58 protein-coding genes and 1 pseudogene (1 of these 59 running past the window's edge) are annotated in these 53,742 nt (G+C 70.0%); 36 read left to right on the top strand and 23 right to left on the bottom strand.

Translation table 11 applies throughout. From position 1 onward, the window contains the following. Positions 1–330 (bottom strand): annotated as a pseudogene (locus ACZ434_RS07420) (FxsB family cyclophane-forming radical SAM/SPASM peptide maturase); the annotation flags it as partial. 6 nt (positions 331–336) lie between these two features. Here ACZ434_RS07420 and ACZ434_RS07415 point away from each other — a divergent pair. The 7 genes from ACZ434_RS07415 to ACZ434_RS07385 are packed head-to-tail and all read left to right on the top strand — an operon-like array spanning position 337 to position 7,738. Beyond that, complete coding sequence (locus ACZ434_RS07415) at positions 337–1,134, top strand: hypothetical protein (RefSeq protein ID WP_468452743.1); 798 nt, start codon at positions 337–339, stop codon at positions 1,132–1,134. Continuing rightward, positions 1,127–2,056 carry an NADH-quinone oxidoreductase subunit H gene (locus tag ACZ434_RS07410; RefSeq protein WP_468452741.1) on the top strand — a complete coding sequence of 310 codons (930 nt, stop codon included), beginning with the start codon at positions 1,127–1,129 and terminating at the stop codon, positions 2,054–2,056. The genes ACZ434_RS07415 and ACZ434_RS07410 overlap by 8 nt, the downstream gene beginning before the upstream one ends. Positions 2,057–2,069: 13 nt before the next feature. Then, positions 2,070–2,639: an NADH-quinone oxidoreductase subunit J family protein gene (locus ACZ434_RS07405; protein WP_468452739.1), complete on the top strand. Its 570-nt coding sequence runs from the start codon at positions 2,070–2,072 to the stop codon at positions 2,637–2,639. After that, positions 2,636–2,941, top strand: a complete 306-nt coding sequence (locus ACZ434_RS07400) for an NADH-quinone oxidoreductase subunit NuoK (protein ID WP_468452737.1) — start codon at positions 2,636–2,638, stop codon at positions 2,939–2,941. Before ACZ434_RS07405 ends, ACZ434_RS07400 begins: the two co-directional genes overlap by 4 nt. Then, positions 2,938–4,809: a proton-conducting transporter transmembrane domain-containing protein gene (locus tag ACZ434_RS07395; RefSeq protein WP_468452735.1), complete on the top strand. Its 1,872-nt coding sequence runs from the start codon at positions 2,938–2,940 to the stop codon at positions 4,807–4,809. The genes ACZ434_RS07400 and ACZ434_RS07395 overlap by 4 nt, the downstream gene beginning before the upstream one ends. Before the next feature lie 5 nt (positions 4,810–4,814). Continuing rightward, positions 4,815–6,320, top strand: a complete 1,506-nt coding sequence (locus tag ACZ434_RS07390; RefSeq protein WP_468452733.1) for a complex I subunit 4 family protein — start codon at positions 4,815–4,817, stop codon at positions 6,318–6,320. Continuing rightward, complete coding sequence (locus tag ACZ434_RS07385; protein ID WP_468452731.1) at positions 6,317–7,738, top strand: NADH-quinone oxidoreductase subunit N; 1,422 nt, start codon at positions 6,317–6,319, stop codon at positions 7,736–7,738. Before ACZ434_RS07390 ends, ACZ434_RS07385 begins: the two co-directional genes overlap by 4 nt. Positions 7,739–8,117: 379 nt before the next feature. Here the strand turns inward: ACZ434_RS07385 and ACZ434_RS07380 are convergent, their stop codons facing one another. The 4 genes from ACZ434_RS07380 to ACZ434_RS07365 all read right to left on the bottom strand — a co-directional run bounded on the left by ACZ434_RS07380 (position 8,118) and on the right by ACZ434_RS07365 (position 11,730). Beyond that, complete coding sequence (locus ACZ434_RS07380; RefSeq protein ID WP_468452729.1) at positions 8,118–9,245, bottom strand: three-Cys-motif partner protein TcmP; 1,128 nt, start codon at positions 9,243–9,245, stop codon at positions 8,118–8,120. 102 nt (positions 9,246–9,347) lie between these two features. After that, positions 9,348–10,100: a DUF5131 family protein gene (locus ACZ434_RS07375; protein ID WP_086703503.1), complete on the bottom strand. Its 753-nt coding sequence runs from the start codon at positions 10,098–10,100 to the stop codon at positions 9,348–9,350. A gap of 236 nt (positions 10,101–10,336) precedes the next feature. Further along, positions 10,337–11,311 carry a thioredoxin-disulfide reductase gene (gene trxB, locus ACZ434_RS07370; RefSeq protein WP_076975674.1) on the bottom strand — a complete coding sequence of 325 codons (975 nt, stop codon included), beginning with the start codon at positions 11,309–11,311 and terminating at the stop codon, positions 10,337–10,339. Then, a complete protein-coding gene (locus ACZ434_RS07365) occupies positions 11,308–11,730 on the bottom strand; it encodes an arsenate reductase ArsC (RefSeq protein WP_468452726.1) in 423 nt (140 codons plus the stop codon). Before ACZ434_RS07365 ends, trxB begins: the two co-directional genes overlap by 4 nt. A 95-nt stretch (positions 11,731–11,825) precedes the next feature. On the opposite strand from ACZ434_RS07365, the gene ACZ434_RS07360 reads away from it, so the two are divergent. The 4 genes from ACZ434_RS07360 (at position 11,826) to ACZ434_RS07345 (ending at position 15,749) form a co-directional block, all read left to right on the top strand. Continuing rightward, the gene (locus ACZ434_RS07360; protein WP_125504850.1) at positions 11,826–12,134 is read left to right on the top strand and encodes an ArsR/SmtB family transcription factor; all 309 of its coding nucleotides are present in this window, start codon (positions 11,826–11,828) and stop codon (positions 12,132–12,134) included. Continuing rightward, positions 12,131–13,243 carry an ACR3 family arsenite efflux transporter gene (gene arsB / locus ACZ434_RS07355; protein WP_468452723.1) on the top strand — a complete coding sequence of 371 codons (1,113 nt, stop codon included), beginning with the start codon at positions 12,131–12,133 and terminating at the stop codon, positions 13,241–13,243. The genes ACZ434_RS07360 and arsB overlap by 4 nt, the downstream gene beginning before the upstream one ends. Continuing rightward, positions 13,240–14,304 carry an ArsO family NAD(P)H-dependent flavin-containing monooxygenase gene (locus ACZ434_RS07350; RefSeq protein WP_468452721.1) on the top strand — a complete coding sequence of 355 codons (1,065 nt, stop codon included), beginning with the start codon at positions 13,240–13,242 and terminating at the stop codon, positions 14,302–14,304. The genes arsB and ACZ434_RS07350 overlap by 4 nt, the downstream gene beginning before the upstream one ends. Before the next feature lie 116 nt (positions 14,305–14,420). Continuing rightward, a complete protein-coding gene (locus ACZ434_RS07345; protein ID WP_468452719.1) occupies positions 14,421–15,749 on the top strand; it encodes a hypothetical protein in 1,329 nt (442 codons plus the stop codon). On the opposite strand, the gene ACZ434_RS07340 is transcribed toward ACZ434_RS07345, so the two are convergent. After that, on the bottom strand, positions 15,741–16,787 hold the full coding sequence (locus ACZ434_RS07340; RefSeq protein WP_402272454.1) for a flavin-containing monooxygenase: 1,047 nt from the start codon (positions 16,785–16,787) through the stop codon (positions 15,741–15,743). The two genes, ACZ434_RS07345 and ACZ434_RS07340, sit on opposite strands and share 9 nt — an antisense overlap. A 46-nt stretch (positions 16,788–16,833) precedes the next feature. On the opposite strand from ACZ434_RS07340, the gene ACZ434_RS07335 reads away from it, so the two are divergent. Further along, the gene (locus ACZ434_RS07335; RefSeq protein WP_076975681.1) at positions 16,834–17,181 is read left to right on the top strand and encodes an ArsR/SmtB family transcription factor; all 348 of its coding nucleotides are present in this window, start codon (positions 16,834–16,836) and stop codon (positions 17,179–17,181) included. Between the two features lie 23 nt (positions 17,182–17,204). Here the strand turns inward: ACZ434_RS07335 and ACZ434_RS07330 are convergent, their stop codons facing one another. After that, complete coding sequence (locus ACZ434_RS07330; protein WP_328561986.1) at positions 17,205–17,570, bottom strand: ArsR/SmtB family transcription factor; 366 nt, start codon at positions 17,568–17,570, stop codon at positions 17,205–17,207. Positions 17,571–17,654: 84 nt separating this feature from the next. On the opposite strand from ACZ434_RS07330, the gene ACZ434_RS07325 reads away from it, so the two are divergent. From ACZ434_RS07325 to ACZ434_RS07315, 3 genes are read left to right on the top strand one after another with little or no spacing between them, the layout of a single operon-like run. Beyond that, positions 17,655–17,825, top strand: coding sequence for a hypothetical protein (locus ACZ434_RS07325; protein WP_171987333.1), 171 nt, complete (start codon positions 17,655–17,657; stop codon positions 17,823–17,825). Between the two features lie 31 nt (positions 17,826–17,856). After that, complete coding sequence (locus tag ACZ434_RS07320) at positions 17,857–19,254, top strand: NAD(P)-binding domain-containing protein (protein WP_468452715.1); 1,398 nt, start codon at positions 17,857–17,859, stop codon at positions 19,252–19,254. After that, positions 19,251–20,480 (top strand): MFS transporter, encoded by a 1,230-nt coding sequence (locus ACZ434_RS07315; RefSeq protein ID WP_402272462.1) that lies wholly within the window; start codon positions 19,251–19,253, stop codon positions 20,478–20,480. Before ACZ434_RS07320 ends, ACZ434_RS07315 begins: the two co-directional genes overlap by 4 nt. A gap of 96 nt (positions 20,481–20,576) precedes the next feature. Here the strand turns inward: ACZ434_RS07315 and ACZ434_RS07310 are convergent, their stop codons facing one another. The 5 genes from ACZ434_RS07310 to ACZ434_RS07290 form a co-directional block, all read right to left on the bottom strand. After that, positions 20,577–21,386: a protein kinase family protein gene (locus tag ACZ434_RS07310; RefSeq protein ID WP_402272643.1), complete on the bottom strand. Its 810-nt coding sequence runs from the start codon at positions 21,384–21,386 to the stop codon at positions 20,577–20,579. An 84-nt stretch (positions 21,387–21,470) separates the two neighbouring features. After that, a complete protein-coding gene (locus tag ACZ434_RS07305) occupies positions 21,471–21,683 on the bottom strand; it encodes a hypothetical protein (RefSeq protein WP_271319704.1) in 213 nt (70 codons plus the stop codon). Beyond that, a complete protein-coding gene (locus ACZ434_RS07300; RefSeq protein ID WP_468452712.1) occupies positions 21,680–22,798 on the bottom strand; it encodes a radical SAM protein in 1,119 nt (372 codons plus the stop codon). The genes ACZ434_RS07305 and ACZ434_RS07300 overlap by 4 nt, the downstream gene beginning before the upstream one ends. A gap of 143 nt (positions 22,799–22,941) precedes the next feature. Beyond that, complete coding sequence (locus ACZ434_RS07295) at positions 22,942–23,646, bottom strand: hypothetical protein (protein ID WP_402272468.1); 705 nt, start codon at positions 23,644–23,646, stop codon at positions 22,942–22,944. Next, positions 23,643–23,852, bottom strand: a complete 210-nt coding sequence (locus ACZ434_RS07290; protein ID WP_468452709.1) for a DUF6415 family natural product biosynthesis protein — start codon at positions 23,850–23,852, stop codon at positions 23,643–23,645. The genes ACZ434_RS07295 and ACZ434_RS07290 overlap by 4 nt, the downstream gene beginning before the upstream one ends. Positions 23,853–24,467: 615 nt before the next feature. Here ACZ434_RS07290 and ACZ434_RS07285 point away from each other — a divergent pair. Continuing rightward, positions 24,468–24,806 carry an ATP-binding protein gene (locus ACZ434_RS07285; RefSeq protein WP_468452707.1) on the top strand — a complete coding sequence of 113 codons (339 nt, stop codon included), beginning with the start codon at positions 24,468–24,470 and terminating at the stop codon, positions 24,804–24,806. Here the strand turns inward: ACZ434_RS07285 and ACZ434_RS07280 are convergent. After that, positions 24,784–25,500: a 2'-5' RNA ligase family protein gene (locus ACZ434_RS07280; protein WP_402272477.1), complete on the bottom strand. Its 717-nt coding sequence runs from the start codon at positions 25,498–25,500 to the stop codon at positions 24,784–24,786. The genes ACZ434_RS07285 and ACZ434_RS07280 overlap by 23 nt on opposite strands. A 19-nt stretch (positions 25,501–25,519) precedes the next feature. Next, positions 25,520–26,842: a hypothetical protein gene (locus ACZ434_RS07275; RefSeq protein WP_468452704.1), complete on the bottom strand. Its 1,323-nt coding sequence runs from the start codon at positions 26,840–26,842 to the stop codon at positions 25,520–25,522. A 183-nt stretch (positions 26,843–27,025) separates the two neighbouring features. Here ACZ434_RS07275 and ACZ434_RS07270 point away from each other — a divergent pair, with 183 nt between their 5' ends. Genes ACZ434_RS07270 through ACZ434_RS07260 form a run of 3 tightly spaced genes read left to right on the top strand, consistent with a single transcriptional unit; the run spans position 27,026 to position 28,730 of the window. Beyond that, positions 27,026–27,907, top strand: coding sequence for a helix-turn-helix domain-containing protein (locus ACZ434_RS07270; RefSeq protein WP_468452702.1), 882 nt, complete (start codon positions 27,026–27,028; stop codon positions 27,905–27,907). After that, entirely contained in the window at positions 27,904–28,188 is a 285-nt protein-coding gene (locus ACZ434_RS07265; protein ID WP_468452700.1) for a DUF397 domain-containing protein, read from the top strand. The genes ACZ434_RS07270 and ACZ434_RS07265 overlap by 4 nt, the downstream gene beginning before the upstream one ends. Further along, positions 28,185–28,730, top strand: coding sequence for a flavoprotein (locus tag ACZ434_RS07260; RefSeq protein ID WP_468452698.1), 546 nt, complete (start codon positions 28,185–28,187; stop codon positions 28,728–28,730). Before ACZ434_RS07265 ends, ACZ434_RS07260 begins: the two co-directional genes overlap by 4 nt. Here ACZ434_RS07260 and ACZ434_RS07255 read toward each other — a convergent pair whose 3' ends face one another. The 5 genes from ACZ434_RS07255 to ACZ434_RS07235 form a co-directional block, all read right to left on the bottom strand. Further along, on the bottom strand, positions 28,731–30,440 hold the full coding sequence (locus tag ACZ434_RS07255) for a relaxase/mobilization nuclease domain-containing protein (RefSeq protein ID WP_468452696.1): 1,710 nt from the start codon (positions 30,438–30,440) through the stop codon (positions 28,731–28,733). Then, positions 30,437–30,955 (bottom strand): plasmid mobilization relaxosome protein MobC, encoded by a 519-nt coding sequence (gene mobC / locus ACZ434_RS07250; RefSeq protein ID WP_468452694.1) that lies wholly within the window; start codon positions 30,953–30,955, stop codon positions 30,437–30,439. The genes ACZ434_RS07255 and mobC overlap by 4 nt, the downstream gene beginning before the upstream one ends. Positions 30,956–31,191: 236 nt before the next feature. Further along, on the bottom strand, positions 31,192–31,998 hold the full coding sequence (locus tag ACZ434_RS07245) for a DUF2637 domain-containing protein (RefSeq protein WP_468452692.1): 807 nt from the start codon (positions 31,996–31,998) through the stop codon (positions 31,192–31,194). 207 nt (positions 31,999–32,205) lie between these two features. Next, complete coding sequence (locus tag ACZ434_RS07240; protein ID WP_468452690.1) at positions 32,206–33,462, bottom strand: DUF3631 domain-containing protein; 1,257 nt, start codon at positions 33,460–33,462, stop codon at positions 32,206–32,208. Positions 33,463–33,605: 143 nt separating this feature from the next. Then, positions 33,606–33,842, bottom strand: coding sequence for a helix-turn-helix transcriptional regulator (locus ACZ434_RS07235; RefSeq protein ID WP_071528887.1), 237 nt, complete (start codon positions 33,840–33,842; stop codon positions 33,606–33,608). Between the two features lie 407 nt (positions 33,843–34,249). On the opposite strand from ACZ434_RS07235, the gene ACZ434_RS07230 reads away from it, so the two are divergent. Together ACZ434_RS07230 and ACZ434_RS07225 are read left to right on the top strand one after the other, a co-directional pair. After that, positions 34,250–34,546, top strand: a complete 297-nt coding sequence (locus ACZ434_RS07230; protein ID WP_468452688.1) for a helix-turn-helix domain-containing protein — start codon at positions 34,250–34,252, stop codon at positions 34,544–34,546. Position 34,547: 1 nt separating this feature from the next. After that, positions 34,548–35,870 (top strand): tyrosine-type recombinase/integrase, encoded by a 1,323-nt coding sequence (locus ACZ434_RS07225; RefSeq protein WP_468452942.1) that lies wholly within the window; start codon positions 34,548–34,550, stop codon positions 35,868–35,870. A gap of 67 nt (positions 35,871–35,937) precedes the next feature. Here the strand turns inward: ACZ434_RS07225 and ACZ434_RS07220 are convergent, their stop codons facing one another. Beyond that, complete coding sequence (locus tag ACZ434_RS07220; RefSeq protein ID WP_003974483.1) at positions 35,938–36,375, bottom strand: hypothetical protein; 438 nt, start codon at positions 36,373–36,375, stop codon at positions 35,938–35,940. A gap of 475 nt (positions 36,376–36,850) precedes the next feature. Here ACZ434_RS07220 and hemL point away from each other — a divergent pair, with 475 nt between their 5' ends. The 11 genes from hemL to ACZ434_RS07165 all read left to right on the top strand — a co-directional run bounded on the left by hemL (position 36,851) and on the right by ACZ434_RS07165 (position 47,331). After that, positions 36,851–38,167 carry a glutamate-1-semialdehyde 2,1-aminomutase gene (gene hemL / locus ACZ434_RS07215; protein ID WP_468452686.1) on the top strand — a complete coding sequence of 439 codons (1,317 nt, stop codon included), beginning with the start codon at positions 36,851–36,853 and terminating at the stop codon, positions 38,165–38,167. Beyond that, a complete protein-coding gene (locus ACZ434_RS07210) occupies positions 38,164–38,856 on the top strand; it encodes a histidine phosphatase family protein (protein ID WP_468452684.1) in 693 nt (230 codons plus the stop codon). The genes hemL and ACZ434_RS07210 overlap by 4 nt, the downstream gene beginning before the upstream one ends. A 154-nt stretch (positions 38,857–39,010) precedes the next feature. Next, the gene (locus ACZ434_RS07205) at positions 39,011–40,306 is read left to right on the top strand and encodes a polysaccharide deacetylase family protein (protein WP_468452682.1); all 1,296 of its coding nucleotides are present in this window, start codon (positions 39,011–39,013) and stop codon (positions 40,304–40,306) included. A 77-nt stretch (positions 40,307–40,383) separates the two neighbouring features. Next, positions 40,384–41,043, top strand: coding sequence for a TlpA family protein disulfide reductase (locus ACZ434_RS07200; protein WP_468452680.1), 660 nt, complete (start codon positions 40,384–40,386; stop codon positions 41,041–41,043). A gap of 1 nt (position 41,044) precedes the next feature. Next, positions 41,045–41,818 (top strand): cytochrome c biogenesis CcdA family protein, encoded by a 774-nt coding sequence (locus ACZ434_RS07195; RefSeq protein WP_468452678.1) that lies wholly within the window; start codon positions 41,045–41,047, stop codon positions 41,816–41,818. 4 nt (positions 41,819–41,822) lie between these two features. After that, positions 41,823–43,559 (top strand): cytochrome c biogenesis protein ResB, encoded by a 1,737-nt coding sequence (gene resB / locus ACZ434_RS07190; RefSeq protein ID WP_468452676.1) that lies wholly within the window; start codon positions 41,823–41,825, stop codon positions 43,557–43,559. Next, positions 43,556–44,665, top strand: coding sequence for a c-type cytochrome biogenesis protein CcsB (ccsB, locus tag ACZ434_RS07185; protein ID WP_468452674.1), 1,110 nt, complete (start codon positions 43,556–43,558; stop codon positions 44,663–44,665). The genes resB and ccsB overlap by 4 nt, the downstream gene beginning before the upstream one ends. Positions 44,666–44,776: 111 nt before the next feature. Next, positions 44,777–45,541 (top strand): CDP-alcohol phosphatidyltransferase family protein, encoded by a 765-nt coding sequence (locus ACZ434_RS07180; protein WP_468452672.1) that lies wholly within the window; start codon positions 44,777–44,779, stop codon positions 45,539–45,541. 167 nt (positions 45,542–45,708) lie between these two features. Then, positions 45,709–46,629, top strand: coding sequence for an RpnC/YadD family protein (locus ACZ434_RS07175; RefSeq protein ID WP_468452670.1), 921 nt, complete (start codon positions 45,709–45,711; stop codon positions 46,627–46,629). A gap of 99 nt (positions 46,630–46,728) precedes the next feature. Beyond that, a complete protein-coding gene (locus ACZ434_RS07170) occupies positions 46,729–46,980 on the top strand; it encodes a hypothetical protein (protein WP_468452668.1) in 252 nt (83 codons plus the stop codon). Positions 46,981–47,079: 99 nt separating this feature from the next. Then, on the top strand, positions 47,080–47,331 hold the full coding sequence (locus ACZ434_RS07165) for a hypothetical protein (protein WP_468452666.1): 252 nt from the start codon (positions 47,080–47,082) through the stop codon (positions 47,329–47,331). Between the two features lie 27 nt (positions 47,332–47,358). Here ACZ434_RS07165 and ACZ434_RS07160 read toward each other — a convergent pair whose 3' ends face one another. Next, positions 47,359–47,949 carry a TetR/AcrR family transcriptional regulator gene (locus ACZ434_RS07160; RefSeq protein ID WP_468452664.1) on the bottom strand — a complete coding sequence of 197 codons (591 nt, stop codon included), beginning with the start codon at positions 47,947–47,949 and terminating at the stop codon, positions 47,359–47,361. Positions 47,950–48,124: 175 nt separating this feature from the next. Between ACZ434_RS07160 and ACZ434_RS07155 the strand changes: the two genes are divergently transcribed. After that, the gene (locus ACZ434_RS07155) at positions 48,125–49,936 is read left to right on the top strand and encodes a serine/threonine-protein kinase (RefSeq protein WP_468452663.1); all 1,812 of its coding nucleotides are present in this window, start codon (positions 48,125–48,127) and stop codon (positions 49,934–49,936) included. A gap of 18 nt (positions 49,937–49,954) precedes the next feature. Here ACZ434_RS07155 and ACZ434_RS07150 read toward each other — a convergent pair whose 3' ends face one another. Beyond that, entirely contained in the window at positions 49,955–50,311 is a 357-nt protein-coding gene (locus ACZ434_RS07150) for a PLD nuclease N-terminal domain-containing protein (protein ID WP_468452662.1), read from the bottom strand. Between the two features lie 77 nt (positions 50,312–50,388). Between ACZ434_RS07150 and ACZ434_RS07145 the strand changes: the two genes are divergently transcribed. The 3 genes from ACZ434_RS07145 to mqnP are packed head-to-tail and all read left to right on the top strand — an operon-like array spanning position 50,389 to position 53,230. Beyond that, positions 50,389–51,846: a menaquinone biosynthesis decarboxylase gene (locus ACZ434_RS07145; protein WP_468452661.1), complete on the top strand. Its 1,458-nt coding sequence runs from the start codon at positions 50,389–50,391 to the stop codon at positions 51,844–51,846. Further along, entirely contained in the window at positions 51,843–52,313 is a 471-nt protein-coding gene (locus tag ACZ434_RS07140; protein WP_468452660.1) for a hypothetical protein, read from the top strand. The genes ACZ434_RS07145 and ACZ434_RS07140 overlap by 4 nt, the downstream gene beginning before the upstream one ends. Beyond that, on the top strand, positions 52,310–53,230 hold the full coding sequence (gene mqnP / locus ACZ434_RS07135; protein ID WP_468452658.1) for a menaquinone biosynthesis prenyltransferase MqnP: 921 nt from the start codon (positions 52,310–52,312) through the stop codon (positions 53,228–53,230). Before ACZ434_RS07140 ends, mqnP begins: the two co-directional genes overlap by 4 nt. A 291-nt stretch (positions 53,231–53,521) precedes the next feature. Here the strand turns inward: mqnP and ACZ434_RS07130 are convergent, their stop codons facing one another. Continuing rightward, positions 53,522–53,742: the 3' end of a rhomboid family intramembrane serine protease gene (locus ACZ434_RS07130; RefSeq protein WP_468452656.1), read on the bottom strand. 400 nt of this gene lie beyond the right edge of the window; the window shows 221 of its 621 coding nt (coding positions 401–621); its start codon lies off the right edge, out of view; the stop codon is at positions 53,522–53,524.

The following is a 53,742-nucleotide window of genomic DNA, read 5'->3' as shown; positions in this document are numbered from 1 at the left end:
CACGGTGGCACCGGCCATGACGGGGCCGGCCATGACGGGACCGGCCACGGCAGGACCGGCCATGACGGGACCGGCCATGACGGGACCGGTCACGGTGGCACCGGCCATGACGGGGCCGGCCATGACGGGACCGGCCATGACGGGACCGGTCACGGTGGCACCGGCCATGACGGGGCCGGCCATGACGGGACCGGCCACGGCAGGACCGGCCATGACGGGACCGGCCATGACGGGACCGGTCACGGGGGCACCGGCCATGGTGGCACCGGCCACCGCGGCACCGGTCACGGCGGCGGCGATGACGACCACGCCGGTCACGGTCACGGTCACGGCGGCATGGGGACACCGGGCGGACTGGCCATGGCCGGGCCGGGCGAGGATCGCGACGGTCTGACGCTGGACCGCCTGCATCTGCCGCTGGGCCCGTTCCTGGCCGACTGGCCCGCCGGTCTGACCCTCCGTGTGGTGGTGCAGGGAGACGTCGTCCAGCGGGCCGACCTGGACGAGCCGCCCGTCGGCAGGGCGGCCGATCCCTTCTGGAGCCGACCGTGGATCCGGGCCGCCGCGGGCGAGCCGGTGGGCGTCGGGGAGGCCGCCCGACGGCGGGCGGCGGCGCACCTGGACAGCCTGGGCCGACTGCTGTCGGTGGCAGGCTGGCCCGCCGAGGCGGTGGCGGCCCGGCGACTGCGCGACGACCTGCTGGAGGAGGCGCCCGCCTCGGCGGTCCTGCCCCGGGCGGAGCGCTTCGCCCGGCGGGTCGGCCGGTCACGCACCCTGTACTGGCTGACGCGGGGCATGGGCGTGCTGAGCGCCGCCGACGCCCGGGCCGCCGGCGTCACCGGTCCCGCCGTACGGGCGCCCGGCGGGGACGTACCGGCCCGCTATCGCCAGTGGCTCACCGACGTCATGGACGACGTACGGCAGTTGGACGCGACCGCCCCCCTCGATCCGGTGGCGCAGGAGAGCCCGCGCGGACGGTGGGACGCCGAGCGCCCGCCGTCGGCCGCCCTGGCGGGGCTGCTTCCCCGCCTGCTGGCGGGGGCCGAGCTGGGCGCGGCCCGTCTCGTCGTCGCCAGCCTCGACCCGGACCCGGACGAACTGTCCGCGCACCCGCTGGAGGCCGCCCGTGGCTGAGGCGGGGACGTGGTGGGCGCTGCCGGCCGCCCCGGCGATGCTGCTCGGCTTCGCGGTGCTGGCGGTGGCGGCCGACGCGGTACTGGACGCCCGTGACGCGGGTCGCCGGATCACCGTCGGCACCGCCGTACGGCCGCTACTCGCCGTGCCGCGGGCGCTGCTGGCGCAGCCGCGGCGGTTGCCCGCGGCGGACCGGCTGCTGTGGCGGGCGGGCGTGATCACCGTGCCGGTGGCTGCCGTACTGTCCACGCTGGTCATCCCGTTCGGCGGCCGCGTCGTCGCCGATCTGTCGGTTGCAGTGGTGTGGTTCAACGCCATGGAGGTGCTGACCTGGGCCGGGCTGTGGATGGCAGGCTGGGGCCCGAACGCCGCGTTCTCCCTGGTCGGCGGCTACCGTTTCCTCGCCCAGGGCCTCGCCTACGAGCTGCCGCTGATGTTCGCGCTGATCTCGGCCGCCACGGGCGCCCAGTCGCTGCGGGTGACCGACATCGCCGACGCCCAGCACGGCCTGTGGTACGCGGTGTGGATGCCGTTCGCCTTCGTCGTCTACCTCGCGGGCGTACTGGCCTTCAGCTTCCTGGGTCCCTTCGCGTATCCGGCCGGACCCGACGTCGCCGACGGTGTTCTGGGGGAGACGTCCGGGGTGGACCGGCTGCTGTTGCAGGCCGGGCGGTGGCTGTGGCTGGCGGCCGGGGCCGCGATGGCGGTGCCGCTGTTCCTGGGCGGTGGCGCCGGGCCGGGTCTGCCGCCCTGGGCGTGGTCGCTGGTCAAGACCCTGCTGGTGCTCGCGGTGCTGGTGTGGGTGCTGCGGCGGCTGCCCGTCGTCCGCGCCGACCGCTACGTGGAACTGGCCTGGGTGGTGCTCCTGCCGCTGTCCGTCCTCCAGGTGCTGGTTCCGGCCCTGGTCGATCTCGACCTCTAGAAGGGATCACGTCATGGGCACGACGGACACCGTGCTGCTGTGGGTACTGGGCGTGCTCGCCCTGACCGGTGCGGTCCTGGTGTTCACCCTGAACTCCATGGCCCGGGTCACCTTCGCGCTCCTGACCTCCCTGGTGTGCGTGGGCGGCGTGGTGACCGTGCTGCGGCTGCCGTATCTCGGTGTGGTGATCGTGCTGATGATGGTCATGGAGATGGTGATCATGGCGGTGTTCATGGTCGCGTACATGATGAATCCGGCCGGTCTGATGCCGATGTCGATGCTGCACAACAAGCGCGGCTCACTGGTCATCAGCGGTCTCGTGTTCGCCGCCCTGACCGCAGGGGTCTTCCTGGTTCCGTGGCCCGACCGCACGGGAGCGCGTCCCGGGGACAGCACCTTCCAGGTCGGGATGTCGTTGATGGAGGACCAGATGCTGACCATGGTCACGCTCGGATTCGTACTCCTGGCCACCATGGTGGGCGCCACCGTCCTCGCCACCCACCGCGGACGGTACGACCGCTTCGGGGACGACCTCGATCAGCGGCCCGCGAAGGACCCCGCCGGCGGGGGAGTGGGCCGATGACGTTCGAACTCCTGCTGGTCCTCGCGGCCGGGCTCTTCTGCACCGGCCTGTACGGTGCCCTCTCCCAGCAGTCCATCGTAATGATCATGATGGGGATCGAGCTGATGATCGGCGGGGTCATCGTCGCCGCCGCCGACTTCTGGTACTTCCTGGCTCCGGCGGCCGGCAGCGGCCAGGTCGTGATCGTGGCCGCCGTGGTGGCCATGGCCGTGGAGATGGCCATGGGCTTCGCCGTCACCACCGCCGTCTACCGCGCCCGCCAGGTCGACATGACCGACATGGCCGACGACCTGAAGGGGTGAGCGCGGTGCTCTGGCTGCTCATCGCCCTCCCCCTGGGCGGGGGAACGGTGCTCGCCCTCACCGGACCCCGCATGGGGCGGCAGGTCCCCGTCATCGCCGTGGCCGTCGCCCTGGCCACGCTCGGTGCGGCGGTCGCCGCCGCGCTGACCCGGCCGGAAGCGAGCGCACCGCTGTTCGCGGGGACCGAGGCGGGGCTGGCGGTGGACGGCCTGTCCGCGGTGATGGTGGTCACCGTCGCCGCGGTGACCACCGCCGTACTGGTCTTCGCTGCGGGAGAGTTCACCGCCCACGAGAACAGGGGCCGCTTCTTCGGGCTCATGCTGCTCTTCGCCGGCGCCATGCTCGTCACCGTCACGGCGACCACCCTGCCGCCGCTGCTCATGGCCTGGGAGGTGATGGGCGCCACCAGCTGGGCACTGATCGGCTACCGGTGGCGGCAGCCGGGACGGGCGGAGGCCGCCGACGTCGCGTTCCTCACTACCCGCGCCGCCGACCTCGGGCTGTACCTGGCGGCCGGCGCCGCCGTGGCCGGGGGCGTCGGCTCGCTGCGTCTGGACGCTCTGCCGCACGCGGATGCGCCCTGGCTGCACGTGGTCACCGCGGGCATCGTCGTGGCCGCCCTCGGCAAGTCCGCGCAACTGCCGTTCTCCTTCTGGCTGTCGCGCGCCATGCAGGGGCCCAGCTCCGTCTCCGCGCTGCTGCACTCGGCGACCATGGTCGCCGCGGGCGCGTACCTGCTGCTGCGACTCGTCCCGCTGCTGGACGCCACGGACTGGGCAGGGCCCCTGCTCGCCTGGACCGGCGCGGCCACCGCCCTGGCCCTGGGGCTGGTCGCGGTGGCCCAGAGGGACCTCAAGCAGCTTCTCGCGGCCTCCACCTCGGCGCAGATCGGCTTCATGGTGCTGGCCGCGGGCAGCGGCGGCGTCGCCGCGGGCACCACGCAGCTCGTCGCCCACGCCGCCACCAAGGCAGGTCTGTTCCTCGCCGCGGGGGCCTGGCTGACCGCGCTGGGCACCAAGCGGCTGACCGCGCTGCGCGGGGCGGCCCGCGCCCACCCACTGGTCGGCGTGGCCTTCACGGTGGGCGCGTTCACCCTGGCCGGGCTGCCGCCCCTGTCCCTGTGGGCGGCCAAGGACGAGGTCCTCGCCGCCGCCCGCACCGAGGGAACCGCGCTGTACGCGCTGGGCCTCGCGGCGGCCGCCGTCGCCACCGTGTACAGCGTCAAAGCCGTCCGGTACGTCACCCGTCCCCTCCCGGACGACGCGGAGGCCGGATACGACACCGAGACACACGGCACCCGGCGCGTCGCCCGGACGACACCGGCTCCGCTCCTCGCCCTCACCCTCGCGGCGGCGGTCCTGGGGGTGCTGGCCCTGCCGGGACCGGCGTCCTGGCTGAAGCGGCTGGTCGGCTCCGGGGCCGAACCGTCCCCCGAGCCGTGGGAGCTCGGCCTGTCCGCGGGCGTGGCGCTCGCCGCCGCCGGCCTGGCCTGGCGGTGGGCGTCCCGCCCGCCGCCCGCACCACGCGCCGCCGTCCGGGGGGCCCGCGAGTGGCTGCACCTGGAGCGGGCCGCGCGGCTCGTCGTGGTCCGGCCGGTGCTGGGCCTCGCGCGGACGCTGGCCGCCGTCGACGACCGGGTCGTGGACGGCGCCGTACGGCAGACCGCCCGTGGCGGCCTCGCGGCGGCCCGGCTCGCGCGCCGTCTGGACGACGGCGGCATCGACGGATCCGTCCGTGCCGTCGCCGCCGGCACGCGGAGCCTCGGCCGATGGGCGCGCCGCCCGCAGACCGGACTGCTGCACCAGTACTACGCCCAGGCCGCCGTCGGCTTCGCCGTACTGGTCCTGATCATCCTGTTGGTGAGGTAACCCCTGTGCTGAGCGTCGTCACGTTCCTGCCGCTGCTGGTGTGCGCCGCACTGGTGCTCCTGCCGCGCACCTTCCCCGAGCGGGTGTACGTGTGGGTGTGGATCGCCACCGCCGCCGTGGACCTGGCCCTGGTCATCGGCCTGTGGGCCGGCTACGACACCGGCGGCGGGATGCAGTACGAGCAGCGGGCGCGCTGGATCCCCAGCGCCGGAGTCGGCTACCACGTGGGCGTCGACGGCCTGTCCCTCCCCCTGGTCGCCCTCACCTGCCTCCTGTTCCTGGCCGTCGCCGTCCACTCCCTGCGCGAGACGCGGCGCGTACGCTCCTACGTCTGCCTCTTCCTGTTCCTGCAGACCGTCAGCACCGGTCTGTTCGTCGCCCTCGACCTCATCCTGTTCTTCGTCTTCTTCGACCTCTCCATCGTCGGCATGTTCTTCGTCATCGCCGGGTGGGGACACGGCGAACGGGCCCGGGCCGCGGCGCTGAAGTTCTTCCTGTACACCTTCGTCGGCTCCCTCGCCCTCCTGCTCGGCTTCATCGGCCTCTACCTGGCGGCCGACCCGCACACCTTCGACATCGTCGACCTCACCCGCGCGAACCCGCTGGCCGGACGCGGCCCGTACGCGGGCCTGGTGCTGCTGGCCATCGGCGTCGGCCTGGCGGTCAAGACCCCTGCCGTGCCCTTCCACACCTGGCTGCCGCCCGCCCACACCGAAGCCCCCGCCACCGGTTCGGCGATCCTCGCCGGAGTCCTGCTGAAGATGGGCACCTACGGTTTCGTCCGCATCGCCATGCCGCTGCTGCCCGGCAGTTGGCGCCACTACGCGCTCGTCATCGTGATCGTCGGCGTCGTGTCCGTCGTCTACGGGGCCCTGGTCGCGCTGGCGCAGACGGACTTCAAACGCATGATCGCCTACACGTCGGTCAACCACATGGGCTACGTCCTCCTGGCCGTCGGCGCCGCCGGGACACTCGCCGGCAGCGACGCCCAGGCGCGCACCCTGGCGGTGACCGGAGCGGTCACCCAGATGGTCAGCCACGGACTGATCACCGCCGCTCTGTTCCTGCTCGCCGGAGTGCTCTACGACCGCGGACGCACCTACACGATGGACTCGTACTCCGGACTCGCCGCGCACGCCCCGCGCTTCGCGGCGGTCACCGCCGTCGCCGCGTTCGCCGCCCTCGGTATCCCCGGCTTCTCCGGCTTCATCGCCGAGTTCCAGATCTTCACCGGCAGCCTGGCCTCCCACGCCGTCGCCACCGCCGTCGCCGTGACCGGCATCCTGATCACCGCCGCCCTGTTCCTGACCGCGCTGCGGCGCATGTTCCTCGGCACCCCGCGCCTGCCCGACACCATCCCCACCGGCGGTATCCGGGACCTGAGAACGGCCGAGGCGCTGTCCACGGTGCCGCTGCTCGCGATGGCCCTGGTGATCGGCGTCGCACCGCGCTGGCTGCTGGACGTCATCGAACCCGCGAGCCGCACCCTGACGGGCCTGGTCGCGCGGTGAACGAGAACCTGGCCGCCCTCGTCCCCGAGACCGCCCTCCTGGGCGCCGCCGTCATCGGCCTCCTGGCCGGCTCCTGGCTGCCCCGCCGGCGCCAGTGGCTCGTGGCCGTACTCGGGGCCACCGCCTGCGCGGCCGGCCTGGCGGCCACCGCCGTCACCATGACCACCGGCCGCGAACAGACCGTCTTCGCCGGCGCGTTCGCCGTCGACACCGCCACCGACACCGGCCGGCTCGTCGTGCTCGCCGCCCTGCTGCTGATCATCGGCATGTCGGTGGAGACCGTGAGGGGCCACAAACGCGAAGCCGAGTACTGGGTACTGCTCCTGATGACCGGTGGCGGCACCCTCGCCCTCCTCGGCGCGAACGACCTGCTGATGCTCTTCGCCGCCTACCTGCTCGCCAGTGTCCCCGCCTACGCACTCGCCGGCTTCGCCAAGGACGCCCACGGCACCGAAGCCGCCCTGAAGTACTACCTGATGGGCGCCCTCCTGGGCATCACCATGCTCGCCGGCACCGCGCTCCTCTACAGCGCCGGCCACACCACCCACTACGGCGAACTCGCCAGGACCCTGCCCTCCGCCCCCTACGGCCTCGTCGCCGTCGGACTCGTCGGCGTCCTCGCCGGCCTGCTCTTCAAGGCCGGTGCCGTACCGGCCCACTTCTGGGTGCCCGACGTCACCGACGGCGCTCCGGCACCCGTCGCCGCGTACATCACCACCGTGCCCAAAGTCGGCGCCCTGATCGCCGGTTACCGACTGCTGCACCAGGCACTCGCCGACAGCGACGTCAACTGGTCGCTGCTCCTCGCGATCCTGGCCGCGGCCACCATGACCCTGGGCAACCTCGCGGCGTTCTTCCAGACCTCCGTCAAACGCCTGCTCGCCTACTCCACGATCAGCCAGGTCGGCTACCTCCTCATGGCCCTGGCCGTCACCACCCGCAGCGACACCGCCCAACGGAGCCTGCTGCTCTACCTGGCCGCCTACGCCGTCACCAACCTCGGCGCCTTCGCCGTCGTCACGGCACTTCCCCGGGCCCGCTCTCTCGCCGACTACCGGGGCCTCGCCCGCCGCCGCCCCGGCCTCGCGGCCGTGCTCGTCGTCTGCCTCCTGGGCCTGGTCGGCACGCCGCCCACCGGCGTCTTCCTCGGCAAGCTGGAGATCTTCAGCGCGACCATCGACGGCGGCTACACCTGGCTCGCCGCCCTCGCGGTCGCCAACACCGTCGCATCGCTCTTCTACTACCTGCGCTGGATCGGCCCCCTGTTCCCCACCACCGACACGCCACCCGCCGGCACGCACGCGGTCTCGGGCCGCTGGCCCACCATGACGGCCCACCTGGCAGCCGCCCTGTCCCTCTTGCTCGGCATGGCCGGACAGGCCGTCCTCGAAGTAGCCGAGGGACCACTGCTGCGATGAGACGGACACGTCGCACCCACCGGACGACGTCCGGCAGGTCGGGGCCGCCTGCTACAGGTGGGAAGAAAACACCGGAGCCACTTGCCGCAGGGCTACCCGTGCGGCCCTGTTCGACGCCGCCGTCCAAAGCGACGGCTCAGGGCCACACCAGGCAGTACGGCTGATGCCCCGCCTCATGCAGCCGGTGGCTGAAGTCCTGCCACTCGTGCAGCGATTGAACGCGGCGGCGCGCTGACCTGGTGCTTCTCGGCGAAGCGTGCGTTGACCTGCGGAAACTGCTTTCGGTAGTTCTCACGGGTCAACGCCGTTTCCCAGGCTCATGTGCCCTGGATGTGCCCTCGCGAGCACATGCCTGCCGAGTGCTTGTGGCAGTGGCGGCTCACCAGAGGGCGCCCTGTTCAGCGATCGGAGCAGCCTTGGATCCACTTTGTGCCATGGTCACGCGCGTCTTGAGGTTGATGACATGGGGATGCGTCGTCACGGTGCCTTCATCACGCAGTTGACGTACTGCCTTGATCACTTCTGCCGGTCGGTAAACGGTCTCCAGAAGGGTGTACCTCTTGAGTTCCGGCACTGTCCGCCCCGTGGGCGAGTCGGCTATGAAATCTCGCAGGATCCTTCGCAGGGGAGCTGTGTTCGGCTCGAACTCGAGATCGAGCATTTGCTGCTGCGTGTCCCTGGGGTCGCGGTAGCGGACGCCATGGGAAGGGTCGACCTTCCACATGGCGTCTTTCATCTTCTCCAGCCCCTTCTCGTGCTGGGTGCCGAAGATCAGGTAGAGCTTCCTGCTGCCCTCGTCGACCATCTCGAAGTACAACGTGTGGGAGAAGCCGGCATCGCGCAGGGTCCTCCGGTACTGCTCGCGGAGAAATGTGAACTTCTGCTCGGAAGGCTGCTCGAAGACGGCGCGCCAGTCCTGGGAGCCGAACGCTTCGTCGCCGCGTTGACGGTGGCCGTTGTCATTCTTGGCGAACCGCGTGAGGAAGCCGGGCCCGAAGGTCACCATCACTTCAGTGCTGCGACAGAGCCCCAGTTCACGCAGTAGCGAGTACGGGATGTCCGGTCCGCCGAAGCTGTCCAGGAGGACGAAGAGGGGATGCCTCAGCGCACCTACGGTCCTCAGCTTCTGCAAGAGGACGGGGTGGAAGTCGGCATGCTGTATGTCTATTTGTAGCCGCTTGGCGATGTCGTCCGTGTGCTTCGTGCGGACGAGTGCCATCTGGCGCCTCAGTTCCTCGACACGCCGGGGATCCTCTTCCGTGAGAATCAACCGCATGCGTTTCGGCATTCTCTCAAGTGCCTCGGCGAAGACGTCGTAGGCGATTACCGGTGAACCGGGTTCGCCCTCCTGGTAGACGCCCGCTCCCGCGAAGCCCTCGGCGTACGTGATCACGTCGTTTCGGGACAGGAGGATCGGCGCCCATGCCTCCAGGTACTGCTTGAGTAAGTCGTGTTTGGCTGCCGTATGTGGATCGCGTTCCCAGACGGCGTCCTTCGGCACGGCCATGATGGCTCCCCCCGGTCCCAAATAGCCCGCTGAGAAGAGGGTCACACACAGTTGCCGTGTGTCACCAGAGCGCGTACGGCGTCTGTTGAAGATTGGCCATTACTACGCTGTCACGGCCAGCCGGGGAGGCATCTCGTCCCACGTCGCTCCGGCAAGCTCGCGGCCTCCGGCTTTAGGCGAGCGGCCGCCCCATTGCTTGAAGAAGAAGGGCACGCCGGCCTCGGTGCAGGCATCGCGGATGTCGACCAGCCACGGCTCCTGTACGGGCCGATGTTGGGGCCCAGACTCGCCACCCGCGATGACCCATCCAATGCCGTCCAACCGCAATCCGGTCAAGGGACCCAGGAGTGGCTCGCAGGAGAGGAAGCGCACCGCGGCCGGCACCAGTCGCAGGTCATCGATGCGATCCAGATGCTCTTCATTCTCGACGGAGACTCCCATCCATAGGTTGGGCGGCCATTCGAGCGCGCCGGCCACCCGCCGGAGCCTGCGGGCCCTCTTGGTCAAGAGCTGGTAGGTGTGTTGTGGCGTCTCGGCGATCACCTGGAAAACCTGCCGTACGAAGTCCAGGGGCACCTTGGCATGGAACAGATCGCTCATGGAGTTGACGAAGACCATGCGAGGGGCCTTCCAGTGACGCGGGATATCCAACGCGTCCGGGTGCAAGGTGAGGCCGAAACCCGGGCCGGAGGTCCTGGGATCACCGTCCACCTGATACTTCGCAACGCCCATGGCCTTCAGGCGTTTTGATAAGACCAGCGCATAGCAGTTGTCGCACCCGGAGGAGACGCGGTCGCATCCTGTGGTGGGATTCCAGGTCGCCTCGGTCCACTCGATCGTGCTGCGATCGCCCATCGGTCCCCTCCCGTCGCGGGGTGGACAAGGACCATCAGCGCTTGCCCGTGCCCACTCGCGCTTCGACTGCGCTGCCTAACGAGCGGCGTGCCGAACTGACACGCGATCTATCACTCCATCCTTCACGTCGAACGTACGTTCTGTGAAGAGGGCGTTGGGGCCGAACCTGAGTTGCTCAGTGCCGTGTGGGGGGCAGGGCTGGCCCTGCGCTGGGAGCCGTCCTGAGCCAGCGCACGTCAGGCCCTGGCAGCGACCGAGGTCGGTTCCTTGCGGCCGTCGGCGAGTGCGGCAAGATGCCGCTCCGCGTCCAGCGCGGCCTGGCAGCCGCTCGCAGCGGCGGTGATCGCCTGGCGGTACGTGTGGTCGACGACGTCGCCGGCGGCGAACACGCCCGGGATGTTCGTGCGGGTGGAGGGCGAGATGACATCGATGTAGCCGTTGCTGTCCAAGTCCAGCTGGCCCTTGAACAGCTCCGTGCGCGGATCGTGGCCGATGGCGATGAACAGGCCGGTCGCCTCCAGGTCACGGGTGGCGCCGCTGAAGACGTCGCGCAGTACGAGCCCGGCCAGCATGGCGTTGCTCTCCTTGATCTCGGCAACCTCGGTGTCGAAGGCGAAGGAGATCTTGTCGTCGGCGAAGGCCCGGTTCTGCATGACCTGTGAGGCGCGCAGTGTCGAGCGGCGGTGGACGACGGTCACCGAGCGGGCGAAGCGGGTGAGGAAGGTGGCTTCCTCCATGGCGGTGTCGCCGCCACCGACCACGACGATGTCCCGGTCCCGGAAGAAGAACCCGTCGCAGGTTGCGCACCAGGACACGCCGCGGCCGGACAGTTCCTCTTCCTTGGGCAAGCCGAGCTTGCGGTAGCCGGAGCCGGTCGCGATGACCACCGTCTTCGCGCGGTGGACGGTGCCGGCCGTGTCGGTCAGGAGCTTGACGTCGCCGGTCAGGTCGACGGAGACGATGTCGTCGTCGACCATCTCGGCGCCGAACTTCTCGGCCTGGGCCCGCATGTTCTCCATCAGGAGGGGGCCGTCGACGCCGTCGGGGAAGCCGGGGAAGTTCTCCACCTCGGTGGTGGTCGTGAGGGATCCGCCGACGAAGATGCTGCTGCCGAAGAGCAGGGGCTTGAGCTGGGCGCGGGCGGTGTAGAGGGCGGCGGTGTATCCGGCGGGGCCGGAGCCGATGATGACGACGTCGCGTATCTCGCTCACGCCGTCGCCTCCGGCTTCGCCGGGGCGATCTCGGCGATCAGGCCCTCGACCAGAGTCTTGATCTCGTCGCGGATCGGGCGCACGGCCTCGACGCCCTGGCCGGCCGGGTCGTCCAGCTTCCAGTCCAGGTAGCGCTTGCCGGGGAAGACGGGGCAGGTGTCGCCGCAGCCCATCGTGATGCAGACGTCCGACTCGCGGACCGCGTCGACGGTGAGGATCTTCGGCGTCTCCTTGGAGATGTCGATGCCGACCTCGGCCATCGCGGCGACGGCGGCCGGGTTGACCTGCTCGCCTGGGTTGGAGCCGGCGGAGCGGACCTCGACGCGGTCACCAGCGAGGTGGGTCAGCCATGCTGCGGCCATCTGGGAGCGGCCGGCGTTGTGGACGCAGACGAACAGGACGGACGGCTTGTCGGCCATGGTGATCGTTCTCTCTCGTCGCAGGGCGGAACCCGGCCGCCGATGACTTCAGCCCCCGCTGGTATCAGCGGGCAGTGATGTGACAGTATCAGTGCATGCTGACTTCAGTCGATCCTGATGTGATCCGGGTGCTGGGCGATCCGCTCCGCCTTCGGATCGTGACCCTGCTGGCGCGCGAGACGCTGTGCACGACGCACCTGGTCGAGGAGACCGGAGCCAAGCAGACCAACCTGTCCAACCACATGAAGGTGCTGCGCGAGGCCGGGATCGTGGAGACCGAGCCCTGCGGCCGCTTCACCTACTACAAGCTCAAGCCCGAGGTCCTGGCCGGCCTGTCCGAGCAGTTCGCCGAACTCGCCGCCTCCGCCCGTACCGCCGCCGAGAACAAGAGGGCCTGCCCGTGACCTCCACCGAGCCCACCACCGCCTCCGCTCCGACTGGGGGTGGCGCCGACTCGATCGTCAAGAAGCTCTCCACCCTCGACCGCTACCTGGCGGTGTGGATCCTCATCGCCATGGCCGTCGGCCTCGGGCTCGGACGGGCCATTCCAGGGCTGAACGACGCGCTGGCGAAGGTGGAGGTCGGCGGTATCTCCCTGCCGATCGCGCTCGGCCTGCTGATCATGATGTATCCGGTCCTGGCTAAGGTCCGCTATGACAGGCTTGACGCCGTCACCGGCGACCGGAAGCTGATGATCTCCTCCCTGGTCATCAACTGGATCCTCGGACCCGCGGTGATGTTCGCCCTGGCGTGGATCTTCCTGCCGGACCTGCCCGAGTACCGCACCGGCCTGATCATCGTCGGCCTGGCCCGCTGCATCGCCATGGTGATCATCTGGAACGACCTCGCCTGCGGCGACCGCGAGGCCGCGGCCGTGCTCGTCGCGCTGAACTCGGTCTTCCAGGTCCTGGCGTTCGGCCTGCTCGGCTGGTTCTACCTCGACCTGCTGCCCGGCTGGCTCGGCCTCGGCGACGGAGAGCACCTGGACATCTCGATGTGGGAGATCGCCCTGAACGTGGTCATCTTCCTCGGAGTCCCGCTGCTGGCCGGCTTCCTGACCCGCCGGATCGGTGAGCAGAAGATGGGCCGCGAGGGCTACGAACAGCGCTTCCTGCCGAAGATCGGGCCGTGGGCGCTGTACGGGCTGCTGTTCACGATCGTCATCCTCTTCGCCCTGCAGGGCAAGACCATCACCTCCCAGCCCCTGGACGTCGCCCGGATCGCCCTGCCGCTGCTCGTCTACTTCGCGGTCATGTTCTTCGGCACCTTCCTGCTCGGCAAGGGCCTGGGGCTCGCCTACGACCGCACCACCACGCTGGCGTTCACCGCGGCGGGCAACAACTTCGAGCTGGCCATCGCGGTCGCCATCGCGACCTTCGGTGTCACCTCCGGCCAGGCACTGTCCGGCGTCGTCGGCCCGCTCATCGAAGTCCCGGTGCTGATCGGTCTGGTCTACGTCGCGCTCGCCTGGCGAAGGAAGTTCACCGCCGGCACGGTGACGACGGCGCCGTGACGCAGCACACGGATGTGGTGGTGGTCGGCGGCGGCCAGGCTGGGCTCGCTGCCGGCTACCACCTGCGCCGCCAGGGCCTCGACCACGTGATCCTGGACGCCGACGCGGCACCGGGCGGGTCCTGGCAGCACATGTGGGACTCGCTGCACCTCTTCTCGCCGGCGGACCACTCCTCCTTGCCTGGCCGCCTCATGCCCGCCCAGCCCGGTGAGACCTACCCGGACGCCGGGCACGTGGTCGACTACCTCACCGACTACGAGAAGCGGTACGACCTGCCCGTCCAACACGGCACCCAGGTCGACGCCGTGCACCGTGACGGCGACCGGCTCCTGGTCGAGACCGACTCCGGCACCTGGCGGGCCCGGACAGTCATCAGCGCCACCGGTACCTGGTCATGGCCTTTCGTCCCCGCCGTGCCGGGCAGCACCGATTTCACCGGTCGGCAACTGCACACCGTGAACTACCACCGTCCAGGCGATTTCGCCGGTCAACGCGTCCTCGTAGTCGGTGGAGGGAACTCCGGCGCCCAGATCGCAGCCGACCTCGCACTGGATGACAACGTCGAGACGACCTGGGTGACCCAGCGCCCGCCCCGTTTCCTCCCCGACGACGTCGACGGCCGCGTTCTGTTCGACGTCGCCACCGCACGCCGCCGCGCCCTCGACGAAGGACGCAGCGACATCGGTGGGGTCGCCTCGCTCGGCGACGTCGTCGCCGTTCCCCCTGTCCGCGCCGCCCGTGATGCCGGACTCCTGCGAGCCCGGCCGATGTTCACCCGGCTCACTGCCACCGGCGTCCAGTGGGCTGACGGCAGCCGGTCGGACGCCGACGTGATCATCTGGTGCACCGGCTTCCGGCCCGCCCTGGCTCACCTCGCCCCGCTCGGACTGCGCGGCCCGCGCGGCCACGTCGCGACCTCCGGGACTCTCGCCGTTGGTGAGCCCCGTCTGCACCTACTCGGTTACGGCGACTGGACCGGACCTGCCTCCGCCACCCTTATCGGTGTGGGTCGCCCTGCCCGCGAGGCCGCCCAACAGATCGCGCGTCAGCTGAATATCTGACTTCGCGACTCGGCCTGCACGATTACCAGAGTTCAGATGCTGGGCATGCTGCCGCCGTCAGCGGAGCCGTGGTAATTCGCCGTACCAGCTATGCCGCGCGGCGTCTAATGGGTGCCATGACCGACACGGCTTCCTCCACTACTCAGTTGTGGCGCTACGTCCAGGATGACGACCCCAGCGCGTTCACCCTTATCGTGGAGACGCCCAACGGGCCGTACATGCGACGAATACCTCCGGCGCTGCCGTTGCCGTCCGGCGTTGAGCACGGCCCGGGCGCTGAGACTGCCGCTCACACTGCAGCGGCCACCTGGGGAATGCCCGACTTCGTCTTTCAACAGGCCGAACATGCGACCAAGGGATCGGGCCTACGGGAACTGGGCGATCGATTGCTGCTGGCCGGCCGCCGAGGCGCAGTCGTGCAGGTGAAGGCCCGCACGATCAAGCCTAAGCCGGACGCTCAGGAGACCGCCTGGATCCAGAAGGTGGCGACCAAGGCGATGAACCAGGCCAAGGGCACTGTGCGGCAGTTGCGCATGCTGCCCGCCGAAATGATCAACGGCCGGGGGCGGGCACTGCAGGTCGACGGCAACGCGTACGAGTGGGTCGCGGTGTTCCTGCTGGACCATCCCCAGGTCCCGGAAGAAACTCAGGTGAGCTTGAAGCCGATCGGCATACCCGCCATCGCGCTGACCCGCCGCGACTGGGATTTCCTGTTCGACCAGTTGCGCTCCACCACCGCCGTACTCGATTACCTCTTCCGCGCAGCCGACGAAGAGCCCGTTCCGCTGGGCGAGGAGCCGGTCCGCTTCTACGAGCTGGCCGCCGCCGATGCCGCCGCGCCGGCCAAGGACATCGACACAGAGCTGGTCGGTCCGGGTGGCACGCTGTTCTCCACACCGCGGCTGCCGCAGGCTCCGGCGGGGGCCGACGGTACCCATGCCCACCTCATGATCCGCATCATGCTGGAAGACGTTGCCACCAGCTTCCTGCGCGATTCGGTGGCTGAGGCAGACCGCTTCACGGTGCTGTCCGACTTCGACCGGCTGCCGGTGCCGGCCCGGGCTGAATGGGGTCACCTGCTGTTGGACATGCTCCGTGACGTGCCGGAGGTACCGGATGAGCACTGCAAGTGGCGCTTCCGGCGTCTTCTCGAAGAGGACGGAGCCCGTCAGCTGATCGTGGGCGCGGCCACCCGCTTCGATCCCATCGTCCAGGCTTCCTTCTCCGCGTACGTGCAACTGCGCCACCATGAGGTCACAGCGCGCACTGGCATGGCAGAGGAATCTTCCACGCTCGGAGTCCTGCTCACTCCACGCCACGACGGCGTGCGCCCGTGGGATACCAACGTGGTGCGCGTCCACGGCGACCTGGACCTGTCCGATGAAGAGATCCAGGTCTACAGCGAGGCATGGAACCGTGCGGCCGAGGACGCTGAGTCAGCGTGAGCGACTGAGCCGGGACAGCACGTGCGCGGCATCGCGGCCCACGCCGCGCAAGGTGTTGGAAGAGAAGCTGCGCTGGAACTCGATGCCGACGAACCCGAGCCCGGGAACGGTGGCGATGCCGCCGTGGTGGCGGGGCCGGCCATCGGTGCCCAGGACACCGCTTCCGTTCAGGTAGGGATAGGTGAGGCGGTACCCGGTGGCCCAGATGACCGTACCGACAGGTTCCTTGGCACCGTCGGCCCACACGACACCGTCCGGTGTGAGACGAGCGAACATCTCGCGCCGCTCGATGCCGTGGGTGTCGAGAGCCCTGCGGTAGCGCCCGTCGTCGAGGACGGACACTGGCACCCTCTCCAGCATCCGGCTCAGCGGGGCGATGTCGAACCCGGTGCGCCGGAGCCACCAGTGAATGTCCCGGCCCAGCGGACGCTGCTTCACCCAGCCGATCGGCCGGCGGCTGGCCAGCGTGGTCTCGGCGACCACGCCGAGTTCGGCGGCAATCTGGACGGCCGAGTTGCCGCCGCCCACGACCACGACGCGCCGGCCGGTGAACGGCTCGGAGGTGCGGTAGTCGGCGGCGTGGAGCGACTGCCCGGCGAACTCCTCACAGCCGGGCACGACCGGCGTGTAGGGACTGCGGAAGGCGCCGGTCGCGGCCACGACCGCTCGCGCCGTGAACTCGGCGCCGTCCTCCGTGCACACCATCCAGGCACCATCGCGCGGCTGCACCGAGGTGACGGTGGTGGAGGTGCGGATGTCGGCGTCGAGCCGGCGGGCGTAGGCGCGCAGGTAGTCGACCACTTCGTCCCTGGTCGGGTAGCGGTCGCCGTCACCGGGGAAGCGCATGCCGGGCAGCGACGAGTACCGGGCGGGGGAGAACAGGGTGAGGCTGTCGTAGTAGCGGGGCCATGACCCGCCCACCTGGTCGGCCGACTCCAAGACGAGCGCACGGGCGAAACCGTGGCGGGGCGCGAGTGCGGCGGTGGCCAGACCGGACTGGCCGGCGCCGAGAACGATGAGGTCGGCGTGGTGCTCCATGAGAACCTTCTCCTGTAAGCGTCGTCGTTTCGGGAAGTGACGAAATATGAGTCGCGGATCAGCCGAGGAAGTGGCGGGTGGCGGTGCGGGCGAGGGGGTCGACCCGGCGACGGCCGACTTCCTCAAGGCCCTGGCGAGCGAGACCCGCCAACTGGTCATGCAGCAGTTCGCGGGCAGTCGCGAACTGACTGTCGGAGAGATCGCCGAGCGGTGCGGCCTCAAGCCGTCAACGGCCTCCGAGCACCTGAGCCTCCTGCGCCGCGGCGGCCTGGTCCTCTCCCGCAAGGAGGGCAAGCAGGTCTTCTACCGCGCCGACGGCGCCACCATGGCTCACCACCTGGACGCCCTCAAGGCATACCTGCTTCGCTGCTGTCCGCTCGGCTGCGGCGCCTGACCGCAGCCCGGCTCGGGCAGCGGTCAGCCGCGCAGATCGAGCATCGCGGCCATGGCCGCCACCACGGACGGGGCGACCTGGTAGTAGACCCAGGTGCCACGCCGCTCGGAGGTCAGCAGGCCGGCCTCGCGCAGCTTCTTCAGGTGGTGGGAGACGGTCGGCTGGGATACGCCGACGTCGGCGATGTCGCACACGCACGCCTCCCCGCCCGGATGCGAGGCGATCTTGGAGAACAGGCGCAGGCGCACCGGGTCCGACAGCGCCTTGAACATGGCGGCCATCTTCTCCGCGTCCGCCGGGGACAGCTCACCGGCGGTGATCGGCGGGCAGCACGGCACGACGTCACTGTCCGGCAGGACGGGAAGTTCCGCGACCTCTGATTTCGACATACGTCTATGTTGACACTCGTCGATACGGGTGGCAAGCTCCGAGGCGTAGACACGCATCGACAGACATCGAAACAAGGAGTCGTCGTGGCCACCACCCTCCGTACTGCGCTCACCGCGGCCCGAGCCCGTCGCACCGCCCGCCACCTGGCCGGCGTCAGCTTCTGCGACAGCTGCGCTCAGGTCAGCGACAGCGCCACCCGGGCGGCCGAACGCCGGCAGCACACTCAGCTGACCGCCCTCACGCACGCGCGCTGACCCCCTTCGCCCTTCAAGGAGACCGAGCATCATGAGCACCCAGCAGCTCCCTGTCGTCGTCATCGGAGCCGGCCCCGTCGGGCTCGCCGCCGCCACCCACCTTGTCGAGCGCGGCATCGAGCCCCTCGTCCTGGAAGCAGGCAGCCGTGCCGGTGCGGCCGTCCGTGAGTGGAGCCACGTGCGCCTGTTCTCCACGTGGGGTGAGGTCGTCGACCCGGCCGCCGAGAAGCTCCTTGCCCCCACGGGCTGGACGCGCCCCGACCCGGCGACGTACCCGTCCGGCGGAGACTGGGCCGAGCAGTACCTGCAGCCCCTCGCGGACGCACTCGGCGACAAGGTCCGCACCGGGGCCACCGTCACCGGTGTCTCCAGGGCCGGCCGCGACCGGATCGTCGACGCCGACCGGGAGCGGCAGCCGTTCGTGGTGCACGTCGAGTACGCCGGCGGCCGCGAGGAGCGGCTCCTCGCCCGCGCGGTGATCGACGCCTCCGGTACGTGGGCCACGGCCGGTCCGGCCGGCGGCAGCGGCCTGCCCGCGCTCGGCGAGAAGGCGGCGGCCGACCGGATCACCTACCGCGTACCGGATCTGAAGGACCCGTCCGTACGCGCCCGTTACGCGGGCAGGCGCACGGCCGTCATCGGCTCGGGCGCCTCCGCCTTCACCGCGCTCGCGTACCTCGCCGAGCTGGCCGAGTCCGAGGACGGTACCGGCACGCACGCGGTGTGGATCCTGCGCCGCGGCATCTCCGGCTCCACCTTCGGCGGCGGCGCCGCCGACCAGCTGCCCGCCCGCGGCGCCCTCGGCCTCGCCGCGAAGGCCGCCGTCGACAAGGGGCACGCGGACGCGGTCACGGGCTTCCGCACCGAGGCGTTCGAACGCGACGCCGACGGCCGCCTGGTCCTGGTGGGCGAGGACGGGCGTCGCCTCGACCCGGTGGACGAGGTGATCGTGCTGACCGGCTTCCGCCCCGACCTCTCCTTCCTGGACGAACTGCGCCTGGGCCTGGACGAGCGCCTTCAGGCTCCGGTGGAACTGGCCCCGCTGATCGACCCGAACCAGCACTCCTGCGGCACCGTCTACCCGCACGGTCACCGCGAGCTCTCCCACCCCGAGCAGGGCGTCTACCTGGTCGGCATGAAGTCCTACGGCCGCGCGCCCACCTTCCTGGCCATGACCGGCTACGAGCAGGTCCGCTCCGTCGCCGCCGCGATCGCCGGCGACACCGAGTCCGCCGACCGCGTGGAACTCACCCTCCCCGAGACCGGGGTCTGCGGCGGTGCGGGCCTGTTCGACACCCCCGACACCCAGCAGACCGAAGGTGGCGGATGCTGCGCTGCCCCGGAACCGCAGCTCGTGACGCTCGCAGCGCCCGCGGCGGTGGGCACGGCTGCCGAAGAAGCACCGGCGGGCGGCTGCTGCGGCTCGTGACCGGCCTGAACACCCGCGACAGCGGGGCCGCGACCGGAACAGGGGACCGGTCGCGGCCCCGCGCCGCCCTACCTGCCCTCTGCCTGACGCAGATCGTGAGCTGGGGCATCGTCTACTACGCCTTCCCCGTCCTCAACCCCCAGATCACCGCCGCGACCGGCTGGACGGCCGGAGCGACTACGGCGGCATTCTCGCTCGGCCTCGTCGTCTCCGCGCTCGCCGGAATCCGTGTCGGGCCCATCCTCGACCGGCATGGCCCGCGCGCCCTCATGACGATCGGTTCGGTCCTCGGCGTCACCAGCCTGCTGGTGGTCGCCACAGCTCCCAACCTGCCCATCTTCTTCGTCGGCTGGGGACTCGCCGGATTCGCAATGGCGGCGACCTTCTACCAGCCCGCCTTCGCCGCCCTCACCCGCTGGTGGGCCCCCGACCACATCCGGGCCCTGACCGTCGTCACCCTCGCCGGCGGCCTGGCCTCAACCGTCTTCGCACCGCTGACCGCCCTACTCGCCGACCACCTCTCCTGGCGCCACACCTACCTCGTACTGGCCGCCATCCTCGCCACCGTCACCATCCCCGCCCACGCTCTGGCGCTGCGTGCCCCGTGGCCCGCCGTCCCACCCACAACCGCGCATGCGGACACCGGCGAGTCCAGAACCGAGCGCAGCAGACCGTTCCTGCTGCTCGCAGCAGCCTTCACCCTGTCGGCGTTCACGATGTACGCCGTCGTCGTGGCCCTCGTCCCGCTTCTCATGGAACGCGGCTACACGACCAACCAGGCCGCCTGGGCGCTTGGACTCGGCGGGGCCGGACAAACCCTCGGCCGCACCCTGTACGCCGCACTGGCCCGTCGCACCACCGTGACGGCCCGCACAACGATCCTGATCGCTCTCGGCGGCCTCACCACGGCCGCTTTCGCCGCCGTCTCGGGCCCCTATGCCTTGCTGGTCGCCGTGTCCATCGCGGCCGGCATGGTCCGAGGCAATCTCACCCTGCTCCAGGCCACCGCCGTCACCGACCGGTGGGGCACCACCCACTACGGTCGGCTCTCCGGACTCCTCGCGGCACCGGCAACCACTGCGGCCGCTATGGCCCCCTTCGCCGGAGCGGCGCTCGCCGCACCACTAGGTGGGTACAGCCACCTTTTTGTGTTCCTGGCCGCCATCTCCATGATCGCCGCTTCGACTGCGGCCTGGACCAGTCCTGACACCGACAAACCAGGCTAAGAGCGAGTAGAGGACCCGCCTGGCTCCCGAGCCGTCATTAGCGCTCCGAGCGGGAGATGGCGTCGCTGGCCTCCTTCGGGCCGCGGCTTTCCCGCTCTACTTGTTGCCGGGCGCGGCATGCAGGTGGGTATGGAAGGCGACCGCGTGGCCAGCCATCGAAGCCTTCCAGGGCGCGGCCTCGGCGCGGGCGATCTCTTGCCACGCCGCAGCGTTGGCGGCGGCGAACGCCTTCTTGGCCTCCGCTGGTGCGGTGCGCCAGGAGGAGAAACGGCAGGCGAAGGCGTCCGCCTCGACGAGCGTGTGTCCGGCTTCGAGGAGCCGCAGGATGAGGATGGCGGGATCGATCCAGGCTGCACCGCGTGTGGGCCAGGCCCAGTCGATGATGTGGGCACGGTCGTCCACGAGCACGTTGTGCGGGGCGAGGTCGGTGTGCAGGAGGGTGTCACCGGCGAAGTGAGCGGCGGTTCCGGGTGGAGCGTATGCGGCCCAGCGCTGTTCGGCGGCCTTGATGGGGATGTTCGCCGGGGCCGTGGTCCCCTGAAGTTCAGCGATCGCCGAGGCGACGAGGGGGAGGTCGGGGGAGCCCGGGGTGTAGTCGGCGTGCCGTCCCGGAAGGACTTCGTATCCGAGGAGGTCCCAGCCGGCCGTCTCGATGTGCCAGTACAGGCGGGGGCAGGCACGGGGGAGGTGCGGGTTGATCGCGGCCTCTCGACGCTGGGCCGGGGCCTGTGGGTGGTCGGTGGGGATGCCCTTGACGAAGACCGGGCCGTGATCAGTGTCGAGGAACGCGGCGATGCCTGAGTTCAGCCCTCCGTCGGCGGTGCGGGTGGCGTGGACGGGGCCCGCCTTGTCGGCGATGGCCTGGCGTGCCTCCACGGGAAGGTCGTGGAAGTGGCGGCGGATCATGGACACGGCGCGCTTCCTCGGAGAGAGCGATGGGCTGCCCCGGCCAGCGTACGGCCGGGGCAGCGCGCCGGAGCGTACCCCGGTCTAGTAGGGCTGGTCGTCGCCGGCCGAGCAGCTGCACCCGGCGGACTCAGCGACGTCGACGTCCAGGTCGTCGATGAGCTGGAACGTGCCCTCGGGGATCGGGGTCGTGGAGACGGGCACAGGCAGGGTGCCGGTGGCCTCTGTGGGCGGACGCTGGCCGATGGTGACAGGGACCGGTGCCGGCCGGGTCAGGGTGGTGCTGGTGGGAGTCATGCTCCGTAACCTCCGTGTTGGCAGTAGAGCGATCGGTTGTCCCCCGCCTCCTGGTGGAGCTTGGCCAGCGGTCGGCATGTCCTGCAGGTGCCGACCTTCGAGCAGCCGGAGCATCCACCGGTGCGGAGCTCGAGGGACTCGGCGATGCCGCCGAGTCGGGGGAGGGCGGTCAGGCCCTCCGTCATGAGGTTCACGCTGGGGTCGCGGCCGATCTTGCAGACCGAGGCGATGCCGTGCGGGTCGACGTGGAAGAAGGTGTGGCCGGCGTTGCAGCCGGTGAAGATACGGCGGGCGCGGACGTACTTCTGGGCCTGTAAGGCGAGCGGTTTCGCCTCTCCGTCGATCGTCGGGGACATGTTCGTGAAGACCTGGTACGGGAAGCCCCAGCGGTCTTCCACCAGGCGGACCATGTCGTCCACCTCGTGGGCGTTCTCCTCGGCGACGATGATGTTGATGCGCACGGGCAGTCCCGCCGTGCGGGAGGAGTCCAGGCCGCGGGTGAACCGGTCGAAGGCGCCGCGGTTGCGGGTGACGGCGTCGTAGGTCTCTCCGGTCGCTCCGTAGAGGCTCACCGTCAGTCGGTAGGGCCGCAGGCGGGCGAACAGCTCCTGCATCCTCGCTTTGTGGAGCTGACTGCCGTTCGTCGAGATCTGGATCATCATTCCGAGGCCGGTGGCGTACTCGTACGCAGCGGCGAACTGCGGGTCGATCAGGGCCTCGCCGCCGGTGATCTGGAGCCATAGGACGCCGGCATCGCGCAGCATGGTGAGCAGGCGCGTCTTGTCGTCCCAGTCCAGGTCCTCGAACCGCTTCTCGCCGAGGTAGCAGAAGCCGCAGTCGTGGTCACAGCCGAGGTTGATCTCCCATGACGCCTTCGCATACCCGTAAGTGGAGCGTCCACGGACGAGGAGGGTGTCCCGCAGTGGCCCGGTGGGCAGGGGAAACTGCCATGCGGCCGTGGTCGCCTCGGCGAGCCAGGCCGGGGCCGACCGGTCCTCGGTGACCACCGTGCGCAGTTCCTCGAAGCGGGACTCGGGGATGGCCACTCCCTTGGCGTGACCGGGCCGGAGGAGGAGGTACTGGCCCAGGAACGGACTCGCGATTAATTGGTGCACGTTGCCTCCATGTCGTCTGGCAGGGGGTGGGGCGGGTCCGTGCAGAGGTGGAGTCGGGGGAACTCCTCGGACCCGCCCCGCTCACCGGCCCCCTGTCCTTCGGCTGGCCGGCCGGTGAGGCTGGAGGGCCCCGACGCGGGGAGCTACCAGGCAGTGGCCAGCTCGTCGAGCAGCTCGTCGAGGCCGACGACGCGGAACGAGTGGAGGCGGCGAACCAACTGCGAGGCGAGGAACGTCCCGAGGTTCGGATGGCCGTACGGCAAGGGCGCATCCGGCTGCGCGACGACCTTCACACCGCCCGCGTCCCGGCCGTACAGAGTGCCGTGCACGCCGTACAGGGGTGCGCTCCTGGCCAGGAACACCGTCGGGTCGTCCTCCAGGTGCGGACAAAGCCTCGCGGCAGCACGGGTGTGCCTGCGGCACACCGGAGGCTGATTGGTGAGGATGCTCGGCCGACTTGGATCGTGATCCCGGGGGCCGGCGAGAAAGATGAAGCCGAGGGGCGTGCGGGCGGGACCTGCGCAGACCTGGCAGGTGAGCGTCTGCATGCACACCATCTGCCGGTGGGGGTGCATCAGCTTCCACTGCGGCTCACCGGTGATCCGGCCTTCGGCGTCGGCGGGGTTCCATCCGCATCGGGCCCAGAGCACGCCCCGGGGGTCTCGGTCCCGGGGGTCCTCGTCCGCGTAGTACAGCCGCGGGCCGGCGGAGTGCTGCGTGATGACGAGGTTGTCCGGCGCCGCGTCCTCCCCGTCCCTCTGGGTGATGTACGGGACCAGGGGGAGGTTCTTGCCTCTTGGCTCGACGGCCTGCGGGTTGTACGTGAGGCGGAGAGGCGGGAAGGTCACGGCGCCTCCGTAAGGCACTGGTGGGCCACCAAGCGTTCGAGGAGTTCGTGGAGCGTCCACGCCATGCGCCGGAGGTGTCCGACGGCCCGGCGGTGGTCGGTGGGTACTTCCTCGGTCCCGATGGTTCGCCCGCGCTCGATGAGGTCGGCCACCTGCCCGTCCTGCTCGGCCACCTTGGAGACCACGGCGAGGTGGACGAGTCGCATAAGGTGCCCAGTGCCCACGAAGGCGCTGCGCGTGCTCGTCGACCTCGTGTTCGGTGGGCGTGTAGTCGTCCAGGACGGCTGCCACGTCATCGAGCAGCAAGCCGTCGACATACGGGGCCCAGCGCTGCACCTTCTTCAGGACCCTACTCAAGCCGGCCTCGGTGAAGGGCGGTACGGCGGCTCGCACGGGATGGGACCAACCGGGGTGGAGGGTGGTGGCCGTCATCGCCCCGACTCCTCTGGCACAGCGAGGCGGAGCCGGTGGGTAGCTCGTACGGGGGCGGGCACGGTGATCTCCTCTACGCGAAGTCGGCGATCCGGACGCCCTGGAGAGGGCCGACCATCGGCTTCGAGGCTCCCGTTGCGGTAGTGGCGTTTCCACGCCGTCGCTACGCCTTTTCCTCGCCGTCTGGACGGCGGAGAAGCGTCGGTCGGACGGCGTGGAGCCGCGCTGGAGACAAGCGGAACCTGTGGGTCACACCCGTTCGTACGACCGGAAGAGCGACCCCGATGCTGAACGACTCACGCCCGGCAGTCCACAGTTCTCCCACGCACTGGGTGGCCCTGGCCGGTCGGTGCGAGCCGCTTACCTCTGCTCGTGACCACGCTCGTACAGTGCTGGCCGGTGTCGTGCCTTGCGTGGACGACGCGGTGCTGGTCGTATCCGAGCTGGTGGGTAACGCAATGCGACACACGGCGGCCGGCCCCGACTGTCTGACTATCGAGATTGACGGGGATCAGGTCGTTGTCGCGGTTCACGACCCGGAGCCTGACGGTGGTGGTGTGCACCTGTCGGAGACGGCTGCCGATCCGCTTGCTGAGTCCGGCCGTGGGCTGTGGCTGGTGCAGACGCTGGCACGTCGTTGGTACGTGGAGACCACCGCCGTCGGCAAGGCGGTCGTTGCCGTCCTGCCGCGCGGGAAAGCGGCGGTCAGCCGAGCGGCAGGCTCTTGACGACGTCCCACCGATAGGCGCGGTCCTCGCGTCGCAGCTCCACCAACTGCACCTCACGAACGTCCAGATCAACTGGTGCAAGCCCGCGGAGCGGGGTGACGGCCTTGATGACGGGGGCAGCGGGGCGGGGCCGGTTGTTGTAGGCCAGGCTCAGGTGCGGGCGGAACAGCGCGGTCGGCTTGCGGGGAGCCAGTCCCAACGGAGCCATGGACTCGCTGAGGGCCGCGTGCAGCGCCAGTACCGGGCCCCAAGGGGCGACTGTCAGACGTACGGCTCCCCGAGAACCCGCGAGTGGGACCGCCCGCAGGCGGAAGGCCGCCGGACATAGCGGGGCCGCTGCGCTGATGACGTCATCGAGACGGCTCAGCGGCAGCGCTGCGGCCGAACCGACGCGTGTGAGCGTGATGTGCAACCCGTCGTCGGGGACCGGATCCAGACCGAGCGGCGTGAGGTGCTGCTGACAGCGAAGAGCGAGGTCGGCCAGCGCTGCGCTGCCGGGGAAGGTGAGCATCCAGTAGTACGCACGGGTCTGCGCCGTCCAGCCGGGACGGTCCCAGTGATCGACCATGGTCTCCACAGCGTCGAAGGCGGCCTGGTCGTGCACCGCGATCACTGCCGGGTCACTCAGGTCGGCCGGCGGGTGGGCAGGGAAGGCTGCGGGATCGGCGCTGAGCTGGACGTGCGGCCAAGACACCCGGCGAACTCCTTCGTGATCACCCCGCCTCGGCAGGCGGGAGCTGACGGCCCCAGGCGCGGAGCTGTTCGCCATACTCGCGCACCGCTGGCCGGGACCGCCAAGGGGCTGCTCGCTCGTACAGGTCCCGGGAACGTTGCCGCACCGAGCTGATCGGCAGCGGGCTGGCCAAAGTGATCGCCTGTTGCCCGAGGGACATGGCGTGCTCCACGTCCGGTGCTCGCTGTTGAAGCACCGCGGTGGCCACGTCGAGGCGGACCAGCGAGCGACTCCACGCGGAGTCGGAGCTCTCGACCAGGTCGTCGAGGTCCTCGGCGTCCCGCAGCACGTGCCCGGTGTCCTGCAGAGCGACACGGGCGGTCAGTGCATTGGCCAGGGTGCGGGCCCGCCCATACGGCAAGAAGGAGATGCAGGAGGTCAGGCCGGGGGGCACGTCATGCCGGTCGGAGAGCTCCAGCGCCCGCCCGATGGCCCGCTCGGCCTGGTTCCGGTCACTGAGCTTGCCGAGCGCCCGGGCCCGGCCGTTGACCAGTAGCCGGATGGCCTGCGGGTGGTTCGGCGCCCGGTCCACCGCGGCGGCGGCCCGCGCGTCGGCCTCGTCGTAACGGCCTGCGTAGTACGCCGCGAAGGACTGGGTGCCGCAGGCCCACATCTCGGTGTCGAGATCGCCGATTGCCCGGCTCAGTTCCAGCGCTTCGGCGCAGTACGCCTCAGCCAGGGGAAACGCGCCGGTGTTCACCGCCATGTAGCCGAGCAGTCCGCCGGCGCGTGCGGTGATCCGGAACAGTTCCCTGCGTGCGGACGGAGGTTGCTGACCGGCGAGCAGGGTGTGCCCCATGCTGCGCAGGCTGTTCGTCTGTCCCCACAGGCCGTCCGGTCCGTCCTTCTCGTACCGCTCGGTGATTCCCTCGATCCGGGAGGCGAGAAAGGACAGAGTGGTCTGGTCGACGTTGCCGGAGGCCAGCTGGCGGGCTCGGGCGACAATGTCCGTCGGGTCGTCGGCGGGGGCGGTCGGGCCGGGCTGGGGAGAAGGTGGAACGTCCGCAGGTAGGGGTTCCGGGGCGGACGGTGGATAGGCCGAGGGCAAAGCGAACAGGTCGCGGGCAGTCCTGCCCAGCAGCTCCTCCAGAATGCGGCACGTGTCCGGGCGGGGAAGCTGCTTCAGTTCCCCACTCATCCACCGGTCGAACTGCCGCGATGAGACCGCGACCGAGGCCAGCCGAGGGTCATCCGCCTGCTTGGCCAGGTTCTTGGCCGCGCGGGAGAATTGCACCTCGAATGCCGTGTAAGTCGTGAGGTGGCGCTCTTCGAGTAACTGCCGAAGCAGCGTGTTCCGGGGCATGGAAGACCTCCCAACACGTCGGCGGAACCATGGGCTCCTCGGCAAACGGCACGCACGCCGGACCGTGCGGCGTACGGGATGTCCTACGCAAGAGTGCCGACGCAAAGCGCAACTAGGCAATATGTCTGGCTAAGTTGGCCCGTTCGGGTTGTCCGCCAACGGGTGGATGGACAGACTGCCTTCATGGCACTGAAGAGGAAGCTGGTCCCTCAGTCGGTCTACCGACGCCAGCTCGCCACACGGCTGCGCGAGTTAAGGGAGGCGTCCGGCCTGACCCTCACCGAGGTGTCGAAACAGATCGAGGTCAACCAGGGGTCTCTCAGCCGGATCGAAACCGGCGAGCGCGGCACCACCCCGATACTGGTCCGGGCCCTCCTCGACTGCTACGCCGTCGCCGACACCGAACTGCGTGACGACATCCTCGACCTGGTGCGTGCCGACAAGGAACAGCAGAAGCCCTGGTGGCGGAAGTACTCCACGGTTCTCACCCCGACCCGCTACGACGGTTACCTCGCCCTGGAGGCAGGTGCCATCGGGCTGGCCAACTACCAGCCCCTGCTCGTTCCCGGCCTGCTTCAGACGGAGGACTACGCTCGCGCAGTCATCGCCCAGATGCGTCCCGAACTCACTTCTGTCCAGGTGGACGCCTTGGTCAAGGTACGGATGGGACGCCAGGAAAGCCGCCTGTCCGGCGAGCATTCCACCGACCTGTGGGCCGTCCTGGACGAAGCCGTCCTCCACCGGGTTATCGGCTCTCCCGCCGTGATGCGCCAGCAGTTCGCCCACCTTGTCCAGGCCGGCGAGCAGCCCAACGTCACCATCCAACTTCTCCCGTTCTCCGCCGGCGCCCACCCCGGCCTCTACGGGCCATTCGTCATCCTCACCTTCCCCCAGCCCACGGCACCGCTGGTCTGGCTGGAGAACCCCAACAACTCCGTGTACCTGGAGTCCGAGAGCGACATCCAGAACTACACGTACATCTTCGACCAGCTCAGGGCCTCGGCCCTCAGCCCCGCCGAGACCCGTACCCATCTCACCCGCACCGCCGAGGAGCTCGAACCGTGAGCACGCCCCCGCCCCGCCTCCACGCCGAGGAACTTCAGAAGGCGCGCTGGCGCAAGAGTTCCTACAGCGGCGGCGCCAACGATTGCGTCGAGATCGCCGACCTCGGTGCGTACGCAGCGGTACGCGACTCAAAAGACCTTGAACTGTCACCGGTGATTCTCAGCCGCTCCGCCCTGGATGATCTGCTGGGCCTTTACACGGACGGCGAACTTGCGTCGGCTGAAACCCTGACCAATCCGCACGTGCACCGTGTCAGCAGCCACTTGGGAGTGCCCGCGTGAGTGACCAGCACGACAAGCCGTTCCTGCAGATCGTGGTCTGCGCGGCCTGGGTCGCCGCCGATGTCGGCCGACTGATCACGGCAGCCCAGGAGCGGCACTGGGACGTCGGCGTCGTGGCCACCCCGCAAGGGCTCGGCTTCCTTGACGCGGCGGCGGTTGAAGCCCAGACCGGCCGCCCCATCCGCTCGGCCTGGCGGTCACCGGGGGAGCCGCGCCCGAGCCGTACTGCTGATGCCATCGCGGTCGCCCCGGCCACGTTCAACACGGTCAACAAGTGGGCCGCCGGGATCTCCGACAACCTCGCGCTGGCGATCCTGTGCGAGGCACCCGCCATGGGTGTTCCCGTCACCGTGCTGCCGTACCTGAACTCCGCCCAGGCTGCCCATCCGGCATACCGCCGGAGCCTGGACGTGTTGCGCGAGATGGGTGTCCTGATCGGCTCCTACGAGCCTCACCGGCCGAAGGCTGGCGGCGGGCCCGACCGCTACCGCTGGGAGGAAGTGCTGGAACTGCTCGCTCCCAGGCTGTCCACGCGGTCGTGATCAGCGCCTTCGTGCCTGCGGCGGTCGCGGGGGTGCGACCGCAGATGCTTCGTGGGCCGACGGGTTGGGTCGTGGTGACCTTTCGGCCTGCACTGTGCTGCGGCCCTGTACTGCACGGTCGCTGGGCGCGGGTCGTGCGATAAGGCGCTGCGCTCTCCAGGTCAAGGTCCTGGCGGGGGAGCGGGCGTCGTTCAGGGCTCGTTGGTCGACCGCCTGCTTGAGGAGTCGCTCCGGGTCGTGGCCGAGTGCTTCCGCTTCGGCGAGCGCGGCGGTGAGGGCGTCGACAGCGGGGTCTGACAGGACCTGTTCCGCGTGCTCGGGCAGGGCCCGGCGGATGTAGCGCATGTACCGGTTCACCGCCTGTTGGGGCGGTCGATGCTGGACAAGAGCGGTCAGGGGCGCGCCTGCTGCCTCGTCGTAGGCGGCTTGGAGGTGGAGCAGGGCCTGCTGCGCGGCGGTGACCTGCTGGTCGTGGTGGCGGAGCTGGTGCCAGCGAGTGGCCGCGACGGTGACGAGGATCGCGACGTCGAGGAGCATCGCCAGAGCCGTGCCGTCCCCGGGGGCGGGCTCGCGGAGCATCGCCCGTGCGGCGCTTCGCAGGGCGCGGGCGTGATGGTGTTCGGCCTGGACGCGGGATCGGGTGGCGCGCTCGAAAGCGGAAGCTGCCTCGCGGAGCTGGGCGCGGAGGGGTGCGGGAGCGAGGAGGGGCAGGGCGTCGAGAGCTTCACCGAAGGCGGCGAGGTGGGCCTGGGAGGCTCGGTCGTCGTATCCGCTGAGGTGGTGGGGGATGCGTTCGGCGGCTGCGGTTGCCCGGTGCCAAGGGTTGGGCCTGCGCCTCCCCGGCCCGTCGGCGGGCTGCGGGTCGGTGGCCTCCAGGCGTGCTCGGATCTTGGGGAAGGACAGGTCCGGCGCGAGTTCGGAGCCGGAGAACCAGATCGGTTGCCTGCCTGCCGTGGTGGTGTCTTCGCTGGCGACCTTGTAGCCACGCACATCGCCAGAAGGGAAGTACACGACTTCGACCAGCACGCCCTCGGTGTGGCTGAGCAGGCCGATGAACTCGTCGGTGCTGGTGGTGGCGGCCACGGCGGTGCGGACGATGGTGCGCAGGCGTTCGCGAGCCGGCTTCTCCTGGCCCTGGCGGTGTGCCCTTTCCTGTTCGGCGCGGGTGGGGCGCTTGGCGGCGGTGCGGTCTCCGCGGGCGACTTGGAAGAGGCCGTATTCCTTTTCGATGGCGGCGAGTTCACGGTCGGCGGTGAGGTAGTCGTTCCAGTAGCGTGCGGTGCTCAGGTCGCCGCGGACCTTGGTGGCGGCGATGTGGATGTGGTCGGGGGCGTGACGGACGGCGACCCAGCGGCAGCCGTCCGGGTCGTTTTGTGGCGCGATGCCAGTGGCGGCCAGGACGCGGCGGGCTATGTCGGCCCACTCCTCATCGCTGAGGTGGCGGTCGGTCGTGGCTGTGCGGAGGGAGCAGTGCCAGACGTGGCGCTCGGGTGCGCGGCCGAGGCGGCGGGCTTGCTTGACGCGCAGGTCGAGGTCGGCCACCAGCAGCCTCTTCGTGGCGGTGAAGTCGTCCGTGCGGCCGGGGTCGGGAGCGAAGCCGTCCCAGGAAGCGACGAGGTGTGGGTCGGTGTGGTCTTTGGCCTTCTTGGCGTCGAACAGGTAGCGGATCAGGCCGGCCGTGTCCTTGCCGCTACTGATCTTGGCGATCACCTGGCTGCCTTCCTGGTGACCGTCTGGTTCGCCGCTGCCGCGATCTCGCTGATGGCAGCACGGACCGCGTTCAGGGTGCGTTCGGTCTGGGCGAGGGTGGCGGTATCCCCAGGGTGTGGATGGCCGCCGGAGTTGAGTCTCCGGGCGATCTGGTTGGCGTTGTTGCCGATCTTGGCGATCTGCTCGCGCAGGGCGGTCAGCTCGTCGATGTAGTCGTCCAGCGGGGTGCGCTGGCCGGGCAGGGCGAGGTCGCCGTGGATGTGGGCCATAACGACGGCGCCGACGTAGTGGGCGCCGGCGATGTTGAGCGACCGGGCCTTGGCGAGGATGGCGCTCTTCTCTTCGACGCTGTAGCGCACGTCGACGCGCTCCTTGCGCTGGGTGTCTTTGCGCCTGCGGCGGCGGGCGATGCGGTGCAGGGCGGCGGTTTCGGCGGCACGAGGCAGAACGACGGGGGTGGCCTGGACGCGTTGTCCTTCCTCGGGTGCCCCCTGGCGCCCGTGGGTCTCCGCCACCCCCGGGGCGGAACTCCCGTGGGACCGCCCTTTGGACGGTCCAACGGCATACCTTGCTGGCTGGGTGACGCTTGTGGTCATCTCCCGCTGTCCGGCGGGCAGCTCACGTCGGGCTTCGTGCATCGGGGCAGTCCTTACTAGGAGTCGGCGGACGGGATGTGCCTGGGGTGGTCGGCTCCGCTCCTTGTCCACTCGCTGAGCAGCGCGATGACGGGCGGTACCGACCGGTCAGCGCGCTAAGAGACGTGCTCGGGCGTACGGTCGAGTTCGGCCTGCAGACGGCGTGTGATCTCGGTGAGGCGGTCTTTGCCGACGGGGTGGCCCTGGGCTCGGATCGCCGCTTCGACGTGGCGGCGGGAGACACGTCCTTGGCGGCCCAGGGGCGCGGCGCGGCCGAGAGCCAGGAGCGTTTCCGTGGAAGCGCTGGGCTGCCGACCCTTGATCGGGCTGTGGGGCTGACGCACATCCGCCACTTCGGCCGGGGGGTCCGCCACGTCCGCGATGTCCTCCGCCACAACTTCGGGCCGTGCTTGTGCCGCATCCTTTGAGGCATCGGCCGTGTCGCTGTCCGGAGAGGACCGCAGCAAGTCCTCGACGTGAGTGTGGCGCTGAGCACTGACCGGTTCAGTCGAGTGCCGTCCAGTGGGGTGGCGGCGGATGACGAGATCCAGGTGGACGGCTCCGGCGAGCGCGAGCGGGGCGATGGCCGACAAGGCGCCGACGGTGACGTCGTCCAGGTGGAGCCCGGCGGCGTCGCTCTCCTGGTTGAGACGGACGGCGTGCAGGGCGTTCGCCCAGATGCTCGTGATGGTGGCGACGCCGACGAGGGCCCAGACGTAGAGGCGGGAGCGCCAGGGGGCGGCGCGCAGGATGAGCAGGGCCGCGACGCCGATGGCGATGAACCCGTCGATCACGAGCGGGAAGGCGTACGTCAGCACCCCGCGGATGTGGATCGCCACTGCCATCTGTCGCAGGGCGTCGTACGAGAGAGCGAAGCCGATCGTGCCGACCAGAGCGACTCCCAGGCGGATCGCGGCGGTCATCAACGGCACGGGGGCCGTGGTGGTGCGTGCAGGCAAGCGGGTGCTCCAAGCAGGGAGGGCTGGTGGGCAGCGAGGTGGCGGACCCGTCGCACCCGTCGCACGGCTGGTCAGAGCAGGTACGGGTGATCGTCGTGGTACGAGACGACTCGTCGCAGCGACGACACCCGTCACGGGGTTGACCTGCGATGCGACGGGTGCGACGAGTCTTTACGGGTGCGGGTCCGGGCCTGTCGGGGCGCTCTCGTCACCGTTCTCGGAGGCGGACTCCTCCGGGCAGTACCGCGCCCAGGCGTCGGTGAAGCGGAGCCGGGCGAAGCCCTTGGCCTGCCTGCCGCCCTCGAAGCGGAGGGTGGCGGCCTTGATGTCGAAGTCCTTCAGAAGGAGCCCAAGATGGCGTGGGCTGAGGCCGGTGGTGCCGTACTCGGCCCACGGAGCCTCCTGGTCCTTGAGAAGCTCCTCCAGCAGGTCCCGGGTGCGCATGATGTCCGGGTCGCCGCAGCGGGCGAAGGCGCGCCGGATGTCCTGCAGCAGGCGGGTCTTGAGGTTGGACTCGTCGTCCTTGTCCGCCTCGGCGGCGCACATGGCCACACAGGCAGCGCGCGCGTCCTCGGGCCAGGTGCCGCCGGCCAGCTCCGCGACGATCACGAGCGGTTCCCAGGTGTCCGCCGCCCGGTCCTGCACCGGCATCCGCGGTACCAGGTCCGCGGCGGTGTCCATGAGCGGACGGATCCAGGCCGCCAGGCGGTCCCGCAGGGCGTGCAGGGCTGGGATGTCGCGGCGGGAGCGGAACTGCTCGACGCGCTCGCCGTCCTTGCGGCGTTGCATGCGGATAACCACCGCCCGGTCCATGACCGTGTCCGGCAGGGCGCCGATGCCGGCGAGCGCGGCCATGGCGAAGGTGGGGAACTTCCGCGTCTTGTGCTCGGGGCCGGAGATCCGCAGGGCGGGCCGGTTGCGCTGGTGGCCGGCGTTGAGCAGGCCGCGCAGCTCCTCGTTCTTCTCGGCGGCCTTGATGCTGCCGAAGATGGTGTCGGCCTCGTCCACCAGCAGAGTGGGCGGGTCGTCACCGATGGCACGGAAGACGACAGCCGGGCTGGTGTTCACGGTGATCAGCGGGTCATGCGCCGTCTCCGTGATCACGTCCAGCAGGCGGGACTTGCCGCACCGCTTCGCCGGCCCGACCACCGCCAGGCGCGGAGCGTGCTGCAGCGCGGGCTGGAGGTGCGTGGCCGCCACCCACAGCGTGACGGCGGTCAGGGCCTCGCCACTGGGCAGGATCACGTACCGGGCGATCGCTGCGCGCAGCTCGTCCAGCAGGCCGGCGCCCTCGTTGGAGCTGTCGGTCCGATCACGCTCGCTGGATGAGGGATCGGACGCCAGGCCCTGGCCGGGGATGGCCACGGGTGGCCAAGACGGGGTGACGGCGGGTGCGGTGGGGGTGTGAGAGGTCGTAGATTCGTCCACAGGCGTTCCTCCCCGGTGAGCCGGACGGGCAAGGTCCGGCTCACCAAGACAGATCGTTTTCTGGCAAGGGGCGATGGGGGAAGGGGCCGCGCGGCTCCCGGCGGTGGCTCGCCGGGAGCCGCTTCGCTTCCCGTGAAGGGTTCTCAGACCGCCAGGTCGTACGCGGCCTGGGCATTGAGCCAGGCGTCCACCTCGGTCCAGCGGTAGCGCAGGTGGCGGCCGACCTTGTGCACGTTCGGGCCGATGCCCCGGTACTTCCACTGGTAGAGCGTCTTGACCGGCACCCCGAGGTACTCGGCGACTTCCGCCGGGGTGGCCAGGGGGCCGCGTCGGGAGGCGTCGGCGGTGGCGCGGGCGGGACGGGGGGAAAGGCTCGGCATAGGGCTCCCTTTTCGGTTTCGGACAACTGCGTGGACAACACAGCCACACCCTGGGCGGAGAAGTCCAGAGTTGGTTCTAGAAGACTCCAGAAGTTCCCGTTGGTGAGCACGGGAGGCAATACCGTAAGGGCGAATTGGCGGTTGACCAAAAAGTCGGCGCCAGGGTGGCGGGTGGTTCGTACGGGCAGGTGGTGCCCCATCGGCGAAGGATGAAGTCAGCTATAGTGCGCTCGATTTCCGGCGAGCGGAGTCGGCGACGCAGCCTTTCCAGTACCGTATGGCAGGCGTTAGTCGGGGCGATTGTGGATCCGGTGGGAAGCGACTTCTGTAGGGTTTAAGAACCAACTCTTGCCAAAGGCTTCGGCTGCAAGTTACAGCTACCTGTTATGGCAACTAGACCTCTTGAAATGGGCCCCGCCGGCCTGCATACCGCCCGCGCCATCGAGCGCATGCGGCTGGCGCTCGGCCTCACCCAGCATCAACTGGCCGCCCGCTGCACCGCGATGGGCCGCCCGATGACCAACACCGCGGTCAGTCGCACGGAGCGCGCCCATCGGCGCTGCGACATCGACGATCTCGTCCTGATAGCCGCAGCCCTCGGTGTCCCGCCGGCGGATCTGCTGCCTACTGGGGCCCGGCTCGCCCATCCTCGTCACTCCGCCGCAGACGCCTGCGGCGGAGCCCGGGAGGCCCTCCTTGGCTGACGTGTACGACCGCTGGCACAAGTCCCATCCCAAGCCGGACGACACCCAGTGCAGCGAGCACAAGAGCCGCACCCGGCGGATGGTTCCGACCTCTGACCACGGGACCGGGAAGCGCTGGCAGGTCCGGTACCGGGACCTGGACGGCCACCAGCGCAAGGAGAACTTCCACACGAGGGCCGAGGCCGACAAACGGGCGGCCGAGGTCGACGTCGAGATCCGGAGCGGCAGCTACGTTGTTCCCGCCGAGACGAAGCAGACGCTCGGCGCCTACGCCCAGAGGTGGCTCGACGCGAACTCGGTCGGCCCGACCACGGCCCTCCGCTACGAGGCCACCGTCCGCAACCACATCGTGGCCCACCTCGGCCGGCGCGAGCTGCGGTCCTTGAACAAGCCCTCGGTCGTTCAGGGCTGGATCCGCACACTGCAGGACGGCGGCTTCGAGGTGTCGACGATCGAGGGCATCTTCGACGTCCTCTCCAGCATCCTCGGCATGGCCGTGGAGGACGGACTGCTGCCGAAGAACCCGTGCAAGTCGAAGTCGGTCAAGCTGCCGACCGCGACCAAGAAGAAGATCGTCCCCTGGTCCCTGGAGCGCGTGCGTGCCGTCATCGCCGGGTTGCCCGAACGCTTCCAGGCCGGCGGCAAGCTCGCCTTCGGCTGCGGCCTGCGGCAGGGAGAGATCTTCGGCTTCGCCGTCGAGGACATCGACTTCAAGGGCGGCTGGATCCACGTCAACCGCCAGGTGCGGCTCGTCGGCACGAAGCCGGTTTTCGCTCTGCCCAAGGGCAACCGGATCCGGTCAGTGCCGCTGTCGGCTCAGCTTTCCACTGCCCTCAAGGCCCACATGAGGCGATTTCCGCCCACGGCGGTCACGCTGCCCTGGGCAAAGCCCGACGGCGAGCCCAAGACCTTCCGACTGCTCTTCGTCGACGAGAAGGGCCGGGCCTACAACCGCAGCGTCTTCAACATGGGCGCCTGGAAACGAGCCCTGGTCGCCGCCGAAGTGATCCCTCCTCGCAAGCGCGGGGCGAGGTATCTCCAGGCGGCCCCGGAGGACGGCATGCACGCCCTCCGGCACGCGTACGCCTCCGTGCTCCTGGACGCGGGGGAGAGCATCAAGGCGCTCTCCGAATACCTCGGCCACTCGGACCCGGGCTTCACGCTCCGGACGTACACACACCTGCTGCCGTCCAGCGAGAGCCGGACCCGCAAGGCGATCGACGACGCCTTCACCGGCGCGGAGCCGCCGGAAACCGGAGAGCCGCAGGGCACATCACCGCCCCCAGCGAATCCAATGTGCCCTCAATGTGCCCTGGCCGCCTGACGGCCTCTCTCCGGCACGCAAAAGGGCGAGGCCCGAAGACCCCGCCCGACTCTCACGAAACCCCAGCTCAGGGCCACACCAGGCAGTACGGCTGATGCCCCGCCTCATGCAGCCGGTGGCTGAAGTCCTGCCACTCGTGCAGCAGCTGGTACACGTTGAACGCGTCCCGCGGGCCGCCCCGGTCGGGGACGGTGGACCAGATGAAGGCCGCCGCGCCGACCGCTTCCTCGCCGATGCCGCGCAGGGGGTCGACGACCGTCATGGGGAGCTTCACGACCGCGTAGTCGGGGTGCAGGACGACCAGTTCCAGGGGCGGGACCTTGTGCAGGGGGACGCCTTCGATGCCGGTGAGGACCATGGCGGCCATGGTTTCCGGCTTGATCTTGGTGAACATGCCGTTCATGCCGAGCTCGTCGCCGCCGAGTTCCTCGGGACGCATCGAGATCGGGACACGGGCCGCGGTGGCGCCGTCCGGCGCGCCGAAGTACTTGTACGTCACCCCCACCCGACCACCATTCCTGCTCCCCGCCCCGCTCAGAGGGTCGATCCGCTCCGGCTCGCCGTGGGTCCGGCGCGTCTCGTCCGTGTCCTCCGCCTCGCGCCGGTGCCTTCCCCGCCGGGCACGTCGAGGACCCAGGCCGTCAGTCCCCTCGCCCAGTCCGCCACCGCGATGCATATCTCCACCCGACTGCTTTTCTAGGACGCGTGGCCCCCGCCGCGCAACCCGATCATCGTGACAGTGACCTCCCCCACGGCCGCCCGCCGAAACGTGCGGTGAAACATCTTGTCCGGGGGATCTTCGCAGCCTCCCGCCGCCCTGGCCGTGTGAGCTGTGTGTACCAGAGGACAGTTTCGCAGATCACGGCGGATCGGGGGCCGGATGCCCGGGGCCGCGGCTGGCCTACCCTGAGACGAGTCATACGCACCCGCAGCCCGGCGAGAGGCCGGGACGTCGGAGAAGGTCGGAGAAGTCGCAGGTCATGAGCGAACTGCCATATTCGTACGAAGCCCCAGCCTCGCAGGCGCTGTTCGATCGTGCCGCCGCCGTCACCCCCGGTGGTGTGAACTCCCCGGTGCGCGCCTTCCGCGCCGTCGGCGGCACGCCCCGGTTCATGGTGTCCGGAACGGGTCCCTATCTGACCGACGCCGACGGGCGTGAGTACGTCGACCTCGTCTGCTCGTGGGGGCCGATGATCCTCGGGCACGCGCACCCCGAGGTGATCGCCGCCGTGCAGGAGGCCGTCGCGCGCGGCACGTCCTTCGGCACGCCCGGTGAGGGCGAGGTCGCGCTCGCCGAGGAGATGGTCGCGAGGATCGGGCCGCTGGAGCAGGTGCGGCTCGTCTCCAGCGGGACCGAGGCCACCATGTCGGCGATCCGGCTCGCGCGCGGGTTCACGCAGCGCACCAAGGTGATCAAGTTCGCGGGCTGCTACCACGGTCACGTCGACTCGCTGCTCGCCTCCGCCGGCTCCGGGGTGGCCACCTTCGCGCTCCCCGACACGCCCGGAGTCACCGGCGCGCAGGCCGGCGACACGATCGTGCTGCCGTACAACGACCTCGACGCCGTGCACGCCGCGTTCGCCGCGCACCCCGGTGAGATCGCCTGCGTGATCACCGAGGCGTCGCCGGGCAACATGGGCGTCGTACCGCCGCTGCCCGGGTTCAACCAGGGACTGAAGGACGCGTGCGCCGCCAACGGCGCGCTGTACATCTCCGACGAGGTGATGACGGGGTTCCGTACCAGCCGGGAGGGCTGGTACGGCGTCGACGGCGTCCGGCCCGACCTGATGACCTTCGGCAAGGTGATGGGCGGCGGCTTCCCGGCCGCGGCGTTCGGCGGGCGCGCCGACGTGATGGGCCGTCTCGCCCCCGCCGGGCCCGTCTACCAGGCCGGCACCCTCTCCGGCAACCCCGTCGCCACCGCCGCCGGGCTCGCCCAGCTGCGGCTGCTCGACGACGCCGCGTACGAGAAGGTGAACGCCGTCTCGGCGCAGATCCGGTCCCTCGTCACCGAGGCGCTGACCAAGGAGGGCGTCGCGCACACGCTGCAGAACGCCTCCAACATGTTCTCCGTCTTCTTCACCGACCGGGCGGTGCGCAACTACGACGACGCCAAGGCCCAGGAGTCGTTCCGCTTCACCGCGTTCTTCCACTCCCTCCTCGCGAGTGGCGTCTACCTGCCGCCGTCGGCCTTCGAGTCCTGGTTCGTGTCCACGGCCCATGACGAGCGGGCCGTCCAGCGCATCGCCGACGCCCTCCCGGCGGCGGCCCGCGCGGCAGCCGAGGCCACGGCATGAGCGCCCCGCGCAAGGACGACGACGTCACGGTCGTCCATCTGATGCGGCACGGCGAGGTCGAGAACCCCGACGGTGTCCTGTACGGCAGGCTGGCCGGCTACCACCTCTCCGAGCTGGGCCGGCGCATGGCCGACCGGGTCGGCGAGCACCTCGCTCCCCGTGACATCACGCATGTCGTCGCCTCCCCGCTGGAGCGGGCGCAGGAGACGGCCGAGCCCATCGCCAAGGCGCACGGCCTGGACATCGCCACCGACGAGCGGCTGATCGAGGCGGAGAACGTCTTCCAGGGCAAGACCTTCGGCATCGGCGACGGCGCGCTGCGCCGCCCGGCCAACTGGAAGCACGTCGTCAACCCGTTCAAGCCGTCCTGGGGCGAGCCGTACGTCGACCAGGTGATCCGCATGATGGGCGCGCTGAACGCGGCCAAGGACGCGGCGCGCGGGCACGAGGCGGTGCTGGTGAGCCACCAGCTGCCGATCTGGATCGTGCGGTCCTACGTGGAGAAGCGGCGGCTGTGGCACGACCCGCGCAGGCGGCAGTGCACGCTCGCCTCGCTGACCTCGTTCACCTACCGGGGGGACAGGATCGTCTCCGTCGGCTACAGCGAGCCGGCCCGCGATCTCGTCCCCGCGCATCTGCTGGCGGGCGCCAGGCCGGTGAAGGGGAAGGGCAAGGCCTTCGGGGCGTGACCCCGAGGCATTCGGTGTGCAACGGACGTAAGCCCCGGTAGGTCACGGCCTTCCGGGGTTTCGTTGCGAAACCTCCGCAATTGGCGGGAACCTCCCGCTCCATCACGTCCTCTGAGTGAGTGACCATCCAGAGGACGTGACGAAGGGGGACGCCATGCGTGCTCTCTCCCGCAGGGGAATGCTCGGGCTCGGCGCGGGTGCCGGTGCCGCCGCCGCCGTCTCGCTGGCCGGCTGCGGCGGCCACACAGGCTCGGACGGCGCGACCCCCGGCGGCGGTTCCCGCTCCGGCGAGCGGCCCGGTAAGCCGAAGCCGACGAAGACGGCCCGGCCGATCGGTGACGGTTCCACCTCCTTCACCGGCGAGCAGCCCCACCAGCCGGAGAAGCCGGTGCCGCTGGAGCCGGGTCAGACGCCCCCGCAGTTCGTCGTCTTCTCCTGGGACGGGGCCGGCGAGGTCGGCAACGGGCTCTTCCCGCGCTTCCTCGACCTCGCCAAGGAGCACGGCGCGGCCATGACCTTCTTCCTCTCGGGCGTGTACCTCCTCCCCGAGTCGAAGAAGCGGCTCTACGACCCGCCGAACAACCCGCGCGGCGCCTCCGACATCGGCTACCTCACCGACGACCACATCAAGGACACGCTGAAGAACCTCCGCCGCGCCTGGCTCGAGGGCCACGAGATCGGCACCCACTTCAACGGTCACTTCTGCGCCGGCTCCGGCAGTGTCGGCAACTGGACGCCGCGGCAGTGGCGCAGCGAGATCGAGCAGGCCAAGTCGTTCGTGAAGGAGTGGCGGACCAACTCCGGCTGGACCGACCTGGAGTCCCTGCCGTTCGACTACGACAAGGAACTGGTCGGCGGCCGTACGCCCTGCCTCCTCGGCCAGGAGAAGCTGCTGCCCACGGCCCGCGAGCTGGGCTGGCGCTACGACGCGTCCTCGCCCGGCGGGCGGCAGGTGTGGCCCGCGAAGAAGAAGGGCATATGGGACCTTCCGCTCCAGCAGATACCTTTCCCCGGACGTTCCTTCGAAGTCCTGTCGATGGACTACAACATGCTCGCCAACCAGTCCCTCAACACGACCAAGGCGCCCGCCCACAACTACCCGGGCTGGCGCGAACAGGCCGCCGGGGCCTACATATCGGGCTTCAAGCGGGCATACAAGTCGAACCGGGCGCCCTTCTTCATCGGCAACCACTTCGAGCAGTGGAACGGCGGCATCTACATGGACGCCGTGGAACAGGCGCTCAAGCACATCGCGCGGGAGAAGGAGAAGGGCGGTGACGTGAGGCTCGTCTCCTTCCGGCAGTTCACCGACTGGCTGGACGTGCAGAAGCCCGAGATCCTGGAGCGCCTGCGCACCCTGGACGTGGGGCAGGAGCCGGCGGGCGGCTGGAAGGCGTTCGCCGAGGACCCCGCCGGCACCGCCGGAACGGGGACGGGCAACGCCGCCTGATATGCGGTTTCCGTCCGGGAGGGGCGCTCGCAGGGGGGTGCGCAAGATCCCCAGAACGGGCATGCGAAACTTTTCACATGAGTGCCGCCAGCCGCGCCCCCCAGCGCTCGAACCGGGCCCCGCAGAGCTCGAACCGCGCCACCCGTGACGTCCGCGTCCGCCGCCGCACCGCCCTCGCCGCCGGCGCGGCCGCGACCGCACTGCTCGTCTCGGCGTGCACGTCGGGCGGCACCTCGGGCGGGGGAGGCAACACCAACTTCGTGGCCGGCAAGGACGGCATCTCCACGGTCGCCCAGGACAAGCGCGTCGCCGCGCCCGAGCTGTCCGGCGAGACGCTCGAGGGCGAGCAGCTCGACGTCGCCGACTACAAGGGCAAGGTCGTCGTCCTCAACGTGTGGGGCTCCTGGTGCAACCCGTGCCGCGCGGAGGCGAAGTACTTCGCCAAGGTGGCCGAGGACTACGCCGACAAGGGCGTGCAGTTCGTCGGCATCAACACACGCGACGGCAGCACCACGGCCGCCCTCGCCTTCGAGAAGGACTTCGGCATCCCCTACCCGAGCCTGTACGACCCCACGGGCAAGCTGATGCTCCGCTTCGAGAAGGGCACCCTCAACCCGCAGGCCATTCCCTCCACCCTGGTCCTGGACCGGGACGGGAGGGTCGCGGCCCGCTCGCTGACCGCGCTCGACGAGACGCGGCTGCTGAAGATGCTCGAGCCGGTCGTCGCGGAGAAGTGACGTGACGGCCCTGTACACCCTCGCCGCCGATACGGGCTACAACGGCACGGTGCTCAACGGCGCCCTGCTGCTCGCCCTGCCCCTCGCGCTGCTCGCCGGACTCGTCTCCTTCTTCTCGCCCTGCGTGCTGCCGCTGGTCCCCGGCTACCTCTCCTACGTCACCGGCGTCTCCGGAACCGACCTGGCCGAGGCCCGGCGCGGCCGGATGCTGGCCGGCGCCTCCCTGTTCGTCCTCGGCTTCACCGTCGTGTTCGTCTCGGGCGGCGCCTTCTTCGGGTACTTCGGCCAGACCCTCCAGGAGCAGTCGGGCGTCCTGTCCAAGGTGCTCGGCGTCCTCATGATCCTCATGGGCGTCTTCTTCATGGGCCTGATGCCCCGGCTCACCCAGCGCGAGTTCCGCTTCCACAAGCGGCCGGCGACCGGGCTGGCCGGCGCACCCGTCCTCGGCGCCCTGTTCGGCATCGGCTGGACCCCGTGCATCGGCCCGACGCTCGCCTCCGTCACCGCCCTGTCGTTCAACGAGGCCACCGCAGGCCGTGGCGCGCTGCTCACGGTCGCGTACTGCCTCGGCCTCGGCGTGCCCTTCGTGGTCACCGCCGTCGCCTTCCGCAAGGCGCTCGGCGCGTTCGGCTGGGTCAAGCGCCACTACGCCTGGGTGATGCGCATCGGCGGCATCATGATGATCGCGACCGGACTGCTGCTGCTGACCGGCGTGTGGGACACCCTCGTGCAGCAGATGCAGACCTGGTCCAACGGCTTCACGGTGGGGATCTGACCCGATGAGCGACACCACGACGGACAACACCCCGAAGACCGGTGACGACCCGGACCTGGGCGCCGCCGGCTCCCAGCTGTCCACCGCCCCCAAGGAGGAGGCGCCGAACCTGCCGTCCCTGGGCGTCATCGGCTGGGCCCGCTGGTTCTGGCGCCAGCTCACCTCCATGCGGGTCGCGCTGCTGCTGCTCCTGCTGCTGTCGCTGGCCGCGATCCCCGGCTCGCTGATCCCGCAGACCGGCATCGACGAGACGAGGGTCGCCGACTTCCGCGAGCAGCACGACATCCTCGCGCCCGTCTACGACAAGCTCGGGCTCTTCAACGTCTACAGCTCGGTGTGGTTCTCGGCGATCTACATCCTGCTGTTCATCTCCCTCATCGGCTGCATCATGCCCCGCACCTGGCAGTTCGTCGGCCAGCTGCGCGGCCGCCCGCCGGGCGCCCCCCGGCGGCTGACCCGGCTGCCCGCCCACACCACCTGGCGCACCGAGGCCGCTCCCGAGGAGGTCCGGGAGGCCGCGCTCGCCCTGCTGAGGAAGCGCCGCTTCCGCGCCCACATCACCGGTGACGCGGTCGCCGCCGAGAAGGGCTATCTGCGCGAGGTCGGCAACCTGCTCTTCCACATGGCGCTGATCGTGATGCTGATCGCCTTCGCCTGGGGCCAGCTGTTCAAGTCGGAGGGCAACAAGCTGATCGTCGAGGGCGACGGCTTCGCCAACACGCTCACGCAGTACGACGACTTCAAGTCCGGGAACCTGTTCACCAACGAGGACCTGGAGCCGTTCAGCTTCAACGTCGAGGAGTTCAGCGGCACCTACGAGCGCACCGGCCCCAACAAGGGCACCCCGCGCACGTACGAGACGGAGCTCACCTACACCGAGGGAGCCGACGGCGAGGAGAGGACCGCCGTCGTCAAGGTGAACAAGCCCCTCAAGGTCGGGGACGCCAAGATCTACCTCGTCAGCCACGGCTACGCGCCCGTCGTGACCGTCCGCGACGGCAAGGGCGAGATCGTCTTCCAGGACGCCGTGCCGCTGCTGCCGCTCGACGGCAATGTCACCTCCTCCGGCGTGGTCAAGGTCCTCGACGGCTACCGCAACCCGGAGGGCGAGAAGGAACAGCTCGGCTTCAACGCCTTCTTCGTGCCCACCTTCGGCGGCTCCGCCAGCGGCACGATGCTGTCCCAGTTCCCGGCGCTGGACTATCCGGTGCTCGCCCTGTCCGCCTACCACGGCGACCTGAAGGCGGACTCCGGTATTCCGCAGAGCGTGTACCAGATGGACAAGACCAAGATGAAGGAGTTCAAGGACGCCGACGGCGAGCTGTTCAAGCAGCTGCTCATGCCGGGCGAGACCATGACGCTCCCGAACGGCGCCGGCTCGGTCACCTTCGAGAAGGACATCAAGGAGTGGGCGGGCTTCCAGGTCGTCCAGGAGTCGGGTGCCGGCTGGGCGCTCGGCGGTTCCGTCGTGGCCATCGCCGGCCTCGCCGGCTCCCTGTTCATCCAGCGCCGCCGGCTGTGGGTGCGCGCGGTCGAGGGCCCCGACGGTGTGACCGTCGTCGAGATGGCCGGGCTCGGCCGCAGCGAGTCCGCGAAGGTGCCCGAGGAACTCGGCCACCTCGCCGGGCTCCTCTACGACAAGGCGCCGGGCGCAGCGGAGACCGACCCGCACGAGACCTCCCCGAAGACATCCGAACCCACCGATACCGAAGACGTACCTGCCGAAGGGGCTGAGCAGTGACTCTCGCCGCCGCGACCAACGAGAACCTCGCGGAGATCAGCAACGTGCTGATCTACTCCGCGATGGCGATCTACACCTTGGCCTTCTTCGCGTACATCGCGGAGTGGCTCCTGGGCAGCCGCAGCAAGGTGGCCCGTACGGCGGCCGCCCTGACCCCCAAGGCGGCTTCCAGGACGGGACCGGCCGTCACCGTGAAGCAGGCCGGCGGCACCGCCGTGCTGGAGCGGCCGAAGGTCGTCGTCCGCGCCACGGGCGGTACGCGCGACGTGCCCGACGGGCCCGGCGCTCACGGCGGTGACGAGAAGGGCGACCTCTACGGGCGTATCGCCATCTCCCTCACCGTCCTCGCGTTCGCCCTCGCCTTCGGGGGCGTGCTCACCCGCGCGCTGTCCGTGGAGCGGGCGCCGTGGGGCAACATGTACGAGTTCAACATCACGTTCTCCACGACCGCCGTCGGTGTGTACCTGCTGCTGCTGGCGCTGAAGAAGAACGTCCGCTGGCTGGGCCTCTTCCTGACCACCTCGGTCCTCCTCGATCTCGGTCTCGCCGTCACTGTCTTGTACACCGAGAGCGACCAGTTGGTTCCCGCCCTCCACTCGTACTGGCTCTACATCCACGTCTCCACGGCGATCCTGTGCGGCGCGGTGTTCTACGTCGGCGCCTTCGCCACGATCATGTACCTGTTCAAGGACGCGTACGAGAACAAGCTGGCGAACGGCGGCAAGCCCGGCAGCTTCGCGACCTCGTTCCTGGAGCGGCTGCCCGCCTCCTCCTCGCTGGACAAGTTCGCCTACCGCGTCAACGCGGCCGTGTTCCCGCTGTGGACGTTCACGATCATCGCGGGCGCCATCTGGGCCGGTGACGCGTGGGGCCGCTACTGGGGCTGGGACCCGAAGGAGACCTGGTCCTTCATCACCTGGGTCGCCTACGCCGGCTACCTGCACGCCCGCGCGACGGCCGGCTGGAAGGGCCGCAAGGCCGCGTACCTGGCCCTGGCCGCCTTCGGCTGCTGGCTGTTCAACTACTACGGCGTGAACATCTTCGTCTCCGGCAAGCACTCCTACGCCGACGTCGGGATGGGTGTGCTGCAGTCGGTCGGCTTCTGACGCACCGGGACGGAGGGGCCCCGGGGGGCGAAATCCTGCCCCCCGGGGCCCCTCTGTAGCCTGTGCCCGATCACCGCCGAACGCGGGGCAGTCGGGCCTGGGAGGAACGTCATGGGTGCTCCGGCACTGGAGGAGTTGCGGGAGGTCTGCCAGCCGCAGGCCAAGATGGAGAGCCGCAACGGCGAGCACTGGGCCGGGCGGCTCTACATGCGCAAGATATCCCTGCGCACCACCCGCCACCTGGTGCGCACCCCCGTCACGCCCGACCAGCTCACCTGGACCATGGTCGTGTGCGGAGTGGCCTCCGGCGCCGCGCTGATGATCCCCGGCCTGACCGGCGCGGTCCTCGCCGTGATCCTCATGCAGCTGTTCCTGCTCTTCGACTGCGTGGACGGCGAGGTCGCCCGCTGGAAGGGCCAGAACAGCGCGACCGGCATCTACGTCGACCGCCTCGGCGCGTACCTCGCCGACGCGGCCCTGCTGGCCGGCGCCGGCTACCGCGCCGCCGAGTCCGGCGTCGGCGGCTGGCTGTCGATCGGCATGGCCACGGCTCTCGGGGTCGTCCTGCTCAAGGCCTCCACCGACCTGGTGGACGTCGCCCGCGCCCGCCGCGGCCTGATGGTCGCCGACGACGAATCCACCCGCCCCCGCTCCCAGGGTGTCGCCACGGTCCGCCGCATCGCCGCCGCGTTCAAGATCCACCGCGTGACGAACGGCATCGAGGCCTCCCTCGTCCTCCTCGTCGCCGCCCTCGCCGACACGCTGACCGACAGCATCGACCCGACCCGCTGGGCCCTGGCCGCCCTCGCCGTGATCACCTGGGTGATGGTCCCGGCCCACCTCCTGTCGATCCTGTCGTCGTCCCGCCTGCGCTGAGCATCCGGGGCGCGCACCGGGAAAGTCCGACGCCGAGTCAAAACCATTCACCCGCCTGGGTGAATATTGCGGCTTTGTCCCCTTCCGGGGTCCCGGCCTCCTTACGTTCAGTGCACGTGCCGACGACATATGTCGGCCGCAGTCAGCGCTGAGCACCAAGGAAACCCATGGTCAAGCCGCCCCACGAGGCGATGCACCGCATCTTTCAGCACGACCCCGGACTCTTCAGTCGCGTCTCACGCTTCCTCGGAGTCGACATCCCCAGGCCCCTCAGGGCCACGCCCCTGCCGACCGACCTGACGGAGACCAGCCCCGTCGAACGCCGGGTCGATACGGTCCTGCGGTTCGAGACCGCGGAGCGGGGTGACTTCCTCCTCGCCATCGAGGCCCAGGGCAGCAGGAACCCGGACAAGCCGGCGAGCTGGGCGTACTACACCAGCTACCTGTGGACCAAGTACCGGCTGCCGACCGCGCTGCTCGTCGTCTGCCAGGACCACACCACGGCCAAATGGGCCCAGCAGGCGGTCAGCAGCGGACCGCCCGAACTGCCCACCCTCACCCTGCGCCCCGTGGTCGCCGGCCCGCACAACATGCCCGTGATCACCGACCCGGAGGAGGCCCGCGCCGACCTCGTCCTGGCCAGCCTGGCGGCCATCACACACGCCGCCGAACCAGCCGTGAATGCCATACTGAAGGCCCTCTCCACCGCATTGCGGGACGTGCCCGAAGACATCGCGGACCCCATCGTCGAATTCACCGCACAAGGCCTGGGCAAGCACCCGGCCAAGCACCTCTGGAGGAACCTGGTGGCCGTGGACCTCTCCTTCTACAAGTCGTACCTCGTCGAAGAGATCAGGGAAGAAGCCCGCGTCGAGGGCCGTATCGAGGGCCGTGTCGTAGGCCTCTCCGAAGGCGAGACACGACGTGCCGCCATGGATGTTCTGGCTGTCCTGGAGGAGCGTGGCATCGATGTGCCGGAGGACGCTCGTGAGCGGATTACGGACTGTGACGATCCCGAGATCTTGAGCCGCTGGCACCGCCGGGCCGTCACCGCCCCGACGGTCGAGGACATCTTCGAAGAGCAGTGATCCGTCCGGGTCGCGTTCGCGGCCCGGATTTCACACTCATCCCGGGTTCAGCGCATCGCACTGGATCTGGGCAGGCGCCTCTGGAGGAACCTGGTGGCCGTGGACCTCTCCTTCTACAAGTCGTACCTCGTCGAAGAGATCAGGGAAGAAGCCCGTGTCGTGGCTCTCGCTGAGGGCGAGACACGACGTGCCGCCATGGATGTTCTGGCTGTCCTGGAGGAGCGTGGCATCGATGTGCCGGAGGACGCTCGTGAGCGGGTTACGGACTGTGACGATCCCGAGATCTTGAGCCGCTGGATCCGACGGGCCGTCACCGTGCCGATGGTCGAGGACATCTTCGAAGAGCAGTGATCCGTCCGGGTCGCGTTCGCGGCCCGGATTTCACACTCATCCCGGGTTCAGCGCATCGCACTGGATCTGGGCAGGCGCCTCTGGAGGAACCTGGTGGCCGTGGACCTCTCCTTCTACAAGTCGTACCTCGTCGAAGAGATCAGGGAAGAAGCCCGTGTCGTGGCTCTCGCTGAGGGTGAGACGCGACGTGCCGCCATGGATGTTCTGGCTGTCCTGGAGGAGCGTGGCATCGATGTGCCGGAGGATGCTCGTGAGCGGATTACGGGCTGTGACGATCCCGAGATTCTGAGCCGCTGGCACCGACGGGCCGTCACCGTGTCGACGGTTGAGGAGGTCTTCGCAGAGGGGTGAGGTGTTCGGGCCCCGCGATCAGCCCGGTTACGGGCTGATCGATCGCCAGATCCGGTCCGGCAGGGTCTCCGCCGTCTCGTCGAGGTCGATGTCGCCGAGGGTCAGCCAGCGGCGGCTGGCGGCGGTGACCGGGCCGAGGACGAGGGATTCGAGGACCGGGACGGGCAGGGGGGACACCTCGCCGGAGGCGACGTGCCGGTTCGCCCATGCGGTCAGCGGGGTGAACCGGGCCTCCTGGGCGTCACGGAGCTGCTTCGCCTGGCGCATGCCGAGTTCGTCGGCGCGGGAGGAGTGCAGGAGAAGGGCCGCGTCCCGGTGGTCGCGGATGAAGGCGAGGTACGTCCGTACGAGTGATTCGATGCCGGTGCGGGCGGAGTCGGACCGCTCCAGGGCCGTGACCATCTCCGCCAGCAGCCGCTCCAGCCAGCGCAGCAGCAGGGCGGTCAGCAGGCCGTCCATGCTGCCGAAGTGGTGGTAAAGGCTGCCGGGACTGACACCGCTCGCCCCGGTCACCGCGCTGACGGTGAGGCCCTGTTCGCCCGACTCCCCGTACACGCGCAGCGCCGCGTCCAGGAGCTGTTCGGCGGTGACCTCGCCGCGGTGCTGCTTGGGGCTCATCGTGGTGTCGCTGTACCTTCCAGGTACTTCTGGAGTGAATTTCTAGAATTCCCTTCCAATTCTAGCCCGCTCTGCTTCACACTGACCCCTGCCGATGGTGCGGTCCGTCCGTCACGGGGGAACGGGCGGGCCACCACCAGCGGCGCGACGGCGGAGCGACGACAACGGGGCAGGCGTGATCGAGCTGGGCGGAAGCGGTGCCGAACCGCTGGAGGACGAGGACCCACGGCGGATCGGACCGATCCCGCTCGTCGGACGGCTCGGAGCCGGCGGCATGGGCCGGGTCTATCTCGGGGTCCACGAAGGGCGTTACGCCGCCGTCAAGCAGCTGCTGCCGTCGGTCGTCGGCGAGGACAAGGACTTCCTGCGCCGCTTCGGACACGAGCTGGACAACCTGGCCCGCTTACCCGAGCACGCCACCGCACCGCTGCTCGCGGGCGACCGCACCGCCCGGCCCCCGTGGTTCGCCACCGCCTACGTCCCCGGCCTCACCCTGCGCGAGGCTCTCGACGTCCACGAGGGTCCGCTGCCCGCGGACGCCCTGTGGCTGTTGCTGCGCGAGGCCGCCGCGGGGCTCGCCGCGGTGCACGCGCTGGACATGGTGCACCGGGACATCAAGCCGACCAACGTCATGCTCACCCTGGACGGCCTCACCCTCATCGACTTCGGTGTGGCCCGCGCCGCCGAGCAGAGCCAGCTCACCCGCACCGGCATGGTGGTGGGCACGCCCGCCTACATGTCCCCCGAACAGGCCTCGGGGGCACGCACGTCGACCGGCGCCGTCGACGTCTTCGCGCTCGGTTCCGTCCTCGCCTACGCGGCGAGCGGCCGGCCGCCGTTCGGCGACGAGTCCGGACACGGCGTGCTCTACCGGATCGTGCACGAGGAACCCGACCTCGACGCCGTACGGGACGTGGATCCCGAACTCGCCGAGGTCGTCGAGGCCTGCCTGGACAAGGACTACGAGGGCCGGCCCACCGCCGCCGAACTGGTCGAACTCGCCGACCGGCACGGCCCGTTCACCCCGCCCCTGTGGCCGGAGGCCGTCACCGCCCGGTTGACCGAACGGGCCGCCTTCGCGGCGCGGACGCCGGTCGCCCCGGTCCTGCCGGAGGAACCCGGGGAAGGCAAGGAGCCGGAAGGGCCGCCCCGGGCAGCCGAGCCCGCGGCCGACAAGCCGCGCCGCCGGACGCGAGTGATCCCCGTGGTCGTCCCCGTGGTCGTCGTGGCGACCGGCACCACCCTCGCCTTCACCCTCCTGCCCTACACCTTCGACGCCGATGCGGAGGCGGGCTCCACCCCCTCCGCGTCGGTCACCGTGTCCGCCACCGCCACGCCGCCGGGCACGCCCGGCGGGTCCGCGACGTCCTCGCCGTCACCGTCGGCCGGCGCGTCCTCCTCGAAGAAAAGCCCGGAACCCGGATCCGAGGAGTCGGCGACCGCTCCCGGACCGGCGGCGACCGACAACGGCTCCGACGACGGAGACGGGGACGGGGGCGGGGACGGGGGCGGGGGTGGAGACGCGGGCCCAGGCGCAGGCGCGGGCGAGAAGGGCGGCGGAGGCGGTGGCGACTCCTCCTCGGGCGAGGACACGGGTACGGGCACGGAGACCAAGGCCCCGGCGCCGAGCGGCGTCACCCTGCGCAACGGGTCGAGCGGGCTGTGCCTCACCTCGTCCGGAAGGGCCGGCTACGGCAACGTCTCCATGGGCGACTGTGCGGCCGGAGCGGCCGATTGGAGTCTGCGGAGCGTCTCGTCCGGCACGTACCGCATCGTCCACCGGGCGTCCGGCAACTGCCTGTCCGCCTACGGTTCGATGCACAGCGCGACCTGTGGAGCGGACAACTCCCAGGAGTGGCGTCTCGGTTCGGGCGGCGCCGTGGTCCTCCAGCGCACCGGCCAGTGCCTGGAGCACGCCCGGCCGAGCGGCATGATCATGACCCGGGCGTGCAGCGGAACGGCGGCCCAGAGCTGGGCCAGGGGCTGACGCGGGGACGGGGCCCGGTCAGCCGGCCCCGCCGCGGTCGCCGTCCCCCGGCTTGTCGTCCTTGTCCTTGTCCCTGTCCCTGTCCGTCTCCGTCTCGTCGTTCAGGGACTTCAGGAACTCGGGGTTGTCGTCCGGCGCCACCCACTGCCGTCGGCCGCCGCCCCCGCCCCAGGCGGAGCCGCCCGCGCCCGCGGGGTGGCGCTTCTTGCCGGCGATGAGCCAGGAGATCGAGCCGACCAGCGGAAACAGCAGCACGAGGATCGCCCACAACGGCTTGGGCATGTGACGGATGTCCTCGTCCTTCGTACTGATGCAGTCGATGAACGCGTACACGCTCAGTGCCAGTGGCACGAGGAACATCAGCACCCGCAACATGGGGCCTCTCCAGCGAAAGCAAGCGAAAGCGGTGGGCGGTACAGGGCCAGCGTAACCGCTCGGGGATACTTGACCGCATGGCTTACGACGATCTTCGCTCCCTGCTCAGGGCGCTGGAGCGCGAGGGCGACCTCAAGCGCATCAAGGCCGAGGTCGACCCGCACCTGGAGGTCGGTGAGATCGTCGACCGGGTGAACAAGGCCGGCGGTCCCGCCCTGCTCTTCGAGAACGTGCGCGGCTCGAGCATGCCCCTCGCCATGAACGTGTACGGCACCGACCGCCGCCTGCTGAAGGCGCTCGGGCTGAAGTCGTACACGGACATCAGCGACAAGATCGGCGGGCTGCTCAGGCCCGAGCTGCCGCAGGGCTTCATCGGTGTGCGCGAGGCCTTCGGGAAGCTCGGCTCGATGACGCACGTACCGCCGAAGAAGGTGAAGTCGCAGGACGCGCCCGTGCACGAGGTCGTGCTCACCGGCGACGACGTGGACCTCGACCGGCTGCCGGCGCTGTTCACCTGGCCCAAGGACGGCGGCTCCTTCTTCAACCTGGGGCTCACCCACACCAAGGACCCGGAGACCGGCATCCGGAACCTGGGCCTGTACCGGCTCCAGCGGCACGACAAGCGCACCATCGGCATGCACTGGCAGATCCACAAGGACAGCCGCAACCACTACCAGGTGGCCGCGCGGCGCGGTGAGCGGCTGCCGGTCGCCATCGCGTTCGGCTGCCCGCCGGCCGTGACGTACGCCTCCACCGCGCCGCTGCCCGGGGACATCGACGAGTACCTGTTCGCCGGGTTCCTCCAGGGCAAGCGGATCGAGATGGTCGACTGCAAGACCGTCCCGCTGCAGGTTCCGGCGCAGGCCGAGGTCGTCATCGAGGGCTGGCTGGAGCCGGGCGAGATGCTGCCCGAGGGGCCCTACGGCGACCACACCGGCTTCTACACCCCGCAGGAACCCTTCCCCGCGCTGAAGATCGACTGCGTGACGATGCGGAAGCGGCCGCTGCTCCAGTCGATCGTCGTCGGCCGGCCGCCGACCGAGGACGGGCCGTTGGGGCGGGCGACCGAGCGCTTCTTCCTGCCGCTGCTGAAGATCATCGTGCCGGACATCGTGGACTACCACCTCCCCGAGTCGGGCGGCTTCCACAACTGCGCGATCGTCTCGATCGACAAGAAGTACCCCAAACACGCCCAGAAGGTGATGCACGCCATCTGGGGCGCCCACATGATGTCGTTGACCAAGCTGATCGTGGTCGTCGACTCCGACTGCGACGTCCACGACCTGCACGAGGTCTCCTGGCGGGCCCTCGGCAACACCGACTACGCCCGTGACCTCACCGTCGTCGAAGGCCCGGTCGACCATCTCGACCACTCCTCGTACCAGCAGTTCTGGGGCGGCAAGGCGGGCATCGACGCGACGAAGAAGTGGCCCGAGGAGGGGTACACGCGCGACGGGGGCTGGCCCGACATGGTGGAGTCCGACCCCGAGACGGCGGCGAAGGTCGACCGCCGCTGGAAGGAGTACGGACTGTGAGTGACGTCGCCGTCGGCGGCCCGGCGCTCTTCATCGGCACCGACACCGACTACGTGGCCCTCGTCCGCCCCGAGCTGGACCCGGGCGACGAGGGGGTCCGCCGGGCCGCCGAGGAGGCGGGCGTCACGCCCGAGGAGCTGGCCGGACCGGGCGACACCTGGGCGGTGCTCTTCGAGCGGGGCGGCGACGGCGACGGCTTCGAACTGCCCGGCGTGCGCGACACGGAACCCGCCGACTTCGCGCGGCGGCTGCGCGAGGAACTCGCCGCGGCGAGCGGACCGTTCACGGTCGACGGCGGCGCGGTGCTGCGGCTGGACGCCCGCCCGTCCGGCGCCGACGCGTACGTCTTCACGGCGCACCTCACCCCGCCCGACGACGCCGGCACCCCACTGACCGTGGAGACGGGACCGCTGCCCGCCGCGGAGCTGCTGGCCGACCTCGACACGTTCCTCGGGAGCCTCGCATGATGACCACCGCCGACGGGGTCGTGGGTTCGCAGCCGGCCCCCCGTCCGGGACGCACCAGGGCGTTCCTGCGCCTCGTCATGATCGAGCACTCGGTGTTCGCGCTGCCCTTCGCCTACATCGCCGCGCTCACCGCGATGTACGAGTCGGACAAGAGCATCCACTGGGTCGAACTGCTCCTGGTCACCGTCGCCATGGTCGGGCTGCGGACCTTCGCGATGGCCGCCAACCGGATCATCGACCGCGAGATCGACGCCCGTAACCCGCGCACCGCGCACCGTGAACTGGTCACCGGGGCGGTGTCGGTCAGGCACGCCTGGACCGGCGCGCTGATCGCCCTCGTCGTCTTCCTCGGCGCGGCGGCCCTGCTCAACCCCCTCTGCCTCGCCCTCGCGCCGGTCGCCGTCATCCCGATGGTGGTGTATCCGTACGGCAAGCGGTTCACCGACTTCCCGCAGGCCATCCTCGGTCTCGCGCAGGCCATGGGTCCGGTCGGCGGCTGGCTGGCCGTCACCGGGGCGTGGTCCTGGGACGCCGTCGTCCTCGGTCTGGCGGTCGGCGTCTGGATCGGCGGCTTCGACCTGATCTACGCCTGCCAGGACGTCGACACCGACCGGGAGACCGGCGTGCGGTCCGTCCCGGCCCGCTTCGGCATCCCGGCCGCGGTGTGGGGCGCCCGTGTCTGCCACGCCGTGACGACGGCCCTCTTCGTCTGGTACGCCCTCCTCACCGACGCCGGTGCCTTCTTCTGGCTGGGGCTGCTGATCGTCGCGGGAGCCTTCGTCTACGAGCACACCATCGTCCGCCCCACCGACCTGACCCGCCTGAACCGGGCCTTCTTCAGCGTCAACGGCTTCATCGGCATCGCGTTGTTCGTCTGCGCACTGCTGGACCTGCTGGTACGGGGCCTGACGGTCTAGGCGTCCTGTCCCGGGCACGTCGGCGACACGGGTCGCCCCGCCGGGAGCGCGGCCTCCGGGCCCGCTGGGGCTGAACGACGCGATCGACGGCCGGCCGACCCGGTACGCGGTCGTGCGGGACCGGTACGACGCCGAGGGTTACGTCTGCACCCGGACGACGGCCGGAGACCCTGCGGACGTCCCGGCCTGTCCGGTGCCCGTGGACGTGGACCCGAGCAGTGCTTCGGAGTCCCGGACCGGCAGTGAGGCGCGGCCCCCGCTCCTCCCGCACGGTGGCCGGGAGGCGTCGGCTCACCGGGTGAGGGCGTCCGGCCGGTCCTGTCGGCGGCGGAAGAGGAACGCCGCCGTCACGCCCGCCGCCAGGCCGATCAGGTGGCCCTGCCAGCTGACGCCGGACTGGGTCGGGGCGAGGCCCGCGAGGATCGAGCCGCCCCAGACCGCCGCGATCAGCACGCCGGCGACCACGCCCAGCGGGCGGCGCTCGACGAAGCCGCTGACCAGCAGGAAGCCGA

This window comes from Streptomyces sp. NPDC030893, from assembly GCF_055571535.1.
This window is presented reverse-complemented; position numbering and strand designations above follow the sequence as displayed.

Bases quoted from the DNA above. Each gene is read 5' to 3' on its own strand.
- ACZ434_RS07400 (WP_468452737.1), top strand. From the start codon at position 2,636: ATGACGTTCGAACTCCTGCTGGTCCTCGCGGCCGGGCTCTTCTGCACC.
- ACZ434_RS07230 (WP_468452688.1), top strand. From the start codon at position 34,250: ATGGGCCCCGCCGGCCTGCATACCGCCCGCGCCATCGAGCGCATGCGG.
- ACZ434_RS07330 (WP_328561986.1), bottom strand. From the start codon at position 17,570: ATGTCGAAATCAGAGGTCGCGGAACTTCCCGTCCTGCCGGACAGTGAC.
- ACZ434_RS07405 (WP_468452739.1), top strand. From the start codon at position 2,070: ATGGGCACGACGGACACCGTGCTGCTGTGGGTACTGGGCGTGCTCGCC.
- ACZ434_RS07275 (WP_468452704.1), bottom strand. From the start codon at position 26,842: ATGCCCCGGAACACGCTGCTTCGGCAGTTACTCGAAGAGCGCCACCTC.
- ACZ434_RS07310 (WP_402272643.1), bottom strand. From the start codon at position 21,386: ATGATCCGCCGCCACTTCCACGACCTTCCCGTGGAGGCACGCCAGGCC.
- ACZ434_RS07200 (WP_468452680.1), top strand. From the start codon at position 40,384: ATGAGTGCCGCCAGCCGCGCCCCCCAGCGCTCGAACCGGGCCCCGCAG.
- ACZ434_RS07340 (WP_402272454.1), bottom strand. From the start codon at position 16,787: ATGGAGCACCACGCCGACCTCATCGTTCTCGGCGCCGGCCAGTCCGGT.
- ACZ434_RS07345 (WP_468452719.1), top strand. From the start codon at position 14,421: ATGACCGACACGGCTTCCTCCACTACTCAGTTGTGGCGCTACGTCCAG.
- ACZ434_RS07290 (WP_468452709.1), bottom strand. From the start codon at position 23,852: ATGCGACTCGTCCACCTCGCCGTGGTCTCCAAGGTGGCCGAGCAGGAC.
- ACZ434_RS07320 (WP_468452715.1), top strand. From the start codon at position 17,857: ATGAGCACCCAGCAGCTCCCTGTCGTCGTCATCGGAGCCGGCCCCGTC.
- ACZ434_RS07145 (WP_468452661.1), top strand. From the start codon at position 50,389: ATGGCTTACGACGATCTTCGCTCCCTGCTCAGGGCGCTGGAGCGCGAG.
- ACZ434_RS07415 (WP_468452743.1), top strand. From the start codon at position 337: ATGGGGACACCGGGCGGACTGGCCATGGCCGGGCCGGGCGAGGATCGC.
- resB (WP_468452676.1), top strand. From the start codon at position 41,823: ATGAGCGACACCACGACGGACAACACCCCGAAGACCGGTGACGACCCG.
- ACZ434_RS07305 (WP_271319704.1), bottom strand. From the start codon at position 21,683: ATGACTCCCACCAGCACCACCCTGACCCGGCCGGCACCGGTCCCTGTC.
- ACZ434_RS07375 (WP_086703503.1), bottom strand. From the start codon at position 10,100: ATGGGCGATCGCAGCACGATCGAGTGGACCGAGGCGACCTGGAATCCC.
- hemL (WP_468452686.1), top strand. From the start codon at position 36,851: ATGAGCGAACTGCCATATTCGTACGAAGCCCCAGCCTCGCAGGCGCTG.
- ACZ434_RS07335 (WP_076975681.1), top strand. From the start codon at position 16,834: ATGAGTCGCGGATCAGCCGAGGAAGTGGCGGGTGGCGGTGCGGGCGAG.
- ACZ434_RS07235 (WP_071528887.1), bottom strand. From the start codon at position 33,842: ATGCCGAGCCTTTCCCCCCGTCCCGCCCGCGCCACCGCCGACGCCTCC.
- ACZ434_RS07380 (WP_468452729.1), bottom strand. From the start codon at position 9,245: ATGGCCGTGCCGAAGGACGCCGTCTGGGAACGCGATCCACATACGGCA.
- ACZ434_RS07160 (WP_468452664.1), bottom strand. From the start codon at position 47,949: ATGAGCCCCAAGCAGCACCGCGGCGAGGTCACCGCCGAACAGCTCCTG.
- ACZ434_RS07150 (WP_468452662.1), bottom strand. From the start codon at position 50,311: ATGTTGCGGGTGCTGATGTTCCTCGTGCCACTGGCACTGAGCGTGTAC.
- mqnP (WP_468452658.1), top strand. From the start codon at position 52,310: ATGATGACCACCGCCGACGGGGTCGTGGGTTCGCAGCCGGCCCCCCGT.
- ACZ434_RS07180 (WP_468452672.1), top strand. From the start codon at position 44,777: ATGGGTGCTCCGGCACTGGAGGAGTTGCGGGAGGTCTGCCAGCCGCAG.
- ACZ434_RS07270 (WP_468452702.1), top strand. From the start codon at position 27,026: ATGGCACTGAAGAGGAAGCTGGTCCCTCAGTCGGTCTACCGACGCCAG.
- ACZ434_RS07245 (WP_468452692.1), bottom strand. From the start codon at position 31,998: ATGACCGCCGCGATCCGCCTGGGAGTCGCTCTGGTCGGCACGATCGGC.
- ACZ434_RS07175 (WP_468452670.1), top strand. From the start codon at position 45,709: ATGGTCAAGCCGCCCCACGAGGCGATGCACCGCATCTTTCAGCACGAC.
- ACZ434_RS07360 (WP_125504850.1), top strand. From the start codon at position 11,826: ATGCTGACTTCAGTCGATCCTGATGTGATCCGGGTGCTGGGCGATCCG.
- ACZ434_RS07210 (WP_468452684.1), top strand. From the start codon at position 38,164: ATGAGCGCCCCGCGCAAGGACGACGACGTCACGGTCGTCCATCTGATG.
- ACZ434_RS07205 (WP_468452682.1), top strand. From the start codon at position 39,011: ATGCGTGCTCTCTCCCGCAGGGGAATGCTCGGGCTCGGCGCGGGTGCC.
- ACZ434_RS07365 (WP_468452726.1), bottom strand. From the start codon at position 11,730: ATGGCCGACAAGCCGTCCGTCCTGTTCGTCTGCGTCCACAACGCCGGC.